The organism is Paenibacillus sp. J2L1-98, from assembly GCF_056269405.1.
In genome coordinates this window covers 576,275-633,945 of record NZ_JBWDNW010000001.1, presented here as the reverse complement: position 1 = coordinate 633,945, position 57,671 = coordinate 576,275, and the positions used below count along the sequence as shown (strand labels likewise).

The following is a 57,671-nucleotide window of genomic DNA, read 5'->3' as shown; positions in this document are numbered from 1 at the left end:
ATCTCGGCGATGTAATCGTTCACGTATTCCATCGCGATGAGCGTGAATATTATAACATAGAGCGCCTCTGGTCCGATGCGAAGGTTGTGGAGTTCGCATGAGCTTTGTAGCCGGAACTACGCAAACGTTAAGGGTGGCACGCGAAGTGTCGCCCTACGGTTATTTCTTGAGCGACGGAGAATTTGATGTGCTTATGCACTATACCGAGCTCGTTGGATCTAAGCCGAAAATCGGCGACCACGTGGAAGCTTTTCTATTCTATGACTCGGAGGACCGTTTGGCGGCAACGATGAAGAAGCCTCTTCTTCAGCTCGACGAGCTTGCCCGGCTAAAGGTTGCGGACGTCCATCCGAGGCTTGGCTGCTTTCTGGAGATGGGCTTAGGCAGGCAGCTGCTGCTGCCGCTTTCGGAGCTGCCGGAGAGCATTGACTATAGACCGCTTCCCGGCGATGAAGTATTTGTCGTAATGAAGCATGATAAAATCGGAAGACTAGTCGCGAAAATAGCATTTGAGGAAGAGCTTTCTGAGCTTGTATTTCCCGCGCCGCAGAGCTGGAACAACCAATGGGTTGAGGGCTGGGTAACGAAGACGCTGCAGCTCGGCTCGTTTGTCATCATCGATGGCGGCGTAGTAGGCTTTGGCGTCTACGGGCTTATTCCAAGCGCCGAGCGCATCAGACCGCTTCGGCTTGGCGAGCGTGTGAAAGCGCGCGTAACCTTTATCCGCGAAGACGGAAGAGCCAATCTCTCGATGGCGCAGCGCAAGGAGATTGGACGGGTAGAGGATGCAGACCGCATACTTGCCTTTATCAAAGAAAGACCAGGCGGCGGGATGCCGTACTCCGATCAGACAGATGCCGACATTATTAAACAAAAATTCGGAATCAGCAAGGGTGCTTTCAAACGCGCTTTAGGAAAGCTGATGCGAGAAAGACTGGTCACCCAGAAGGGCAGCTGGACGTATTTGGCTGTTGAGCCTTCAGGGGAAGCGGAGGAACAAGCAAAAACTTCAGGCTCCGAAGCTGAAGGAGCTGATGAGCAATGACGAGTTCTTACGGACAGTTCGCGACGGTCTACGATCAGCTTATGGAGGACATGCCTTATGCGGATTGGCTTGGCTTCGCAAGAGCCGGCTGGTCGCGCTACGGGATGCCTTCGACTGTCGTTGACCTTGGCTGCGGCACCGGAAGCCTATCCATTCCGCTTGCCCGCTCGGGCTTCGAGGTTTACGGCATTGACCTGTCCTCGGACATGCTCACCGTTGCCCGCAGCAAGTGGGATGAGACGCCTCAGCTGGTCACAAGACCGCGTTCAGGTTCCATCCGGTGGCTGCAGCAGGATATGCGTGAGTGGGAGCTTCAGGAGCCTGTTGATTCGGTCATTTCGTTTTGCGATTGCTTGAACTATTTGACGGAGGAGGCCGATATCGAGGCTGCTTTCCGTTCTACTTATGCAGGCTTGCGCAGCGGAGGAACTTTCCTGTTCGACATGCATCCTCCTAAGCAGCTCATCCGTTATGCGGAGGAGCAGCCGTTTGTGCTCGACGAGCGGGATGTGGCCTATATATGGACTTGCGATTTCGAAGAGGAGCGCTGCGAGATTGAGCATCATTTAACGATCTTCTCACGCGACCGCGATTCGAAGTTTCACCGTTTCGAGGAATCGCATGTACAGCGCGCTTACGATCCAGACTGGATCGAGGCGGCCTTGCGGCGCGCGGGCTTCCACACCGTCGACCGTTATGCTGATTTCGAGCTGCAGCCTGCGGACAGCGAGTCGGAGCGTCTGTTTTTTGCAGCTGTCAAATAGAGTAGCGCTAAGCAAGAGGTGTTCCTATGGTCTAACCAGACTATATATGGGACACCTCTCTTTATTCAGCTAGTTCAGATTTGACAGATTCTCATATTTAACAGCTGTAAGCTCTTATATGCGCTTACAGCGAAATTGCAGCCCAAGTTTGGTGGTCTGTAAGCACACATGTGTGCCTGCAGAGCGGGATCGGCGTCTGAGCAGCGTCGAAAGGCGGCTGTAAGCACGGAAACAGAGGCCTATGGCATCCGTTTATCCTAATGCTGCTGAAGAAGACTGCGTATCAAAAAAAATGGTTGAGCAGGCCAACTATGCTGCTCAACCATTTTTGCATGTTCATTTAATAGTTTAATTAAGTCAGTTATTTATCTTGCGGGCTAATCTGTTTTTGAGATTCGTCCTTTTTACGGGGAGTGATGGATGTTTGTCCGGTAGGAGAAACACTTTAGCCGGCCGCTGCATAATGTGTAAAAACACGAGAATTGTCGTATTTTGCGGTTAGTTGTAATATTTTATCGACATCCGCCTGCTTGGTGAACGAGTGCTGTCAGTTTACTGAATTTATTGGTTGCAGCTAGTTATCTGTATCTAGATATAGTGTTCCGGTACGATATTTATTCCCGGAGCGCATCCTTTAATCGGCTGTTCATCCCTGCCGCGGCAGACGCTTTCCGTACCGAATCTAGCTTCATTTTTTTGATCAATTGGCTCATTTGCTCATGGTCATTTTCTAGTTTTTCGATATAGGCAAGCAGCTCAGGCGCCGCGTATCCGGCATCCTTGAACAGTTTCTCTACCGTTTCTCGTATTTGTTCTGCGGGTGTTTTCGCGTCCATCAGGGCCTCCAAAATAGCAATAAAATGTCACTATCCCATCATACAAGCATCTGTTAAAATAGTCGAGTGCGTCAAAAAAATAGATTAATATTATCTCCATAATTTTCATTGACTACTCCTATATATTGATGTAGAATCAAAAACATCAACTACATATTGATGTAGATAGGTGCCTTCAGTGATTAACCATCGGTAAATCATGAACAAGCGCTACTGACGGAAATGCTAGTCAGAAGCGCTTTTTAATTGCTTGAATTCAGAAAAGGAGCGAACGTGCAATGCTAGTCGTCTATGATTCCAAAACAGGTAACGTCAAGCGGTTCATCAAAAAATTGAATATGCGTGCGGTACCTATCGATGAGCAGGAAGCAGTGGACGAGCCGTTCGTGCTGGTCACGTATACGACAGGGTTCGGTCAGGTGCCGGAGAAGGTGACTTCGTTTCTCGAAAGCAACTCCGGAATGCTCCGCGGCGTTTCCGCCAGCGGCAACCGTAACTGGGGAACCGGGTTCGCCAAAAGCGCGGACACGATCTCGCAATTGTATGATGTTCCCGTGATTCTGAAGTTTGAATTGTCAGGTACGAGTCAAGATACGCAACATTTTGTCGAAAGGGTGCGAACCATTGAAGCATATTGAGCTTAATAATGAATTGATGCAGCGCGGTGCAGATGGATTTTACCAGCTGGATAAAGATAAAGAGGCTGTTGCCGCATTTATGGAGGAAGTAGAAGAGAAGAGCGTGAAGTTCGACTCCCTTCGCCACAAGCTGGATTATTTGATCGAGAACGATTATTACGATAATGTATTCGAGAAGTATACGTACGAACAGGTTGAGGCAGTCTTCACTTTAACCTCGAACAGCGGCTTCGAATTCCAATCCTACATGGCAGCATCGAAGTTCTACAAGGACTATGCGATGAAGACCAACAACAAATCTCAATATTTAGAGCAATATTCCGATCGCGTAGCGATTGTTGCCCTGCATCTTGGCGAAGGCGATGCGGCTAGAGCGCTCCGCATAGCCGATGCGATGATCGACCAACGCTTGCAGCCAGCCACTCCGACTTTCCTGAACGCGGGCAAGAGCCGCCGCGGCGAAATGGTTTCCTGCTTCCTGCTCGAAATGGACGACTCTCTTAATTCCATTAACTACGTACTGGGCACATGTATGCAGCTCTCCAAAATCGGGGGCGGCGTAGCCGTCAACCTGTCGAAGCTTCGCGGACGCGGTGAGCCGATCAAAGGCGTAGAAGGCGCAGCGAAAGGCATTATGCCGGTGCTGAAGCTGATGGAGGACGCATTCTCCTACGCAGACCAAATGGGACAACGCAAAGGCTCCGGAGCCGGCTATTATAATATTTTCGGCTGGGACATTATCGAATTCCTGGATTGCAAAAAAATTAACGCCGACGAGAAGGCACGCATTAAAACGTTGTCGATCGGCCTTATTATTCCGAATAAATTTTATGAGCTAGCTGCGCAAAACAAGCCGCTCTTCGTGTTCGGACCACATTCCGTTCAGAAGGCATACGGCAAGCATCTTGATGACATGGATATGGATGAGATGTACGAAGAGTTGCTCGCTAACGAGCTTGTAACGAAGAAGAAAGTTATGAACGCACGCGACATGCTGACAAAAATCGCCTCGATTCAGCTAGAATCCGGCTACCCATACATCATGAACAAATCGAATGCCAACAGCATTCACGCTTTGAAGGATATCGGCTCCATAAAAATGTCCAACCTATGCACGGAAATATTCCAGCTGCAGGAGACTTCGGAAATTAAGGATTACGGTAACGAGGATGTCATTCGGCGCGATATCAGCTGTAACCTTGCTTCGCTTAACATCGTTAATGTGATGGAGCACAAGAAAGTGAAGGAATCGGTTCATGTCGGCATCGAAGCATTAACGACTGTCAGCGATTTATCCAAAATCGACAATGCTCCGGGCGTTCGCAAAGCGAATGAGGAGCTGCATTCCGTCGGTCTTGGCGCGATGAACCTGAACGGCTACCTGGCGAAAAACAAAATCGCTTACGAAAGCGCAGAAGCGAGAGATTTTGCCGGCGTATTCTTTATGATGATGAACTACTACTCCATCGAGCAAAGCATGGAGATCGCCAAAGAGCGCGGCATTACGTTCAAAGATTTCGACCGTTCCGAATATGCGAAGGGCACTTATTTCACTCGTTATGTAGAGAACGATTTCCGTCCAAAAACGGATAGAGTAAAGGAATTGTTCGAGGGCATGGAAATTCCGTCGCCTGAGGACTGGGCTGCCTTAAAAGAGAAAGTGCAGCAGCACGGCCTGTATCATGCTTACCGTCTGGCGATTGCGCCGACACAAAGCATTTCGTACATCCAAAACGCAACTTCGAGCGTTATGCCGATCGTGGAGCATATTGAAACGCGCACGTATGCGAACTCGACAACGTATTACCCAATGCCGTACTTGTCGCAAGATAATTACTTCTACTATAAATCGGCTTACAACATCGATCAGTTCAAACTGATTGATCTAATTGCAGAAATTCAGCAGCACGTTGACCAAGGCATTTCATCCGTGTTGCATGTTAATAGTAATGTGACGACTCGCGAGCTGGCGCGCTTCTACGTCTATGCCGCGCAAAAAGGGCTTAAATCGCTCTATTACACAAGAACGAAGCGGCTTTCTGTTGAGGAATGCACGAGCTGCGCAGTTTAAGTTCAATTTTAATAGACGCTCACGTAGCAAAGAAGGAGCTCACCAAATGAAAGCTGTAAACTGGAATCGCCCGGATGACGATTTTACATTAACATTCTGGCAGCAAAATGTGATGCAATTTTGGACGGATGAAGAAATTCCGTTATCTGATGATAAAATGGACTGGATGGAAATGACGGATGCTGAGCGCACGCTGTACAAAAACGTGCTCGGCGGCCTGACTTTGCTCGATACGATTCAAGGCGGCGTCGGCATGCCGAAAATTTTGGAGCATGTGGACGGCTTACAGCGTAAAGCGGTGCTGTCATTTATGTCGATGATGGAGCAAATCCATGCGAAATCGTACAGCAGCATTTTCACAACGCTTGCCTCGGGAGAAGAGATCGACGAAATCTTCCAATGGGTGGAGCAAAACGAACAGCTGCAGAAGAAAGCAAATCTGATTTCTTCCTGGTATTCAAACATCACGGGTCCGAAAGAGCTGTATAAAGCAATGGCAGCTTCCGTATTCCTGGAAAGCTATCTGTTCTACAGCGGCTTCTTCTACCCGCTCTACTTGGCTGGTCAAGGCAAAATGACAAGCAGCGGCGAGATTATCGATTTGATTTTGCGTGACGAGAGCATTCATGGCTTATACGTTGGCGTTCTTGCGCAAGAGCTGTTCCAGACGTTTAGCCCTGAGGAGCAAGCACAGCTGCAGATCGAAGTTTATGCTTTGCTGAACGAGCTGTACGAGAACGAGATCGTGTACACCGAGCATTTGTATGCTCCTGTCGGCCTGGCTGAGGAAGTGAATGTCTACGTCCGCTACAATGCGAATAAAGCGCTTATGAACCTTGGCATGGAGCCGCACTTCCCTGAGGAGCCGGTTAACCCGATCGTGTTCAACGGCATCAGCACGCACACGAAGCAGCATGATTTCTTCTCCAAAAAAGGTAATGGCTATGTACGTACGATTCACGTCGAGCCGCTGAATGACGATGACTTCGTCTTCAATTTTTAATAAAACCTAATCGCCATACAACATATGAATCGCTCTTTATCGGCCTTCCCGGCGGAAAAAGAGCGATTTTTTATTGACACGCCTTATTTTCGATGTTAATATTTCCCTCTTGAATCTTGTACGGAGGTAACTTGCGTGATAAAAATCGATGGTTTAAGTAAATCTTATCAGGTTGCAACACGTTCTTCTGGCGTAAGACAGGCGGTAAAGGCTCTATTTAAAAGGGAATACAAAGTCGTGGAAGCGCTTAACGATATTTCATTCACGATTGAGCCGGGTGAGATTGTCGGTTACATCGGGCCTAATGGGGCAGGGAAATCAACGACGATCAAAGTGATGAGCGGCATACTCGTACCCGACAGCGGCTCCTGCACGATCATGGGGTACACGCCCTGGAAGGACCGGGTCGAATATGTGAAGCATATCGGTGTGGTGTTCGGACAGCGCTCCCAGCTGTGGTGGGATGTGCCGGTCATCGATTCCTTCGATTTGCTTCGGGATATTTACAAGGTGCCTGAGCAGGAGTACAGAAGCACCTTGTCTTTGCTAACGGAAACTCTCGAGCTGCAGGACATCATTCAGATCCCGGTAAGACAATTAAGTCTAGGGCAGCGGATGCGCTGCGAAATCGCAGCTTCGCTGCTGCACAGCCCGAGCGTGCTGTTTCTGGACGAGCCTACGATCGGCCTCGATGCCGTATCCAAAATAGCGGTACGAAAGTTCATACGCACCATTAATGAAGAGAAGGGCGTCACGATCATATTGACGACTCATGACATGAATGACATTGAGGCGCTGGCGAAGCGGATTATTCTGATCGGCAAAGGGAAGAAGCTTTATGACGGCAGCGTGAGCGCCATTCGCGATCAGTTCGGGACGCGAAAAACCATTACGGCCGTATACAGCCATCAAGCGGAGCCTTTTCAAGTGCCCGGCACGGTTATGGAAGCATGGTCGCCCGAGCGGGCTGTGCTTAGCGTGGATACGGAGCAGGTCGTTATTTCAGAGGTGCTGATCCGTCTATCCGCACAGGTGGAGCTTCTTGATGTGGCAATTGATACGCTGCCGATCGAGGATATGATCGTTCAATTGTATAAGGAGCATCAAATATAATGAAGGCTTATATGTCGGTTTTCAAGCTGCGCCTCTCGAACGGGCTGCAATACCGCACCGCTGCGCTTGCGGGTATAGCAACCCAATTTTTCTGGGGTTTCGTCATCATAATGGTCTTTGAGGCGTTTTATAGCGGGGCGACTGTGCAGCCTCCCATTTCATTAACCCAGCTCATCACCTATGTGTGGCTGCAGCAAGCCTTTCTTGCCTTTGTCATGCTGTGGTTCCGCGACAATGAGCTGTTTCAGCTTATTACGACAGGCAATATCGCTTATGAGCTTTGCAGGCCTAGCGGGATCTATGGCTTATGGTATGCCAAGCTGCTTGCGCAGCGGCTCGCGAGCGCGCTTTTGCGAAGCTTGCCGATTGTAACCGTTGCATTTATTTTGCCGCAGCCCTATCGGATGCCGCTTCCGTCAGACCCGTTTGCCTTTCTATTGTTTATCGCTGCGCTTATACTCGGGCTGCTATTGATCGTTTCGATCTCGATGCTGATGTACATATCCGTCTTCGTTACGTTGTCCCCCGCAGGCTCGCTGCTTATGTTTGGCGTGATCGGCGAGTTTCTGGCAGGTATGGTCATACCGGTTCCGCTTATGCCCTCGTGGCTGCAAAGCATTGTTTATATGCTCCCCTTCCGCTGGACAGCCGATTTTCCGTTTCGTGTCTATTCCGGACATATTCCGAAGGAGGAAGCGCTTGCCGGCATCGCGATTCAGATCATTTGGTTTCTGGTATTGGTAGGACTCGGCAGATTGGCAATGGCCAAGGCACTACGCAGAGTAGTCGTAAATGGAGGGTAACGTTAATGAGATTGTACGGAAAATATATATTGATCTTGTTTAAGTCGCAGATGCAGTATCGCACTTCGTTTTGGCTGCTCTCCATCGGGCAATTTCTCGTACCGTTTTCTATATTTGCCGGTTTGTATTTCCTGTTTGAGCGATTCGGGCAAATCAAGGGGTGGGCCTTTCATGAGGTGGCGCTTTGTTTCGCCATTATCCATATGGCGTTTGCCATTAGCGAGTGCTTTGCCCGGGGCTTTGATTCGTTCTCGTCTCTGGTGGGGAATGGCGATTTTGATCGAGTGCTGGTACGTCCGCGCAGCACGGTCCTGCAGGTGCTTGGCTCGAAGTTCGAATTCACTCGTGTGGGACGGCTGCTGCAAAGCGTTATCGTACTTTGCTGGGCGATCAGCCGGCTTTCCTTGGAGTGGACGCTGCTTAAGGTGGTTACCCTCGTCTTTATGGTTGCGAGCGGCGTATTTATTTTTACCGGTATCTTCATGCTGGCCGCAACGATGTGTTTCTGGACGATTCAAGGACTGGAGATCGCTAATATTTTTACCGATGGCGGAAGGGAAATGGCCCAGTATCCGCTAGGTATTTACCAGAAATGGGTCACGCGCTTTTTTACGTTCATCATACCTTTCGGCTGCGTCAACTATTTGCCTTTGCTTTACCTGTTAGATAAAACGTCTGGAAATGATTGGCCGTATATGCTGGCGCCCGCAGCGGGAATCCTCTTCATTTTGCCCTGTCTCCTCGTATGGCGCATCGGGGTTCGTCACTATCGTTCTACGGGCTCGTAGCAGCAGGGAAAAGAGATGCCATGTTGAATATGATTAAAACGACGACAAAGGGGGAACAGCGCATTGAAATCAATAGCAGTAAGTGAGCTTATCAAGCGATTCTCATTAGAGGTGCTGGCGGGAGCCGATCAGCTTGACAGGCCCATTCTGAAAGCGAGAGCTTATCGTCCAGGGCTTGAATTTACCGGTTATTTTGATTTTTTCCCGCAGGAGCATGTACAGATTTTGGGCAGGAAGGAAATTACGTATTTGCACACCTTAACCGAAGATGAGCGAAATCACCATATCGGCAACATCGTTAAATATCATCCGCCCTGCTTCGTCGTCACCGCAGGTCAGGAAGGGCTGAAATATTTGACCAAATATTGCGACCAGGAAGGCATCCCCTTACTGCGTACAAAGGTTCCGACCGCACAATTTCTCGGCATGCTGGATACTTACCTGCTTAATACACTGGCCCCGGAAATGTCGATACACGGCATTTGCCTGAACGTGTCGGGGATAGGCATTTTGCTGCGCGGCAAGTCAGGCATCGGAAAGAGTGAAACCGCCCATACGCTGATCAAACGGGGATCTAGGCTGGTCGCGGACGATATCGTCGTTTTGAAGAAGCTAAGCCCGCAAACGCTGCTCGGCACCCATAACGGGAAGACGAAGGAGTTTCTCGCGCTGCGCAGCATCGGTCTCATTAATGTTGTAAGGCTGTACGGCAGAACGGCTTTTCAGGATGAGACGCGCATCGTTCTGGACATCGAGCTCACCAAGTGGCGGGACAATGAGCTGAACAACGATTTGGAGCTGGAGCCTAAGTTTACACAATATATGGGTGTGCAAATTCCGCATATCGAAATTCAGCTGCAGCCGGGAAGAGATGTTGCGGGATTAATAGAGGCAGCGGCGAACAACTGGTACCTGAAGCAGCAAGGCTATAGCGCGGTCGAAGAGTTCATGAAGCGGCTGGAAAACGAGTAGCGCCCGCCAAGCGGCCTGTACAATTTGCAGCCGGAAGGATTAAAGTTGAAACGACTATCCATATACTAGTAAAGCATGATACACTATGGGCAGAGAAAGCTCATCCTAGCGCAAAAGTCCTGACAGATCCGAAGGAGGAAACCGCGTGGAAAACTGCTCAATCGTATCAAAGCCTGCGCTCCATTTGGCAGGAATTAGCTACTGTGGCCCGTATTCATCCTTTCCGGATGAGGCCATTCGGCTGCAAACCGAGTTTTTGAAGCGCAAGCACGAGCTGAATGACGCTGCCAAATCTACGGTGCTGTACAGTCCTTATTTCGGCAATGAAGTGTTTGCAACTTATTGGGCTTGCTATGAGGTGCAGCATCAAGAGGAGCTGCCACCCGGAATGGTGCAGTTCACGATTCCCGAGCATCGTTACGCGATGGTAGCCTGCTCCAACAAAAGAATCGGCGAAGGGTATGAGCAGCTTCATACTTGGATAAACGAAATGCGGCTAGAGAAGCAAGAAAATGCCGTATCGTTAGAAGTATTTTATATCGACGAGCATCATTTGGAGGAAGAGCCGGTAGAATTGCTTATTCCGCTCAAAGGATAACCTATATAAAGTGCTTGCGCGCAATCGAACGGAGTATGGAATGGATGACATTCGCTCCCGTTTTGCGAAAGCAGGCTCTTTTTTTGTTCAGGGCAAAGAAAGGAAGGATAGAACGATGAGTTATGCGCTGTATATCGTAGATGCTTTTACAAATGAACGCTTCAAAGGCAATCCGGCTGCCGTCTGCTTTTTGGAGCAGCCGCAGGATGAAAGCTGGATGCAGCTGGTTGCGGCAGAGATGAATCTTTCGGAAACGGCTTTCCTTGTGGCTGGGGCGGAGAGCTATCATTTACGGTGGTTTACACCTGAGGCAGAGGTCGATTTATGCGGACATGCGACGCTTGCGAGCGCACATGTATTATGGGAATCGGGCAGGTTGCCCCGTCATGAAACGGCGCGCTTCATGACGAGAAGCGGATTATTAACGGCTACGCTTAGAGGGGATTGGATCGATATGGATTTTCCGGCCGAGCCGCCGGCAGCAGCCGTTGCGCCAGAGGAGCTTGTGCAAGGTTTGGGGCTCATTCCGAGATTCGTCGGCCGCAACCGGATGGATTATTTCGTCGAGGTGGACAGCGAGGCGACGCTTCGTACGCTGCGTCCGGATTTCGGACTGCTTGCCCGGCTGGAAGCCCGCGGTGTCATTGTGACGAGCCGATCATCAGGCTCCCCTTATGACTTCGTGTCACGGGCCTTTTATCCCGGCACGGGCGTCGACGAGGATCCCGTAACGGGCTCAGCTCATTGCGCGCTTGCGCCATATTGGGCAAAGCGGCTTCGCAAAGACGAGCTTGTCGGCTATCAGGCATCGGAGCGCGGCGGCATCGTGAAGGTGAGACCGGATGGCGCGCGGGTTTATTTGTCGGGACAAGCAGTAACCGTTCTTAAGGGACAATTGGAGGGATAACGCATGTTAGTAATGAAACTGCCGAAGGAACAAAAGGATCAGCTGACTTCGAGTATTCAACAGTATTTCGAGCTGGAACGATCGGAGACGATCGGATCGATCGCAGCGGAGCAGCTGATTGATTTTATGATCCAAGAAATTGGGCCGCATGTGTACAATCATGCCATTCAGGACGCGCGCAAAGCCGTACTCGAGAAGATGCAGACGCTCGAGGACGAGCTTTATGCGCTGGAGAAGCGGGTTGTATCGAAACGCGGTTGATACGTTTGCTAGGCGGGACCTTAAAAGCGGATGACCCGGTATTCATAACGTCCAAGCTCTAGCAGGCACGCGGCCGCCTCGCGCGGCTCGAAAACGGCGCTCCGCATCCCAAGCGGTGCGGAAATTCCGAAAGCAACACCCCCGTATCATCATCCATCGGATACATATAGACGGTATCTGCACCTGCTTCTTTCTCCAGCGCCCCAAGCGCGGCATCGGTAGGAATGGTATGCTGCTCTGTACGTCCGCCGGTCAACGGCCCCGCGATCCAGATTCCGCCAGACCCCCAGCACGATTTGGTAGCCGATTGTTGGTTTTCCCCGTGCGCAGAGGACAGAGCCATGCGGCTTCTGTCTCAAGTGCCAGCAGCAGAAGCCGTCTGCGCCAAGTGCGTTGCCACGACGGCTTCTGTTCTCACATATCCGATTGGATGAGGTACTGCGCTGCTTGCCAATGACCCGCTAAAGGACGGGCTCGTCTCCATAATCCAAAAGGTCTCCCCGTTTTATATTTCTCCACAAGTCGCAGTTGTTGGCGTGCACATGATTGTCTCTATTCCGTGAACACCTTCCCTTTCCATCGTGTTTTCTTTTACTGTAAATAAATGGGAAAACGCTTAAAATTGGATTTTTTTGGCGCGCCTTCATTCGTGATTGCGATAGTTTTGCACGCTTTGCACTTTCTTGCCCGGCACCGCAAAAGCCCAGCTGTGCCGGGCACAATAATGTCTAATTGCTGGAAATCATACGCTTCTCGCATAATGGGGTTACATCGCCAGCGAGGCGATAAACGACACCCGGAGGTGAACGATGATGAAGCAGGTTGCAGCTCAAAATCTTAAACGGCCATCTTCCATATATCGGCCGAGCTTGCTGAGCAGGCTGCAAAAGGACAAATGGCTCTACTTTCTGCTGCTGCCAGGCTTGCTCTATTTTTTAATTTTCAAATATGTTCCGATGTGGGGCGTTCTGCTCGCCTTCAAAAACTACCAGCCTTATACGGGCTTCTGGAACAGCGAATGGGTGGGCGTGGAGCATTTCAGATTGTTTTTCTCGAATCCCGAGTTTTTCATGCTGCTGCGCAATACGCTCCTCCTATCCTTTTATAATTTGCTTTTTTTCTTTCCGGCGCCCATCATTTTAGCGATTTTGCTCAATGAGGTGCGGATTGCCATCTTCAAACGATCGGTTCAAACGTTGATTTACGTGCCGCATTTTATTTCGATGGTCATCGTGGCGAGTATGACGTACGTATTTTTGACGACGGCAGGCGGTCCTGTCAATGAGCTGCTCTATGCTTATACGGGGCAAAAAATAGAGTTTCTGGCAAGCCCCGATTGGTTCCGGCCGATCATTATCCTTCAAACCATCTGGAAGGAATGCGGCTGGGGCACGATCATTTTCCTGGCGGCGCTTGCGGCTGTCGACGTGGAGCAGTACGAGGCGGCCATAATGGACGGGGCTAACCGCTGGAAGCAAATCTGGCATATCACGCTTCCGTCGATCAGCAGCACGATCATTATTTTGCTCATTCTGCGAATGGGCAATGTGCTTGAGAACGGCTTTGAGCAAATCTATCTGATGCTTAACCCGCTCAACCGCGAGGCCGCCGAGGTATTCGATACTTACGTCTATATGATGGGGATTACGCAGGGAGCATTCAGCTACAGTACGGCAGTCGGTTTGTTTAAAGCGGTTATCGGCGTCATTCTCGTGCTGGGAAGCAACTACTTAGCCAAAAAATTCGGACAATCCGGACTCTATTAAACGGATAAGCGAGAGAAGGGAGCATCATAGTGGCGAAAACATACAGAACGGTTCCAGGAACGATATTCGACGTGGCCAATTATATTTTTTTGGGCGTATTCGCAATCGCTGCGATTGTCCCGTTTATTTATGTCATCTCGGGCTCGTTTGCAACCGATGCCGAGCTGACGAAGCGAGCGGTGTTTCTCATTCCGGAAACGTTTTCCTTGGCAGCGTACGAATTTATATTTTCAACCAATACGATTATGAAAAGCATCGGCGTATCGATGTACGTCACCATTCTCGGTACGGCGGTCAATTTATTCTTTACCGTAACGATGGCTTACCCGCTCGCCCGGCGCAGCCTGATGGGCCGCAATACGGTGCTTAACCTCGTCGTCTTCTCGATGCTGTTCGGGGGCGGGATGATACCGACCTATCTCGTCATCCGCGAGCTGGCGCTGCTGGATTCCTACTGGGCGCTTATTTTGCCCGGAGCAGTTAGCGCATTTAATTTGATTATCGTCAAGAACTTTTTCCAGGAGCTTCCGCCAGGATTAGAAGAGGCGGCAAAAATGGACGGCTGCACGGAGCTCGGCTTGTTGTGGAGAATCGTTCTTCCGCTCTCAAAGCCGGTGCTTGCAACCTTTACGCTGTTTTATGCGGTAGGGCATTGGAATGATTTCTTTGCCGCGCTGCTCTATATCAATAACCCGGAGAAGTGGCCGCTTCAGGTACTGCTCCGCCAAATCGTGCTGCTGTCGCAGGCAGCTGCAGGAGATTTGAACGCGATGGATCCAAATTTCGTCAAGCCGCCGGATCAATCGGTCAAAATGGCCGTTATCGTTGTCGGCACCGTTCCGATTTTGCTCGTCTACCCGTTCCTCCAGAAGCATTTTGCCAAAGGTGTCCTGATTGGATCCATCAAGGGCTAACTGCGGTAACATTCGCCTGCCGGACAGCAGCTTGACCGCTGGCAGACGATTTTACGATATAATACAACTATCTAAGGGAGGTACATGCATGAAAGGAAATCGAAACAAAGTGAATAAATGGGCTTCGCTGCTGCTGGCCGGCACGCTTGCTGCGGGTACGCTTATCGGATGTACGCAGCAAAACGACGGAGCAAATAACGGGGGGCCGGGCACGGCGTCGCCAGATGCGGCACCGGCGAATACAGGCGGCAAAGCGGAAACGCCGCTCAAGCTCAACATCATGCTGCCGATTTTCAAAACGAATTATCCGAAGGACGATAGTCCGGTCGCAGCAGAGCTCGAGAAGAGCACGAACACGGACATTCATTTCGAGTGGGTGCCGAATGCTTCATATGTGGACAAATTTAACATTACGCTTGCGTCTGGCAAGCTTCCGGCCATCATGTATGTACCCGATGTGAAATCGCCCAGCTTCGTGAATGCCGCCAAATCAGGCGCATTTTGGGAGCTCGGCAGCTATTTGAAGGATTATCCGAATCTTAGCGGCGCTAATCCGGTCATCTTAAACAATTCCTCCATAGAAGGAAAAAACTATGGCATTTATCGCGGCCGCGCCCTTGGGCGAAACGGCGTTTATTACAGAAAGGACTGGCTCGACAACGTAGGCTTGCCCGTACCGGAGACAATTGATGACTTTTACAACATGTTGAAAGCGTTTAAAGAGCAGGATCCGGACAAAAACGGCAAGCCGGACACATACGGACTGGTGCTTGTGAAATGGACAGGAGGCTGGGCGAGCGGCTTCGACAACATTAAACTTTGGTTCGGCGCACCCAATAAATGGGGAGAAGTGGACGGCAAGCTCGTGCCGGACCACTTGACGCCGGAATATTTCGAGGCGTTAAAATTTATGAAAAAGCTTTATGACGAGAAGCTCATTAATCAGGATTTCGCCATTATGGATTCCGCGAAATGGACCGATCCGCTCGTGAACAATCAAGCTGGAGTTATTATAGACGTCGTGGATGGCGCGGCCCGCGTCGACGACAAAATTCACGCTGCGCTGGCTGCTGCAGGAAAGGATCAGCCGGATGTTCATTTCGTGGACGTGTTCGGCGGCGTGAAGGATGCTGCCGGCGTGCTGCATACGCTGCCGACCTCCGGATTTGCCGGCATGCTGGCCATTCCAAAATCGGCGGTAAAGACGGAGGAGGAGCTGAAGCGCGTTTTGACGTTCATCGATCAGCTTAATGCGCCGGAATTGCAGACGATGCTCGGCTATGGCTTGGAAGGCAAGCATCATACGATTGAAGAGGATTCGGTTGTAGTCAGCAAGGATACGGTGCTTATGGAATCCGAGGTGGAGGGTCTCAATCAAATGCTCACCTTTATTCCTGAGGACCGCGCCAAAAAAGTGAAGCAGACACCGCTGAGGCTGAAGCAAACGGAGCTGCAGAAGGAGAATGTGAAGTATATCGTTACCAATCCTGCGGAACCGTTCATATCTAAGGTATACACGGAGAAAGGGGCGCAGCTGGATAACATTCTCAATGACGCCCGCATTAAATTTATCGTTGGACAGCTGGACGAAGCGGGCTTCACGGCAGCACTCGAGCTGTGGAAGAAGAGCGGCGGCGATGATCTGATCAAAGAAATGAATGAGCTGTACGCAGCCGGCAAATAAATCAGCAGTATACAATAGGCAGAGCCCGTTTGCGACAAAACGGGTCTTCTGTCTATTGCCGTAGTTCTACGGAATGATAGAAATACTGAAAAAAGGACTTGTTCATTTCCCCGATGCGATATATTCTTGGACAATAGAATTGAATGCGTTTACATAAGCGGTTGAGGTTTGAAAAATACATATCTGATTCGGTTGGTGAGAATATGCTAAAGGAAATGAACTTGAAGCTCGTGCTCAGCAAAAAAGGAAAAAGCGGAGCGAAAGGTCGCTTTTACCGGAAAAGCTTAATTATGATTCTTATCGTAGCCAGCATACCGGGGCTTATTACAGGCGCGCTCGTTTACGGGATAGCAGGCGGGCGGCTGGAAAGCGAGCTGCTGCAATTGCACAACAAGCAGATCGAACAGAGGGCTCGGAACATAGACACGCAATTAACGAATTTGGAGCTGACATTATCCCATTGGGCGTTTGATTCCAAATTCGATTACAGCCTCGAAAGCCGTAACTTTATTCAAGACTTCGAGAAGGCGAGGGACATTACGAAGACGCTGCTCGTTATGCAGGGCTCGAATACGATTAACAAGCTGGTTGAGCTATACCTCGGAGGGGATGAGCAGCCCGTCTTGTTCGATCCTGAGTATGCGCCGCTTTCGGCTAAGCCGGCTCAAGACCTTTATGAGGATCTGCTGCGGTCGGATAAAGTAACTTATTGGACCGAAGCGGCGTTTGATCCGCAGCGTCCTCAGGCGAAGGAACTGACGCTGGTTCACCATATACCCGGTGGGAGCTTAAAGCCGTTTGGGGCGCTGCTTATCCGTCTGGATAACGAGAAAGTGGGGGACATGCTGCGTTCGATGACTCCCTATGACGGCGGTGAAACGTTTTTTCTGCAGGATAACGGCAAGCTGTTTGCCTCTGCAGGCGGAAACGGTATTGAATCGCCCTTCGTTGCTGCTTTAAGAGAAGAGATAGCGGCTAAGGACCGTGACGAGGGCTCCTTCTTCTTCGATTGGAGCGGATCTACCTTTACCGTTACGTATGGCAAGTTCTCAAGAATTTCGGACAGCTGGACCTATGTCTCGGCTTCTCCGATTACGAGCATTACGGCGCCTGTCGTCTTCATATCCAAAATCATTTTTACGGTCAGTCTTAGCGCTTTGCTGCTGGCTGCTCTGCTTGCATGGTTTGCGTCGCGTACGATTTACTCGCCCGTCAATCGGCTGTTGACTGTGCTTATGGCGGGCAAATCGCTGCCGCAGGAAAACGGGGACGAGTTCTCGCTCATCGAGCGGCAATGGCATAACTTGAACAGGGAAAGCACAGAGCTCCATTCCAAGCTCTCGGAGCAGCTCCCTTACGTGAAGGAAAGCTTCCTGCATCAGCTGCTGCAAGGCTATTTGTATGCGTATTCGGAAGAGGATTTGCTTGGAAGGATGGAGCGCTACAAGTGGAAGGTGGATAACCACCGGTTTATCGTCATTTATATGCAATTGACAGGAATGACCAGCCTTGAAGGGAAATTCAAATACGGGGATGAGGGGCTTGTCACATTTGCTGCGGTCAATATGATCGAGGAGTTCGCGGCTCAGCATTTTGAGCAAAGCAAAACGATTAATTTCCATGATCTTTCGGCAGGACTGCTGCTGATCGTACCGAAGGACGGCTCGTACGCTTCGGAGCTACAGGCTTTTGGCGGGGAGCTGACGCATGCGGTCAATCATATTTTGAACATGCGCCTTACGATTGCCATAAGCGAGCCTGCAGATGCGGTTTCGAATATCCCTTTATCGTTTGAAGAGACGAAGCATGCGGCAAGCCAGCGGAATTTCGGCAACGAAAATCAGCTGATCGATATCGGACAGCTGCATGCCCGCGGAGACGGGAGCGAGGAGCCGCAATATCCGTTTACGCTGGAGCGGGAATTCATTCAGGCGCTGCGAACCGGACAGGCGGCGGATGCTGGCGAGCTGTTGCGCGCTTTTCTCGATACGCTGTCGTGCAAAGGGGCAAAGGCGGTCGATGTACAGCAGGGGATGCTGCATCTGCTCGGAAGCGTTCAGCATGCCATTATGGTTTCCGGGATACAGCCGACCCGTCTGTTCAAATGCGTGAATATGTATGAGCAGCTTTCGCAAATACGGGAGCCGCAGCTTATTTTGAGCTGGTTCCAAGACCGCGTTTGCGAACCGTTTCTGAAGGAGCTTGGCGGGCGTTCCGATTCTCAGGTGAAGAGGCTGATCGAGCAGGCGATGATTTATTTGCAGCAAAATTATATGAAGGATATTTCGCTCGACAATTGTGCCGATCATATCGGCACGAATCCGTTTTTCTTGAGCAAATCGTTCAAGCAGGTGACCGGCAAAAACTTTATCGATTATTTGACCGGGCTCCGCATGGATAAGGCGAAGGAGCTGCTCCGGGAATCCGGTCTCAAAATTAATGATGTCGCCGAGCAGGTCGGCTATCAGCACAGCTACTTCAACCGGATATTCAAAAAGCTGGAGGGCATGACACCAAGCAGGTATCGCGAGCTAAGCCAAGCGGAATAAGCGGCTTAAGCCGCCGTCAATAAAGTGCTAATCCGTTAAAAATGTGCAAGTCTAACGAAATCCGCAATCAATAATGTCTAATTGATTGCAAATGACAGCCTCTGTACGATGCAGGTATGCGTGATGCTAACCTGCAATTCAAAGGAGGCTTTTTAATGATGTTATCAACAAGTTCCGTTAAGCTGCGATGGTTGAACCATTCGGAAACTGAACCGGTCGGGTTAACCTTCGGCATTCCGTGGAAGGAAGGGGACTTGCGGCGTGAGGATGCACTTGCACTGCATCATAAAGGCGGCGGACAGAAAGTCGCTATGCAAAGCTGGCCAACCGCTTTTTGGCCCGACGGCAGCGTCAAATGGTCCGCGCATGCAGCGGCTTCCTTGACTTCCGCGCCTGACGGCTACGAGGTTGTCAATGGGAATGGCGCTGAAGCGGCTCATGCGGTCACCGTGAAGGAAACCGATGAATCCATAGTGCTGGATACGGGCGTTATATCGTTAGTCGTACCAAAGCAAGGAGAGAAGATCATTGACCGTATCCTCCGAAACGGCGCCTTGCTGTGCAGCGGAGGCAAGCTTGTATCGGTCAAGGAAGGACGCAGCTCCGTCTCCGGCGTTAAAACCATTCGCGAGGAAAGCTTTACATGCCGCCTGCATAAGGTGACCATCGAGCAAAGCGGACCGGTTAGGGCGGTCGTCAAGCTGGTGGGGAAGCATCGCTCCGATTCCGGAACGAGGGAATGGCTGCCGATTACACTGCGATTATATGTATATGCGGGTCTTGAAACGATACGTATCGTACACAGTTTCCATTACGACGGAAATCCGCATTCGGATTTTATCAAAGCGTTAGGCATAGCCTTCACCGTTCCGATGAAAGGACCGTTATACAACCGCCATGTCCGGTTTGCGGGGGACAGCGGTTTTTTTAGCGAATCGCCGAAAACGCTGCACACCCGCCGGACAAAGGGCAAATACAGGGAGCTCTTCGAGCGGCAGACCAAAGGGGATTCCGTCGATTTCGACGCTGAGGAAGACCGTTATTTTCTGGGACTGCTGGATGATTCGGCAGTATGGGATGATTTCAAGCTGGTGCAGCGCTCAGCCGATCATTACGGGGTATGGAAGCGGACGAAGGAGGAATGCTGCTGGATCAAGGCGGCCGAGGGACGAAGAGCAGGCGGCCTCGGTTATGTCGGCAGCGAAGGCGGAGGCTTGGCGGCCGGCTTGCGGAGCTTCTGGGAGAAGCATCCCTCCGGTCTGGAAATTGGCGGAACAGCTGCGCAGGAGGCGAAGCTTACCGTTTGGTTCTGGTCGCCGGACGGTGATGCAATGGATCTTCGGCACTATGATACAGAGACGCATGTGGAGTCGTCCTACGAAGGAGCGGAGGAGCTGCGGGCAACCCCGTACGGCATTGCCAATACAAGCGAGCTGACGCTTTGGTGCACCTCGGAAACGCCGGGACCGCAGCGGCTGCAAACGATGCGCGAGCAAGTCGGATCGCCGCCGATGCTCGTTTGCGAGCCTGATTACCTGCATGAGACACGCGCATTCGGCTTGTGGGGATTGCCGGATCGCAGCACGCCGGCGAAGACGTATTTGGAGGATAAGCTGGAGGGCATCGTGGCCTTCTACCAGTCGGAGGTCGAACAGCGGAGGTGGTACGGCTTCTGGGATTACGGCGACTTCATGCATAGCTATGATCCGGTCAGACATGTATGGAATTATGATCTGGGCGGCTGCGCTTGGCAAAATACGGAGCTTGCTCCGAATATGTGGCTGTGGGTAATGTTTCTGCGGTCGGGCCGGGAGGACGTATTCCGGCTTGCCGAAGCGATGACGCGGCATACGAGCGAGGTCGATGTCTATCATTTCGGCGAATATGCGGGGCTCGGCTCCAGGCATAATGTCGTTCATTGGGGCTGCGGGTGCAAGGAGGCGCGGATCGCTATGGCCGGCCTGCACCGCTACTATTACTATTTGACCGCTGATGAGCGAATTGGCGATCTTATGGATGAGGTGAAGGATGCGGATTTCTCAACCGTTAACCTAGATCCGATGCGCGCTTATTTTCCGAAGGACGAGCACAAGACGCATATCCGGATCGGACCGGATTGGGCGGCTTTTAGCTCGAACTGGATGACCAGATGGGAGCGCTTCGAGGATCAGACGTACCGGGACAAAATTGTTGTGGGCATCGATTGCGTCAAGCAAGCTAAATTCGGGCTTATTTCCGGGCCGACCTACGGCTATGATCCCGAGACCGGAATACTGACCCCGCTCGGCGACGATAATTGGGGACGTCATTTAGCGGTAAGCATGGGTGCGCCGCAGGTATGGTTCGAACTGGCAGCCATGCTTAAGGACCCGGAATGGGAAGCGAGGATGGCCGAATTCGGCGTGTTTTATAACCGGTCACAAGCGGAGAAGGACCTTATTACAGGCGGGGAGATCAAAGACAGCAACTTCGCGCATCCGGTGCTTAGCATGGCAATTTCGGCGTTCGGAGCCAACTTTAAACAGGATGCTGCTACTGCGAAGCATACTTGGAGGGTGCTGCTGCAAAATCCATTTGCGCGAATGCCGCTTCAGGAGGAAGTATCAACCGTTACGTATGTCGGTGAATTGAAGGAAATTGATTGGATAAATACGAATGAAGCGGCGCAATGGTCGTTGAACACAATCATCAGCTTGGAGCTGATAGCCGAATGGCTGCCTGAACTATTCGCAGAGGCTATGCCATGATATCGCCGGAATGGAGACTGCTTTACAGCAATCCGCTGAAGTCGCTGGAAGATGTGAAGCATTTTCGGGTGGAAGGAGAAGCGGTCATGACGTTCCCCGCGGGACGGATGCGCCTGGAGAGCGCGCGCGAGCCGGACGGGGGGCAGCAAGCGAATTTTGTGATGTGGTGCCCGGAGAGCTTTCCGGCAGACCTTGCAGTGGCATGGGAATTTAGGCCGATTCGGGAGCCTGGCCTCGCCATACTTTTTTTCGCGGCAGAAGGTGTAAACGGCATTGATTTGTTCGATACGGCGCTTGCGACGCGCACGGGCGAGTACGAGCAATATCATCACGGGGACATAGATGCCTTTCATCTCTCGTATTACCGCAGGCGCTGGCCGGATGAGCGGGAATTTCATACCTGCAATTTGCGGAAGAGCTACGGCTTTCACTTAGCCGCACAAGGTGCGGACCCGCTGCCTTCGGTCGCGGATTGTAAAGGCTTCTATCGGATGCTGCTTCAGAAGCGGGGACCGCGCATTGATTTTTCGATCAACGGGCTTCCCGTGCTGTCCTGGGTCGATGACGGGGCAACCTTTGGCCCGATACTCGGAGCGGGAAAGATCGGATTTCGGCAAATGTCGCCATTCATAGCGGAGTATGCGAACTTGAACGTTTACGGACCCGCGGATCTGGAACAAGGATGAGCGCAGCAGATAGCTGCTGCACAGGAAGGAGAAGGAGTTTATGCCGAAAATATTAATATGCTACCCGGAAGGCAAGCATAAGGCGTTAACGATGAGCTATGACGATGGCATGACGGCGGACAGAAAACTCGTGTCCATCTTCAACCGTTATGGCATTAAAGGATCATTCCATTTGAATGCAGGTTTGTTCGGCACGGGTAACCGGTTGACGGAAGAAGAAGCGGCAGCTCTGTATGAAGGACATGAGGTATCCGCTCATACGCTTACTCATCCGACGATTGCGCGCTGCCCGAAGGAACAAATCGTCCATGAAGTGATGGAGGACCGAAAAAGACTGGAACAACTTGCAGGCTATTCCGTACGCGGGATGTCTTACCCGAACGGATCATTTAACGAAGAAATTAAACGGATGCTTCCCGCTTTGGGAATCGAATACGCACGGGTCGTGCAAACGACGGGAGGCTTCTCTATGCCTGATGATTGGCATGAATGGAAGCCTACCTGCCATCATAACGACCGCTTGCTAGAGCGCGCGGAGACGTTCGTCGGTCTGCACAAAACGCAATATTTGTATTTGATGTACGTATGGGGACATAGCTATGAGTTTGATAACGACGGTAACTGGGAACTTATCCAACGTTTTTGCGAGCTGACCTCTGGCCAAGACAACATATGGTACGCTACGAACCTGCAGATCGTGGATTATATGAAAGCGTACAGTCAGCTGAAGTTTTCCGCGGATCTCAGCTTCGTATATAACCCGTCGGCAGCTAGTGTATGGCTAAGCGTCGACGGCGGCATCGTCGAAGTGAAAGGCGGCAGCCAAATGAGCTTCGCATAAGGAAGCCAGCCTTAGAGTTTAGGAGGGAAAACGATGAAGGAAGAGGCAATGGATGCAATACAACTGGGGAAAATCGACATCAGCACTGCGGGGCCGCGCTGCAAGATGCTGCTCGGTGATTTGAACGGAGATGGCCGGATGGAGCTGCTGCTCGTGCAGTCTGATAACCGGCAGGATGTTCGTTATATCCCTCATCAGGTACAAAGCATGACCGCCTTCGACCTTGAAGGCCAATTGCTGTGGCAGAGAGGAGCTCCGAATCCGGAGGCAGGCAGCCAAGGCTCCGACTATCCGGCCCAAATCTACGACATAGACGGCGATGGCAGGCTGGAGGTTTTATGCGTAATGGACGATCAGTTTCATATTATCGACGGGGCAAGCGGTGAGGTGAAGGAAACGTATCCGCTCCCTGATCCGCATGCCCATGACTGTATCATTATTGCGAATTTGTCCGATAACGGCCGGGCGTCCGATATTATTTTGAAGGACCGCTATCATAAAATGTGGGCGATGAACCGGCAATTTCAGCTGCTGTGGACGCATGAGGGAAATCCGGGCCATTTTCCTTGGGTCTACGATATGAACGGAGACGGCAAGGACGAGGTGATGGCAGGTTATGATCTGCTCGACCCGCAAGGAAGGCTGCTATGGAGCTGCAGAGATTTGGAAGATCATGCGGACTGTATTTGGGTAGGGGACGTGAACGGTGACGGTGTACCCGAGCTCGTTATCGGGGGAAGTGTGACCGTCATGTACGACCGGGACGGCAGGGAGCTGTGGCGGCATGAAGGATCGGTCGAGTCCCAGCATATCGCGCTTGGGCGGTTTCGCCGCGACCTGCCCGGTATGCAGATCGCGGGTTTGGATCGTCTCGTTCGCGAGGATGACGGTCTTGGGCGGAAAGGAAAGGATGCTTTGTTTCTGCTCGATTCGGAAGGACGGGAGCTTTGGAAGGAAGACCGCAGAACGGACGGCTGGCTGACGATCATCGAGACTTTGCAGAACTGGAAACCGGGCGCGCCTGATTACATACTCGCTTACCGGAGGGGCGGGGGCGTGTATCCGACTTTATACGACGGGTGGATGAACGAGGTCGTCCGCTTTCCGTCGGACGGTTACGCTGTTCATGCGGATTTGCTCGGCAGAGGGACAGAGCAGGTCGTTATTTATAATGATTTTACCGCCACGGTCTATTCCAGCCGGTCTGTTGATATAAGCGGGATCTCTTCCGGCGGAAAGCAGCTGCCGCAGCCGAAGCGCCTCTACAGCTCGACGCTGTATCCTGGAGGCGAAGTCTGACAAAGCGGCTGCGTGATTAAGATGAGCCTGACAGTCATGCTGTTTCAAGGGCAATTGACGATTAGATTATCGATTTTGGATATACGCACAAAAGAAAAACAGAAAAACACCGCTGCAGTGGTTTGATCAGGCTGGACCAGGCTTGATCAAGGTTGTAAAAACGCTGCAGCGGTGTTTTTTGCAATTTTTTTGCAATGTTAAATATATTTATCGATTGGAAATTTGAGGTAAGAGGCCAGAGCGGTGTTATTTCGATATGACAAAAAGGTGATTCCATATTCATGAAATATATGGTAATATAAATGCGAACACTAGTTCTGTATTGTGCGGCAATTGCAGGTAATTGCAAATGAGGAAGGATGGTGCAGTCATAGTGACGAACCGGTATTCAGAAATAGACGGGGTGATCGCATATATCCATCAGCATATTTATGAGCCGCTGCCTCTTTCCCGGTTAGCCGGATTTGCAGGTTATAGTACATACCATTTCACGCGAATTTTTAAAGAGAGAATCGGCCTTTCCCCCTTATATTATGTTTCTTCTCTTCGCCTGCAGAAGGCAAAAGATTTGCTGCTGCACACGAATTTGAGCGTTCGTGATGTCGGATTGGAGATCGGACAACAGAGTCTTGGCACCTTTACCTCCCGCTTTACCGAGAAGGTAGGGGTTACGCCCTCTGAATTTCGAAACTCGACGCTGCAAGCGGACAATCACTTACGCACATTGCAACAGCTTAAACATTGGAGTCCGCTGCATCCGCCTTCCAAACTGCACGATCGAATAGAAGGGAGCATTCACGCCGAAATTCCTTTTGAAGGTGTCATTCTGATCGGCTTGTTTGCCAAACCGATTCCGGAAGGGCTGCCATTATACGGGACGCTGCTTTCCTCTTTGGGCGATTTTTGTTTAACGGGCGTCAAGCCGGGCACCTATTACCTGATGGCCACATCGGTCTCTTGGGAGATGCAGGCTAGAGATTTTCTGCTTCCGCATACCACCTTGCGCACAAGGTCAAAGGAGCCGATCGTCGTTACGCCATACTTCTCCGTGCCGCATCAGCAGGTAACGCTTCATGTTCCCCGCCCGGACGATCCACCGATCCTGATCTCCTTATCCCTGCTGATGAATAATTTCCTTGATCGGGTAAACCAAAACAGCAATCATTATGAACACGCAAGCCTTGACGGACAGGGGCAAGCCTAGTCTTGAGCATGCGGCTATCTACGGAAAGCAGCTGCTTTGTACGGCGTTACTTTGTTTTTGCCCGTCGTCTTCGAATGGTACATGGCTTCATCGGCTTGCTTGATCATTTTTTGAATGTCCCCGCTCTCTTTGGATGTGCTGAAGCCTACGCTTATCGTTACCATCGTCTCCTGCTCGATTCTGCGCCGGATGGATTCGGCTACGATTTCAGGCTTCACCCGCTTGATACTGATGCAGCTCAAAAGCTCTTCTCCGCCGTAACGTCCCGCCGAACCGATCCCGCTCGACTCCTCCTTAATTATCTCGGCAACCTGTTTAAGCACGCCATCGGCCTTATAATGGCCATGGGTATCGTTTAATTTCTTAAAGTTATCGATATCGCAAAAAAGAACCGCAATCGGCTTGCTGCTTTGCAGCAGCTGTTCGGCCTTCACATAAAATTGGCGTCGGTTATATAGCCCGGTCAAGCCATCCATAATAGAGGATTGATACGAATACATGAGGCGCTCGATAACCCATTCAAAGAGCAGTACAAATAAAAGTGTGTAATAAACGATCGGCAGCAGCTGGCTCAAAGATATCAACCAAATAAGCGAGCCATGAAAAACGTAGGCATCAGCAAGCCTTGCCAGCTCGCTTGCGATGAAGACGATGAGGCTGGCATAATATTTGGAGCTCATATTCGCGCTTCTTGTGTCAAGCATAATCATGAAAATGACGATTAAGCCATAAAAGTCGAGTGCGGGAAACGTAAGATTTTGCGAACGGACTGCCGTCTCAATCGTAAAGGGCGCAATTGCAAATTGTATGCCTGCAATGACGAATGTCATCATACTCATAATAATAAAGGGAGTGACTTTCAGCTGAACAGAACGCCCAGTATATAATTTCATGAAAACAAAGTTTATAATAATAAAAGAAATGATTTGCAATATGGCAAAAGCCAAATAAAACCACGAGATTAATGACCAGCCCGGAAAGGCAAGAGCGGCGAGCAGGCACTGTTTGACGATAATGAGCGGTATAGCCGTAATGAGCAAGCGGTAAATATGTTTATTGCGGTAGCTCGAATAGAGTTTTACTGACATAAAGAGCATTAAGACGAGAATGACGATGACAGCCGATGAGGAGAGCAGTTGACCGTTCGGGCCTGAAAGCCATTGTGTAATTGACATGAAATAACCACCGTTATGCAGGATTGGATTCAATAGCTTTACAGAAACATATGTTCTAATATATCATGTTTTACGGTGAGCGAATAGTTTGGAAGATGCGTTCACGTTGAAAGGATGGGACCCATGAATATTTTACAAGCGTTGTTTTTTCCACCGGAGCAGCCGGGAGGAGTTTCTTCCATGATCCCGTACATTCAGGATAGATTTATAAAGCTTGGCTGGCAAATGGAATTGTTCTCTCTACCTAAGCGGGTAAGAAGCAAAGGGCAAGAGGAGGTTGTATTCGAGACCTTCGATCATACGGCCTACAGCGGAAACCTGATAGTAGATAAATATATTCAAACCTATAAAGACTACGTATGGTGGACGAAAATGCGCATCAACAAGCCGTACGATATTATACATGCTCATCATCCGATTGCGGCGCTCGTCATGAAGCAGCTATTTCCGGATACGCCGCTCGTGGTGACGATTCACTCCAGCTATGAGCGCGAGCTTATTTTGAACGGGAAAATTAAAGACGGCGGCCCGGAGCATCAATTTCTAATGAGTATTTACGGGGAGCTGGAGGCGAAGGCGGATCATATGCTTACGGTATCTGAATCGTTCCGTTCATACATAGCCCCTCATATCAAGCATCCGGAGCGGATTAAGGTAATCCCGAACGGCTTTGATGAAAAACGATTTAAGCCAATCGCCCATGAAAATGCGATTACGCAGCTTATTACGGTATGCAGGCTTGTCCCGGCGAAGGGGCTGGACGTGCTGCTGCATGCATGCGCTGAGCTTAAGAAAAAGGGCCATCCGTTTGTTCTGCATATTATTGGAGACGGACCGATTCGCGAGGAGCTTGAGGCATTAGCCGTACAGCTTGACTTATATGACGATATCATCTTTTACGGCTACATGCTGCATCCTGAGGAATTTATGCCATTTTTCGACGTATTCGTACTTCCGTCGCGTGCGGAGGCATTCGGTTCCGTATTCGCGGAGGCGGCATTGTGCTGGCTTGCGCTAGTGGGCACAAACGTAGGCGGCATTGCCGAGCAAATCGAAGACGGAGTCAATGGCTTGCTGGTGCCGCCGGAGGATCCGGCAGCACTGGCCGATGCGCTCGAGAAGGTCGTAACCGATCCGGTGTACCGGTACAATTTGGCTAGAGCAGGCTGGGATAAGGCGAAAAAGGTGTACTCGCTGCAGCGGGTCATTGCACAGCTGAAAAAAGTTTATATCCATATGAAGCCGGAATAACGGCTCACTCTATCGGAACAGGTGGTTTTGGAATGTCGGTACCCTTTCGATTCATTCATGCAGCAGATTTGCATCTGGACAGTCCGTTCCGCGGGCTTGTAAAGGCACCGGACCACGTAAAAGAGGCATTGACCGATTCAACATTCGCGGCGCTGCGGCAATTGACGAAAGCCGCTATTTGCGAACAAGTGGATTTTATCGTTCTGGCCGGCGATTTGTTCGATGAAGCCGACCGCTCGCTGCGGGCTCAGCTCATGCTCGTACGGGAATGGGAGAAGCTGGAAGAACATGGAATTGCCGTGTATGTCATTCATGGAAACCATGATCCGCTAAATGGCGCGCGGGCAGCGCTAAAGCTGCCGCCGAACGTCTATGTTTTTGGAGCGGATCAAATGGAATATCGGCCGGCTTACCGTAAAAGCGGTGAGCTGGCTGCTTTTGTTTACGGCAGATCGTACGGTACGCGCGTGGTGACGGAAAATGTGGCAGCGGGGTACTTTATTCAACCTGAGGCGCCGTTTCACATCGCGCTGCTGCACGGCAATGTCGACGGCGACGGATCACATGATCCGTATGCGCCATGCGCGCTCGACGAGCTAATTGGCGGCAAAGGGTTCGATTACTGGGCGCTTGGCCACATCCATCACCGAAAAGTGCTGCATGAATATCCGCATGTCGTTTATTCCGGTAATACGCAAGGGAGAAATCCTCGCGAAACGGGAGCGAAGGGCTGCTATATCGTAGATGTGACGGCAGCTAGAGCTGCCCGGCTGACCTTTTTGCCGCTAGATGAGGTGCGTTGGTTCGAGCATAACTGTTCTATTGCCGGTGTTAACTCGGAGCAAGAGCTTTTGCAGCAGCTCGACGCAGAGATTGACCGGGTTTTGGACGAGGCTGAAGGCCGTTCCGTCATGCTTCGCCTTTGCATGACCGGCCGCGGCCCGCTGCATCACAAGCTATCCGAACCTGCGGTCCTTCGAACGCTGCTTGAGCAGCTTCAGGAGGGAAGACCGTATTCGTCCGGCGAGCCGTGGGTATTCGTGCATGGGCTTGAGGCGCTTACAGGAGCTGAGCTGAATTGGCGGGAGCTTGCAGCAGAGGACAGCTTCGCCGGGGAGCTGTATCGATTCAGCGCTGCATTAGCAGAGGATAAGACGCTGTGGCGGGATTTTGCAAGAGACACGGTAAGCCCGCTTGCCGGTCATCCGAAGCTGGGCAGGCTTATGAAGGACAAATGGGACGAGCTGCCGGAGCGCTGGCTGGAGCTGGCGCGGGAGCTTACGCTTGGATCCATCCATGGAAATGATCAGGACTGACTATGCTTGGGCAATAGGCTTATACGACAACTTTAGGAGATGACGATGAAGCATGAAGCTTTTGAAGGCTGAGATTGACGGTTTCGGACAGCTGTATGGGCGGCATGTTCCGCTCGATGCGCCCGTGATCATCGTGTATGGTCCGAATGAAGCGGGCAAAAGCACGATGTTCGGCTTTATTCGATCGATGCTCTTCGGCTTCGCCAAACGCGGGCAGCCGAATGAGCGGCAGGAGCCTGTGAATGGCGGCAAACATGGCGGACGGTTGTTTTTTCGAGATGCGGCGGATGAGCAGTACGTTGTTGAGCGTTATGCGGTTGATGGCTCAGGTAAGCTTAGATTGCGCGGGTTAGGTCATGCGCCGAGCGGAAACCGGCAGTTAAACGACTGCTTGGATTCACTCGTCGATGCTGCTGAAGCCGCTTTTTCGGAAGGCGCAGTACTCACCCAGTCGGATTGGGAGCGGCAGTTTCTTGGAGGCGTCAGCGAAAGGCTGTACCGGCAATTGTTCGCAATCACGCTTACCGAGCTGCAGGAGGTAGGCGCGTTGTCCAGCGATGAGCTCGGACGTTATTTGTACCAGGCGGGTTGGGACAGCGGCAAATCGATTGCGGCAGCGGAGAAGCGGTTAGCGCAGGAGATGGAATCGCTATTCAAGCCGCGCGGCACGAATCAGCAGATCAATAGGCAGCTGAAAACGATCGAGCAGCTCGAAACCTCCCTGCGGAAGCGGGAGGATGCAATTGCCTCGTACAATGAGCTGATGCAGCAGACGGCGAAGCTTGATGAACTGCTTCGATGGCTTGCGGAGGAGCTGCCTGCGAGAGAGACTCGTCAAAAGCTGCTGAACAAGGCATGCTCGGCCAGGCCGCTGTGGATTCGGAAGCAGAAGCTGTTGATAGAACGCGAGAGTATCGCTTACGCTGCTCGCCTTTCGCTGCATGCGGAGAAAAGCTGGGAGGAGCTGCTCAGACAACGGGCGGAACTGCGCGAGGAAATCGAGAAGCAGCGGCAGAAAGCCATGCTGCTGGAACTTCAGCTTGAGGCGGTTAGCTACGACGAGCGGCTGATCCGTCTCGGGGATGAAACGGAGGCATTGCTCCAAACGTCGGATAGCATGCGAAAGCTTAAACAGGATGGGGCTGAGCTGGAAGCGGAGCTGAGGGAGCATGACGAGCGGATTGCGAGGCTTGTATGCAGCATTGCGCCGGAATGGACGGAGCGGCAGTTAAGAGAGCTCCATGTAACCGTCGCCGATCGCGATTATGTGAGGATCGCAAGGCAGCAGGAGCTTGAGCAACTGCGGACAGAGGAACGGTTCGCGGCTGAGCTGGAGACGCTGGGCCAGCAGGAGCTTGAAGCAAGCAGCGCTTGGGAGGAAGCGAGATCAGCCGTTGAACGCGATACGGCCAGGCAAGGGCAGGTTGGCGGCGTAGGGTTTGAGGTGCTTCCGCACACGCGGGATGCGCTGAAGGGGGCGTGGAACGCCCTAGATAGCGCGCTCCGCGAGTGGGAGCTCGAGCGGGCGCGCTCTGCCGGAGCCGCCGCAGGCGCGAGCGGAAGCGATGCGGCTGGCCGCGGCGCGGCAGCAGCGGGCCGAAGCGGAGCCGGCCTGCTGTGGGCTGCGGCGGCAGGCGCTGGCGGAGCCGCGCTAGCGCTGGGGGCTGCCGCGCTCAGCGGCGCTGCCGGCGGAGCGGGTCTAGCTGCGCTGGCGCTGGCGGGAGCAGCGTTGGCGTTCGCTGCCGCTGCGCTGCTGCGGAGCCGCAGCGCAGTCTATGCGGCAGGCGCGAATGGCGGGCGGCTGCGCGGACAAGGACGTGGAAGGGGACGGGGAGGCTTGCCGACGGCAAATGGATCGGCTGATTCGTCACTGAGCGAGAGGGAGATGCGTGTGCATCAAGCGCTGGAGGCTATGGTGTATGAGCCTCAAGAGGCAGCGGCAGCTTTGCTTGCCGCGAAGCATCACAGCTCGGCTGAGCACTTGCTCGCAGCCGAACAGGCGCGCACACAGCTGCGCGCCGCAGTCGAAGCCCGTCTCGAGACGCTGCAAAACAGCGAGCGCCTCATCGACAACTGCAGCGAGCTCGCCCGCCGCCTGGAGCGGCTGCGCGCGCACGCTGCAGGGCGCAGCGAGGCCGCCGACGCCGCCGCGCAAGCAAGGCAAGCCATCGCCCGGCAATGGGCCGGCTGGCTGGCAGCGCGCTCGCTCCCTGCCGGCATGTCGCCGGCAGCAGCGCTTGAAGCATTCGAGCTTGCCGAGCAAGCCATGCAGCGGCTGCAGCAATACGACCGGCTCGCGGCGAAGCAGGCCGCCGCAGGCAAGCAGCTGGCCGCTTACGCTAAGCAGGCTGCCGAATTGTGCTCGCATCTCGATGAAGCTGCCGTCCAGCTGTCCGCTGACCCGGTGCTCGCCTTGCGGCTGCTGCATGCCGAGACGCGCCGGCACGCCGCAGCAAAGCAGGAGGCGCTCGGCATTATCGCGCGCCGTGAGGAGCTGCACATGACCAGGCAGGCTGATGAGATCAGATTGCAAGAGCTGCAGCAGCAAATCGCCCTCCACATGGATGCGGCAGGTCTTTCAAGCGAAACGCAGTACGAACTGGCGCTTGAGCATCGCCGCTCCCTGCAGGAGCTTGAGCTTGAGCTGTCTAAGCTTGAGCTGGAGATAACGGCAGGCATGCCGGAGGAAACGATTGCCGAGCTGGAAGAGCTGTATGGGACATATGATGAAGAGCGCCTTCAAGCGCTGCAAGCGAAATCGCAGGCAGAGCTTGATAAGCTGGAGGAGCAGAAGCGGGAGCAGCTTGAACAGCGGGGAAGATTGCGCCAGTCTCTCGATCATCTGCTGAAGGAAGAGGAGCACCAAATGCTCGTTTCCGAGAAAGAAATGACGGTTGCGCAGCTGGAGGCGGATGCAGAGCGTTATGCAATCCTTTCGGTGAGCGCTGCGTTAATAAGCCGAACGAAACGGATATATGAGGAAGAGCGCCAGCCTGTCGTGCTCCGCAATGCATCTCGTTTTATTGCGAAGCTGACGGACGGCAAGTATATCAGGGTGCTGACGACGCCGGGAGAGCCCGGGATAAGGCTCGAATCCGCGGAGCGCCGCCTTATTGACAGCACGTTGTTAAGCAGAGGGACGGCGGAGCAGGTCTACTTAGCGATGCGCTTCGCTTTGGCGGAGGAAGCCTCCCGCGGATCCAAGCTGCCGCTTATGCTGGATGATGTGTTTGTCAATTTCGACCGAAAGCGGCTGCATGCCGTTACGAGGCTGCTGGCGGAGCTATCGGGCGATAGGCAAATTATTGTGATGACCTGTCATGAGCATGTCCGGGACGCAATGCTTGCGCATTGTAAAGACGCCGCGCTCGTTCAAATTTAATATTTATTATTAAATATTCCAGCACAACTAGTTAAGCGATACCCGCTTGCGGATAATCAGGATAAGCCAGCCGAAGCTGATCAATCCGAATAACGGATAAAGCGTCGAGAGCAGCGTGCCGAACCCGATTTGGCTGGCTACATAGCAAATGGCAAGGATGAGAAGGACAATCAGGCTGCGGGCCCATTTCAACCGTTCATGCAGTTGAAGGGTTAGCCCGTAAATGTCAGCGATAAGCGTTGTGAAGATTTCCGCGAAAATAATAAAAATATAAATAAATTGAACGCTGGGTCCAAGCTGCCTGGCGATGCCGCCCATTGGAATGGCAAACTGCTGAATGCCGGGCATATGAACGGATAGAGCGATATGTCCGGCCAGCAGCATAAAGCCGATGCCGATGCCGCCAATCCAAGAGCCCGCAATGATCAGCTTGCGGTCGCGGATCTCTGCACCAAGCGGTACGAGCACAGCCTGCGACATCGAGAGATTAAAGGCCGTATACAGAAATGGCGAAGCCCATGCGGCCCAAATGGAATAATCGCTTGACAGCTTATAGAACTTATCTGCTCCCGGCGTTTGGAACGTATCGATCATGATGAGCGCCGTGAACAAAAGCATGATCGGGACGACGATAGCGTTAACCGTCAGAATGGCATTCATCCCTTTGCGCAGCAAAAAGTAACATGCGGCTATCGTAATAAGCAGACCCGATTGATAGGAAATATTCCAATGCTCATAAAAAATAGTGCCGGCGCCGGCGAGCATAACAGCCGTTACGCCTAGAAGCACGACGAGCATGAAATGGCTGATGAGACGCCCGTACTTATCGCCGAATAAGGACTTGTTCAAATCCTCATAGGATTTCGCCTTAATTTCGCTGGCAATGAGCATCATCTTCGTGCCCAGCCAGATGAATAACACGGTAGACAGAGCAATCGTGAACGTGCCCCAATATCCGAATCGGGTAAAAAATTGCAATATTTCCTGACCGGTTGCAAAACCGGCCCCTACGATCGTCCCCATGTAGGTCGAAGCGATTTGCAGCACCTTTCCTATACGTTTCCACATCGTCTACCTTCCTCCGTTCGATGGCCCTCTATATTAAGAAGGTATGTCCAAACGGGGACAGGCATGACTTTTTTCAAAATTTTACGATGCTATAAAGCTATCGTCAGGAGTTCGAATGATGTCTATGCTCATTACAATTGCTGTATTCTTTACGGCATTAGCGCTCATATTAGTAAAACCGAAGGGGATCAACGAGGCATATATCGCGTTGGCAGGCACAGGAGTGCTATTCGCAGCTCAGCTTCTAAAGCCGGAGGATGCAGCCTACATTTGGGGATTTGTCTGGAACGCGACATTTTCGCTAATCGGTATCATGCTATTTACTTCTTTGCTCGATTATAATGGTTTTTTCCGGTGGGCTGCCCTTCATATCGTATATCGCTTCCACCACCGGCAGCTGCTTCTGTTCATCGGCTTGTCGCTGCTGGCTGCCCTCATAACGGTGTTTTTCAATAATGACGGGACCGTTCTCATCATGGTTCCGATCGTACTTGAGGCAACGGCGCTGCTTAAACTCTCCCGCAGCGGCAGGCTTGTCTTCCTGCTCGGTGTGGGCTTTATGGCTGATACAGCGAGCGCACCGCTCATGATGAGTAATTTGACGAACATCTTAACGGCGGATTTCTTCCATATATCGTTTGGGGAATATGCTTCCCGCATGCTGTTGCCCGGCTTAATCGCGATCAGCGCCACAATTGCCGTGACAGTAGCTTTCTTCGGGCAGCCGATCAAGCGCGAAGAGACAAGAGAGCTTGCGCCGGATCATTTCCCTGAGCCTGCTTCGGCCATTATGGACAAACGCTTATTTTACTTATCTTGGTTCAATATCGTATTGATGATGATTGGTTATTTATGTTCGGAGAGGGTAGGTATTCCTGTGGCAGCAGTCGCGCTAGGCTGCGCTGCGCTGCAATGGACCGCTTCAGCATTTGCAGGCCGGGCTCCATTTAAGGAAACGATAGGGCGGGCGCCTTGGCTCATTATCGTCTTCGCCTTATCGATGAACTTAATCGTGTATAGCTTGCATATTCATGGGGCGACGGCATGGTTTCCGGTGCTTATTGAACCAGCCGCCGAAAAAAACGAATTAATCGGCATCTTTGGCTCAGGGTTATTATTTTCACTGCTTGCAGCCGCTATTAACAATCTGCCTGCAGTGCTTATTTCCTCGCTTGCGATAGAGCAGGTGCATGGACCGGACTATTTGCCGTTTGCCAGCCTGCTTGGCACTTCAGTAGGGGCAAAGCTCACACCCATTGGATCGCTTGCGACCTTGCTCTGGATTCAACTCGTCCGGCAGGGAGGAGTTTCCATCAGCTGGCGCGAATATACCAAATACGGCCTGCTGCTGACCTTCCCGATACTGCTGCTCGCTTTGTTAGGCTTATGGCTGCTTGATTGGCCGTAACCATTAGCTGAGCGAGAGCAGCTTGATGGAGACGATTTCGTTTTGCGCAGGGTCAAGATCAAGCTTAAGCAGTGCTCCCTCTGCTTCGTAAATAAGTAAATATGCGGTTTGCTTTCCCGGCTTGCCAAGCGCCCGCAGCGCCGCCTCGGGATCGTCTCCAACACGAAGGCCGCTGAGTCCTGCGGAGAGGCTTTCGCCATAAACCTCGACATATTGAACTTTTTTGCGATCATTGATCCCGACTGCGAAGCCATCGTATTCAAGCACCTTAACCGTTTCGTTCTCTTCATTAAGCATGTAGCTGTCTGCGGGCTTGCCGAAAAGCTGATTCACCGTCGTGTCGCTATCGCCAATGGCAATGCCTTGGAGCTTCGGCGAATCTGCGGTCCAGGATGCATCCTCGCTTTGGGTTTTTACTGCAGCCTTCGTATCACCGGTTTTGTGAATGGCAGATGTTTCGGCACTCGTATCGCTTGTCGTATCGACAAGGTTCGAGCTCGGCACATCCGTTTGAATCTCGTTTTCAGCCTGCTCCGAATACGTTTTTTGAGGGCTGTCGGGAGCAGGGTTTTTCTCGATTTTGGCAGGAGCCGGGCTGCTTGTATAGGAAACGTGAGGAGCTGTCGCCTCGCTTTGACAGCCGGCAAGCAGGATGACAAGCGCAGATACTCCTATGATCATTGCAACTTTAGTCGTATCTATTCTAGTATTGTTCATGGCCTGCACTCCTTTCGTTATATAGTAATAATCGGAATTGGGACATGTATTTATAAATGCTCGAATATAGTATATTACTTAATGGCAGCTGTTGTATTCCTCTATTAGACGAACAAAATGTGGGAATAGTTGCTCCTTTTTTCCGTAGATTAGAAATTATTCCTTAGAAATCCTCGTTTTTAATTTGGTTTTGTGCCTAACCCTTCGATAGGGTTGCACTTTTTGCCCGACCTATGGTACGTTAACGAAAAGGATTTTGGTGGAGGTAATGAAAGATGGAGAGCTTAAAACAACGTATTTTAGCAGAATCATCCGTATTGTCGGATAACGTGCTGCGGATGGATGCTTTGATCAACCACCAGGTCGACCCTGCATTGACGATGGAAATGGGACAAGAATTCGCGAGACGCTTTGCAGAGGAGCGGATTACGAAAGTTATTACAGTGGAGTCTTCGGGTATTCCCGCAGCTTATGCAACTGCTTACACGCTTGGCGTGCCGCTCGTGTTCGCACGACGCAAGAAGACGCTAATCGCCGATCCGGACGCCTATTTGGAGCGCGTGCCCTCCTTTACAAAAGGGATGGTTACCGATATTATGGTGTCAAAACAGTTTCTTAAGGCAGAAGATCGTGTACTATTTATTGATGACATTATTGCAAATGGCGATGCTGCACGCGGACTAATCAAAATTATTCAGCGTTCGGGCGCAACGTTAATTGGTCTTGGCGTTGTCGTCGAGAAGTCATTTCAAGCCGGCGGAAGAACACTCCGGGAACAAGGTATTCGAGTGGAGCCGCTCGTTCGTATTTCATCGCTTGATAACGGTGAGATAACATTTGAGTAAGATGTTCCAGTCGGAATGCTCTTTTCCCATTCGTCATTATGGCTTATAATGATACAGAAGTGATCGAGGGGAGGCACAAGTTTATGGGGGAAATGTCTGCAGAATTTATGTATACGAAGCTTAGCGACGCGAAGGTTCACTTCGAGCGTGCACTGGATTGTAAACATACGGAATTTGATGATTTGTATCCTTATATGATTGAGCATCCACAGTTTTTTTGGTACAAACGCTATGTAGCATGGTCGGAGCTGCTAACGATTGTGAAGCTGTGCGACGAATTGACTATTGAATGGCGGGAGCAATTCACGGACCGCCAGAGCGAGTATATCGGTAAACGAGTGATGTCTTCGCGAGTGCTGGATGAATGGTACGAAACCAACGATGCCAAAGAGCATGCAGGTTAAGGATTGAATAAATGGCTTTGCCGGATCTAGAAATAAACCTCAATGACTTGCGCTAGCAGTCATTGGGGTTTTTCCATAGCAGCATGGCCGGGACATGCAACCAGGAGGGAATTGAAGTGGTTAGTGAGGAACAATTGGATCAGTTCCGGGTAAGCGGTGTAACCGTTAGAGTTGTGCGGGATGAAATGGAAGTTAACGATGTGCAGGGCATTGTAGTCGCATGGGATGAGTCTTCGGTTGTCATTCGCCGTCCAAATCGCAGAGTCGTGAAGCTGAGCCGCATTTACAGCTACGCGCCGGCATCGGAGGCCCGTGCGAAGCCTTTTGAAGATGCTACATAAATAAAGTAATTGTAAAAAGCAGTTCATTGCAGCGGCTTTCTGCGATTAAATGCTGAGCATCAATACGTAATGCAGACAATAAGTGAACTTGACTCTGTTGGAGTTAATTTTACTTATTGTTTTTTTATGGATTTGAACCTCACCTTGGGAGAGAAACCTAATGAAAATGACGACCTACCGAAAAGTAATCGCCCTTATCATCGCTTTGCTCGTACCGATTATTTTGCTTTACAGCTATTCCAATCAAGTAAGCATTAACGTTGTACAGGCGACAATTGAGGATCAAAACCGCAACCGGCTTGCTTTTTTCATGAGTCAAATGGATATGATGATCGATCAGCTGATGAAGCATTCGATGACGGCCAGCCGGGACTACAGCATTAGGGAGTATTTGAACGGCCGAAATAACAGCGAGCCGCTCACGCAGCTGCAGCGGCATGTCCGAATTGTCGACATGCTGAATATGCAGACGACGACTAGCGCGTGGAGCAATCAAATCATCCTTTATTTGCGAGACTCCAAGGAGGTCATATCGACGGACTATTCGGCCAAATATGACGCTGAAGAAATCAGCAAGCGGGAGCTCGGGAAATGGACGCATGAAAGCAAGCTGACGTTCGGTATCAAGGAGCTGCTCTTCTCAAGAATCCAGCAAACCGATACGCCTAATCTGTTGGTCGAGGTGAGATTTACCGACGTCAATTTGAAAAACATGCTAAACGCCTTGCAGCAGGGAGAGGCAAGAGAGCCTTTTTTGTATTATCCCGGACGTGAGCCGATTATTAACTATAGCGCGAACTATAAGCTGATCTCCCAGACGGTGGCGCAGCTTGACCGCCGGCAGTTGCCCTTGAGCGGAAGCCTGGACATTACGATCGCACAGCAGCAATATATCGTGAATTATATCCGTTCGGAGAGCATCGGGTGGTATTTGATTGACATCGTGCCGCTGGAAAGTGTCTTTGCGCCGATTAATACAAGCCGGAATTTATTTTATATATCGATTGGCCTGCTGATGGCGCTCGGCGTTTTAGCGACACTGCTGCTTTATCGCAATGTACAGCGGCCGATTCAGCTGTTGCTGCGGGGCGTTCAACGGATTAAGGACGGTCAGTTCTCAGCGCGTCTGAAGCAGCGGCCCAACAACGAGTTTGAGTATTTGTTCAGCAGCTTTAACGAGATGGCCGAGCAAATCGAAGAGCTGATCGACAAGGTCTACAAGGAAACGCTTCGTTCCAAGGAAGCGACGCTCAAGCAGCTGCAATCGCAAATCAATCCGCACTTCCTCTATAATTGTTTGTTTTACATTAAAAATATGGCCAATCTGGGCGACAAGGAAGCGGTCGTCGCCATGTCGTTAAATTTGGGAGAGTATTACCGGTACACAACACGCCTGGAAAACACGATGACGACCTTAAAGGAAGAGCTGAGGCTTATCGAAAACTATTTGAATATCCAGACGCTTCGCATTCAGCGCTTCCGCTACGAAATCGATATACCGGAATCGATGCTTGCATTAGAAATTCCGAGGCTGCTCCTGCAGCCGCTGGCTGAAAATGCCGTTATCCACGGCGTTGAAAATACACTCCAATTCGGGGTCATTCTTATCAAGGGCGAATCCAGGGACGGCGTCCACCGCATTATCGTTGACGATAACGGGCCAGGCCTCTCCGAGCAGGAGATGCATGAGCTGCAGATGAGAGTGTCAATACCGATGGATGAGCAATCAGGCTGCGGATTATGGAATATTCATCAGCGACTGATTCACATGTTTGAAGGGAAATCAGGCTTAACTTTCACAAAGTCACCTCTTAACGGCTTTCGCGTGGAATTGATTTGGGAACAAAAGGAGTGCTAACCTATGAGCGACAATGACAAGTTTCAGTTATTGCTTGTCGATGATGAAGCGAGCGTCGTCGACAGTCTTGCCGATACGCTGCCTTGGCATGAGATCGGAATTGGTGCCGTATTCAAAGCTTATTCAGGCATCGAGGCGCTGGAAATATTGAAAACGAATACAATCGATATTATGATTTCAGATATCCGAATGCCGGGCATGACCGGACTGGAGCTGCTTGCGCTCGTAAGACGAAGCTGGAGGAAAATCAAATGCATTTTGCTGTCCGGCCATGCGGACTTCGCCTATGCGCAGCAGGCGATTGCCCATGAGACCTATGACTACCTGCTAAAGCCGACCAGCGATGAAGAGATTTTATCGAAGGTTGGGGGAGCGGTGAGGGCACTCCGCAAGGAAAGAGACGAGAATCAGTTCCAGCAGCGTGTGGCGCAGGCGTTCCAGGAAAACTTGCCGAAGCTGAGGGGCGAGCTTCTGAACGAGCTCCTGCAGGGGTTGAAATACGCACCGGAGCGGCTGGCGAACAAGCAGGAATCTTTGAAAATAAACGTTTCCCATGATGAGAGATTCGCCGTGATGCTGGTACGCCTCGAAGGCCAGATGACAGAGCTCGACTTTTACAGCCTCTCACTGATGGAATACGCAGTCGCAAATATGGCGGAAGAGCTGTTTGAGGATTGGTTTCAGCTGTGGTCCTGCAAGAGCGTTCACGGTTATTTAGTTTTCGTCATAACGGTATTGGCGGATAAGCGCGAAGCATTCGCTTCACCGGAGCAATTCGCCGAGGCGATCGTCGAAGAGCTGCAGCTTAAGGCTGCTCAGCTGCAGCTTAGCGTCAACCACTACCTGAAGGGTTCAGTCTCCGTTCTGATCAGTAAGTGGGGATTGTTTCCGCAGGATGTCAAGCGGTTGTATGAGGATGTGCTGCTTGCCCTGCGAAGGCGCGTCGGCAACCAGAGCGGTTTGTTCGTTCTTGTTTCCGACGATATGGAGCAGCTGCCGGTCCATTCGCTGCAAAGGCTGTACGAGCCTCCTATGCTGGTGCATTTGCTGGAGTCGGGTAATTTCGAGCTGGCCCGGGAAAAGCTGACGGCGATCTGGAATGAACTAAATCAGAAATGGGCGAATTCGCCTGAGCATCTCATGGAAGTATTTTTCTCCATTTACGCTTCCTTCAGCTCATTCGCGCACAAAAACGGCCGCGAGCTTGCGGACGTTATCGGTCCCGCTTTATCCGACGTTTCGGGATTGATGCCAAGCCGATCGATCATGTCCCTGCACAATTGGATTTTTCAGTCCTTTCACATGCTGAAGCAGTGCATGGAGAATGAAACGAGGAACGAGCGGGAATTTACGGTTCAAAAAATTAAGCTGTTCATTCAAAAGCATCTTGTAGAAGATGTTTCTTTGCAAACGATAGCAGATTACATGTTTATGCATCCCGTCCACGTATCCCGTATTTATAAGCTCGAAACCGGCGATAATTTAAGTGATTACGTGCTGCGTCTCAAAATGGAGCTGGCCGCTTCGATGCTCGCTAATCCCGCTCTGAAAAGCTATGAGATCGCGCTGAAGCTCGGCTATCAAAATCCGAATTATTTCAATAAGGTGTTCAAAAAATATTATTCCTTAACCCCCCAGGAGTTTCGCCAGAAGCTGGACAATGGGGGAGAGGCCTGACAGCCACTCAACCTTATTTGCAAGGTCCGCCATAGCAGCTCAACCTGCTTAAGGCGGACTGTTTTTTTGTTAGCGCCAAAAAAAATCATGTTAATTTAGTATCATCCAGATTAAATAGTTGTCATTTTATTGGAGTGGAAATCACTTTAAGATTAATGTATGGCAAGTCGCTCATCGGGGCGGGCTGCCGGAACTAACACACAAAATGGAGGTCACCTATTTATGAAAAATTGGTTCAAAAAGGTGGTAGCGGTTTCACTGCTGACTGTTCTGGTTGCAGGATGCGGCATCGGAAACGACGTGACAAACGGCGGGAATACGAAATCGGACACCGACGCCGGTACGGGCAAAGGCGAGAAGCCTACCTTAACATTTTGGATGAAAAAACAGCTGTTTGAGGATCAAAATAATATGATCACGGAGCGCGCCAAGCAATTTGGGGAAGAGAACGATGTGAATGTAAATGTAGAGCTCATCGCTTATGAAGACTTTTATCCGAAATGGACAGCTGCGATCGAGTCGAAATCTGTGCCGGATGTTTCCTTTTTCGGTTATCAGGAAATTGGACAATTTTACGGCAAGGACGTACTTGAAGACGTAACCGACGTGGTGAGCGATCTGGAATCGGCAAACAGCGGGATCGGCGCAAACACGAAAAAGGCGATCACGTTCGACGGGAAACAGTACGGCGTACCATTCTGGACAGAAACGCAAGTGCTATATTACCGCAAGGATATGCTGGAAGCTGCAGGATTTACTGCGCCGCCGCAGACATGGGATGAATTCAGAGATATGGCCAAAGCATTAACCGATACGAGCAAAGGATTGTACGGCGCGGGCATGGGCTACGGCAAAGGGAACTCGGATGCAGAGTTTTTGACGAGGGGCATCATTTGGTCATATGGCGGCTCGGTCGATACCAATGACGGGGAAAACGTTATTGCTGACTCGCCGGAAACGATCCAGGCGGCATCATTTATCCGCGATATCTTCCTAACGGATAAAAGCACGCCGCCGAGTGCGCTTGGCTGGGATGACAGCGGCAACAACAAAGCTTACCTTAGCGGACAAGCTGCTATGATCTTTAATACAGGCAGCGTGCTGGCTTCGATCAAGAAGGACAACCCTGATCTTTACGGGAAAACGGGAATCGCGCCGTATCCGACAGGACCGAAGGGAAGATATATTCCGGGCATCAGCAACAATTTGGGCATATTTAAAGATTCCAAAAACAAGGAGCTTGCCAAACAGTTTATCGAGTATTTGCTGGCTGCCGATTGGTACAAGACATGGATTGAGAAAGGTGCGCCTCTAACAGCGCCGGTTTACTCGGACCTTGCGAAGGAACCAGTCTGGCAGGATGAGAAAAATAAAGCGTTCGTCGATTCGGTCGCAGGCTTCTATTTCCTCGGCCACCCTGGCGAATATAACCCGAAAGCGGGCGAAGTGTTCAATATGCGGATCGTCAACGATATGTTCCAGAAGCTGATGCTGGAATCCAGCTACACGCCTGAGACGGCAGTCAAAGAATTGAGCTCGAAAATCAAAGAAATTTACAGCAAATAAAAACAAATTATTTTGGCGATGGGATGACTGTTCGGGCATTCATTCCTTCGCCGGATATGTAAGGCGGGATGCGGCTTGAGAACGAAATACGATAACAAACTTGCTTATCTGTTGATGAGCCCCGTACTGATCTATCTGCTTGCCGTCATGGTTCTGCCATTCGGCTGGGCGCTCTATTTAAGCTTTACCAATAAAGTTGTAGGCATGCCTGCGGTATTTACCGGACTGCGCAATTATATCGAATTGGTTCAGGATTCATTGTTCTGGAAAGCGGCGTGGAATACTGTCATCTTTACAGCGGTCGCCGTATTTTTTAAAACAGCTTTCGGAATGATTATGGGACTCGTATTAAATGAAAAAATTATTTTCCGAAATGTATTCCGGGTGCTGCTTTTTCTGCCGTGGACGATTCCCACGATCGTATCGGTGTTCACCTGGCAGTGGATTTATTCCGATGTTGGAGGCGTGCTAAACTTCCTGCTTCTAAAATTGCATCTGATTAATATGCCATTAGGCTGGCTGGCAACTCCGGATCTTGCGATGTTCTCGGTTATACTCGTTAACGTGTGGCGCGGCATCCCCTTTATGGGCATTGCGATACTGGCCGGCTTGCAGACGATATCCAAGGATATCTACGAAGCCGCCATGCTGGACGGCGCTGGTGCTGTCAAACGGTTTTTGTATATGACGCTGCCGTCAGTAAGGGAAGTGACGATTATGGGCGCCGTAATGACGACGATTTGGACGCTAAACGATTTCGAGATCATTTGGCTGCTGACGCGCGGAGGACCCTCGAACGGAACGCAGGTATTGTCTACGCTCAGCTACACGATCGGATTTTTGAATATGAGCCTTGGGAAAGCGATCGCCATCGCCATTATGACGATGCCGCCGTTGATCATATTGATCAACTACGTGACGAAGCGTTCGCTTACATCCAGAGATTAGGTGATGCAGGATGGAAAATAAATCAATCAGTAAACAAATAATCGTCTACAGCACGCTGGGGCTGTTATTAATCTTTGCCTTATTCCCGCTGTATTGGATGCTAAATACTTCGTTTAAATCGCAGGGCGAAATTTATAATCTGACCCCGTCCTTTTGGCCGAAAGAATTCGGTTTGGCGGCATATGACAAGCTCATTACGGAAAAAGGTTTTCTCAGCAACATTAAGAACAGCCTGATTGTATCGCTCAGCGTTTCTTTTTTCTCGATAACCGTAAGCATGTTTGCGGCGTATGCGATATCGAAGCTGCATTTCAAAGGCAGAAACTTTATTTCTAGAGGAATTTTGTACGCATACTTGATGCCTAGAGCGGTGTTGTTCATTCCGCTTTACATGCTGGTTTCGGCTATCGGGGTTAGCAATTCGATCTATGGACTAATGCTCATTTATCCGACGATTACGATTCCTTACGCAACATGGATGCTCATCTCGTACTTTAAGTCGATCCCGGTTGAGATCGAGGAGGCCGCAATGATTGACGGCTGCAGCAGAGCGCGCACGCTGCGCAGCATTATTTTCCCGCTGGCGGCGCCCGGGCTCGCGGCGACCTTTATTTTCTCATTTACGCTATGTTGGAGTGAGTACTTGTACGCACTTGTCGTCGTAACCAAAAGCGCCGATAAGACGATTACGCTGGGCTTATCCGAAATGATCGTCGGCGACGTATTTGCCTGGGGCCCGCTTATGGGCGGTTCAATCATTGCATCAATTCCAGTCATTATTATGTATCTGTTCACATCAAAATATATGGTTAGCGGTATGACCGTTGGAGGCGTGAAATAATGAACAAAACGAATAAAGTATTGGTTACGGCGACGAACTATTCGACGCTCTGTGCGGAAGCCAAGCAGCTGTTAGAAGAGGCGGGCTGCGAAATTGTAGAGAACAAACTCGGCCGCCCGCATACGTTCGAGGAGCTTGTCCCGCTCGTTTCCGATATAGACGGCGTCATTGCCGGAGTGGATACATGGGATGAAGCGATATTTAAGCTTGCGCCGAATTTGAAAGCGATTGCGCGTTTTGGCGTAGGGGTCGATAATATCGATTTAGCTATGGCAGAGGAGCATGGAATTAAAGTTTCCAACGTGCCGGGAGGGAATGCCAACGCAGTGGCTGAGCTTGCCGTAGGATTGATTTTATCGATGCTCAGAAATATTCCGGCGCTGCAGCAGTCCGCTAAAATCGGTTACTGGGACCGGCGTGTAGGCGAGGAGCTTGCAGGTAAAACGGTCGGACTGCTCGGATTCGGACATATCGCGCAGATGGTCGCCAGAAAGCTGCAGGGTTTCGATGTCAAGCTAATCGCATTCGATAAATATCCGAATATGGCGAAAGCAAGCGAGCTGGGCGTCCAGCTTGTTACGTCAGATGAGGTGCTTCTGCAAAGCGATGTCGTAAGCATGCATCTGCCAAGCTTAAAGGAAACGTACCATATGATGAGCGATAAACAGTTCGCGATGATGAAGGAATCGGCGTACTTCGTAAATACGGCGAGGGGAGCGCTTGTCGACGAGAAAGCTCTTCATGCGGCTCTGCAAGCGCGAAGCATAGCGGGAGCGGCTATCGATGTATTCGAGCAAGAGCCCGTATCTGCCAATAATCCTTTATTTCAATTGGATAATCTTCTGGCGACGCCGCATACGGCTGCCGAAACGGCTGAAACGTATTACCGGGTAGGTCTCGTAACAGCGCAAGCGCTGCTCGACGTATTTGCAGGGAAAGACCCTGCGAATCTGCTGTGATTTACAGCTGAGCTCGAAGCCCGCTGTCTACGCGGGATGCAGCAGTTATTTTAAATTAGAAGGAAAGAAGAGGGATTGTTGATGATGAAGCGTTTATATGGGGTTACGACGGCCATGGTCACGCCGTTTACCAAGGATGGACAAGTAGATCTGCAAAAGGTGGAGCAATTAACGGAATTTTTGATTGGCAAAGGTGTGCACTGCTTGTTTCCGCTTGGAACGACCGGCGAAATGATTCGGCTGTCGGTGCCTGAACGCAAAGCGGTTGCGGAAACGGTCGTGCGAACAGCGGCAGGCAGAGTAACGGTATACATTCATGCCGGAACGACGACGCTGGCGGATACGATCGAGCTTGCGCAGCATGCGCATGCCATAGGCGCTGACGGGATCGGCGTGGTCACCCCTATTTTTCTGGGAGCCAACGATTTGGAAATGGAGCAGTATTATGTGAGCGTTTCTTCAAGTATTCCGGACGATTTTCCGATGTACTTATACAATATTCCGCAATGCGCTTCGAATGATCTGAAGACAGACGTTGCGCAAAAAGTAAAGGATAAATGCAAAAATGTCGTCGGCATCAAATACAGCTATCCGGATTTCTTGCGGACAAATGAATATCTGAGCATTAATGGCGGCGAATTCTCTGTTATGCAAGGCGCGGACCGGTTGTTCCTGCCGGCACTGGCAATGGGCTGCGACGGCGTTATTTCCGGCGTTTCCTGCGTGTACCCCGAGCCCTTTGTTGCTGTGTACAACGCTTATCTGAACAAGGATTTGGACAAAGCCAGGGTGCTGCAAAGGATCGCAATCCAATATTGCGAGGTTCTGAAGAGCGGAAGCAATATGTCCTACTTTAAAGAGGCGCTGAAGCTGAGAGGCATCGATGCCGGTTTCATGAGAGCGCCGCAGCTGGATTTATCCGAAGCAGAGGTGAACGAGCTGAAGCGGAAATTAAACGAGCTGCCTGCTGTTAATTAGACCGGTGACGTTCGGAGCAGCGTACAGCTGCTTCCGAAGCGTTGAGGTATATAATATGGTTTGGCGGAAAATACTCCCCTTATGTCGATTGATACAGGACTAAGGGAGGCTGATCAGTGATATGACCATTCGAATTTCACGTTTGGAACAGTATTTGGATTGGTTTAAAAGTATGACATACTTGGATAAAATAGCTGTAAAGACAAGAACAAGAGCTCTCAGAAGGGGAGAAGTTTACTATTGTTATTTGGGCAGAGGCGTAGGTAGTGAAGAAGAGAAGTATAGGCCTTGTTTAATTATTCAAAATGACGATGGAAATATTCATTCAGCAAATACGATTGTTGCTCCCATCACGAGCGCTGCCGGAACACCAAGAGTGACCGTGCCGATTTTGGGGACATATCGTTATGTGGAAAATGGTGTTACAAAAACATTGTCGGGATATATTTTGCTCGGGAATATTGTGACGGTCAGCAAAGCAAGACTTGGTCAAAGCTGTCTAGCCACACTTACACGCGAGATGAATGAGATTAACGAAAAAATAATGGTTTCAACAGGTGTATATAAATTGTATAATGAATCGGTTCATAAAAATCGGAAAAGCGTTAGAACCATCAAACGGATGAGTAATGAAATAAATGCTCTGCGGAAAAAAGTCCAAGATACGGAACAAAGGTTAATTGACAATGGCTTACGCGTATGATTAAATGATTTTACAAATATGTCCCGTCTGTTGATGGGATCGTCTTTCTTACTCAAATATGAGAAGTCTGTTGATTTCTCCGCCGAAAGGGACCCTGCTTAAATAAGCAGGGTCTTTTTTCATTTTTGCCATAATTCGCCGGCATTCAAAAACGGCATATATTAGCAACAAAAAAACCACTCCGTATCATGAATGTAGTAACATGATAATAAAGTGGTTTGGATTTACAAAATGGGTACTGATATTGACCTCTATAATAAGAATCGTTTAGAATAGTCAATAAAATCTTTAAGGATGCGGTCGAGAGGACTCGAACCTCCACGGCTGTTACACCACTAGAACCTGAATCTAGCGCGTCTGCCAATTCCGCCACGACCGCATAACTTGTTTCAACAAAAAGTATCTTATCATAAGCAAGATCGAATAGTCAATATTATTTTAATAATTTTTTAAAACGGAGGGATATGCAGTGAAACAATTAGAGCAAAAGATTTTGGAGGTAGGAATTGTCCTGAATGATAACGTACTAAAGGTCGATTCCTTCCTTAATCACCAGGTTGATCCGCAGCTTATGCTGAGCATTGGACAGACCTTTGCCTCGTTATTCGAGGCGGAAGGAATTACGAAGGTGCTCACGCTGGAATCTTCGGGAATTGCGCCGGCTGTCATGGCTGCGCTGCAAATGAACGTCCCTCTGCTGTTTGCGCGAAAGCGTAAGTCTCTTACGCTCAAGGATGATCTTTATACGGAGAAGGTGTTCTCCTTCACGAAGCAGGAGGAAAGTGAAATTACGGTTTCGCGTAAGTTTCTGTCAGCGGAGGATCGGGTGCTTATCATTGACGATTTTCTTGCCAATGGCGATGCAGCGATCGGTTTGGCGCGAATTGTCGAGCAGGCGGGAGCTGAGGTAGCCGGTATCGGTATCGTCATCGAGAAGGCATTCCAACCGGGCAGGAAGAAGTTGAACGACCATGGTTACCGCGTTCATGCTTTGGCAAGAATCGCTTCCTTGGAAAACGGAAAGGTCACCTTTACTGCCGAGCCTGTCACTTCAACTATGGCAAATGATTGACAATTGAAGCGAGATGTAACTATAATGCTTGCAAGAAAGGATTCGTGGCGGGCTTCTATAACAGTCTCACGATCCTCTTTATTTTTTGAAGAGACAGGCGGTGAATATGTTGACCAGCAACCGGTTTGCAGTAGCGGTCCATATTATGACGTTATTAGAGATGGATAAGACAGCACGTGTGACCTCGGAATACATCGCTGGAAGTGTTAATACGAACCCTGTCGTAATTCGCAGAATTATCGGAATGCTGAATAAAGGGGGACTTGTTACGACGAGCGCTGGTGTTGCAGGAGCCATTATTACAAGGCCAGCCGGTGAAATTACCCTTTACGATATATATAATGCCGTCCATAAGAATGGACATGACGAATTGTTTGCGATTCATGAGAAGCCTAATCCGGATTGCACAGTCGGCCGGAACATCCAATCATCTTTGGAGACGGCTTTCAATGAAGCCCAGAAGGCGATGGAGCTCAAGCTCGCTAATATAACTTTAGAGCACATTATTAATGACGTAGTAAGGAAAGTGCAATAAAGCTGGAATTCAACTGGACAAGGCCGATTTAGGGCCTTTTTTCTTTGCCCTCAGGAAGCTGCAACGTCAAATAATATCGAATTGGCGGTTGTTAGGAATTATCTTTTCAATTTGAAATTTTAAGCATATTTTACAGCTCCTTCACAAACAATGATAGTAAACAGTGAGGGATGTGAGCATTAATTGAGTAGACAGCAGGATGGCGACAAACAATGGTATAAGCGGGCAGAACGTTATAAAAGAAAGCGGAAAGCCGTTAAAATGGCCTTGACCGCCTTGCTTATGACGGCTCTATTAGGAGTTGGAAGTCCGGTCGGCAACGATGCCGTATCCGCTCAGACATCGGCATTTCGCATAGATGCGGCCGATGAGAAGCAAGAGCAGCGGACGGTGGCGATCGTGATCGATGATTTCGGCAATGGAATGGACGGCACGGCGGAGATGCTGAGGCTGCCGGTCAAAATTACTGCAGCGATTATGCCGTTCATGCCGACTACGAAGCAGGATGCCGAGGAAGCGCATCGACTCGGTCACGACGTGATTGTCCATATGCCGATGGAGCCGAATAAGGGGCTAAAGAAATGGCTGGGCCCGGGCGCGTTAACGACGGATTTGAGCGATGCGGAAGTTCGCAAACGCGTGGAGAATGCGATTAATGATGTGCCTTATGCAATCGGTATGAATAATCATATGGGCTCGAAGGTGACGTCCGACGAGAGAATGATGCGCATCGTGCTTGGCGTCTGCAAGGAGCGCGGGCTGTTTTTTCTCGATAGCCGAACGTCCTATAAGACAGTTGTTCCCAAAATCGCAGCGGAGCTGCAGGTTCCGATCGTTTCCAACGATGTATTTCTCGATGACGTCTATACCGTAAAGCATATTTCCAATCAAATCGAAGTACTGCGAAAGCATTTGGAGTCGCACGTTAGCTGCATCACGATTGGACATGTAGGACCTTCGGGCAAAAAAACGGCATCTGTCCTCCAGCAATCCATTCCCGTTATGCAGACTAGCGTGCAGTTCGTGAAGCTGACGGCGCTTATTCGCGGCGGTTCAATGATTGATCCACTTGTATTGCCGAATCCCTGAGGCGATTGCTGCCGCAACCTCTTGCTGCCGATGAGGATCAGTAAGCATCTTGCGGTCGCTTTCGCTGCTAATAAAGCCCATCTCGACGATTACGGCTGGCTGCTGAACCCGGTTAAGCAAATAAAACGGCTTACCTTCCCGCGGGAGGAACGCTGTATTTTGCTGCCGGTTGAGCGCATCCTGAATACAGAAAGCAAGCAAGGAGCTTTCTCCATTATTCTGATGCAGTACGAGCGGGCCATGCTTAGAGCTCTTCTTCGACCAATTCACATGTAGGCTAACGAGCAGCTCGCTCTCAATTTCCTCGGTAAGCTGGCGGCGCTGCGACAAATCCTTGCGATGTCTGGAGCGGCTAATATGCCAGCGGTTTTCGTCGCTTAGCGCGTAATCGCCGGTCCGGTTAAGCACGGTAGCAATGTTTTGGCTGCGTAATGTGAGATAAAGCTTGCGGGCGACAGCTAAATTGATATCCTTCTCCAGAATATCGGCCGAGGAGGCTCCGCCGTCAATGCCGCCGTGCCCAACATCAATGATGACGACGGTAGACGGCAGCACCCAATCCTGATCGGTTCCTACCGGCAGCAGAGGCCATGCAGACGCGCTGGACGGGCTGTTAAGAGCAGCAAAGCTTAATGCGATAAAGACGAGTGCCATTTTCCGAAGCATAATGAGGGTTCCTCCAGATCACTTTGACATACGGTTAGCGTGGCTGTTTAGAGGAAAACTCATGCATGTTTACATTCGAAAGCTGCTGGGCAAACTTTATAACATCATAGCAATCGGATTTAGAGGGAGTGGGGCAAATGGCAAAGGGCGATGAGTACGTAAAATATATGACAGAGCAGCTTGTGACCTATTTGGAGACACCGAGGGAAGAGCGGAAGCAAATAAGAACGTCGGCCAAAGCGCGAAGAGAGCCTTGGCTGACGCGTTGGTTCGGCTATGGTCCAATGAGCATTATGCTCTGGTGGCGGGGGCGCGTTGAGCGTCACCGGTAAAAGCGGCCAAGCTCGATGAGAAGCTGGAGCGGGATATAACGGCGGTCTGAACCGTCTCCGCCAGCTTCGAGAGCGACGTAAATATGGCCGGTATCCCATTTGTTGTAGCCGACAACAGACCAAACATACAGCATTTGTCCATTGAACAGCTCAGCGGTATACCGCAGCTGTTCTTTGTTGTTTATTTTGGCAAAAAGAGGCATGTAGGAGCTTGCGCTTAATGGCAGAGGCTGCTTCGTTAACCAAGGCATTCTCGCGTACGGATCGAAGGAGGGCAGTGATACTTGCTTTAGAAGGGCTGCATGGTCTGATATGCGCATTTGTTCCTCGTTAATTAGCTTCATTGATGAAGCAGCGAGCCAGTCACTCGGCTGGGCCGGCAGCAATTCGCCGCTTGCCGCATCTGTATAATAAGTATCCTGCTCCGCCGTTACCTTCCAAGCGGCGAGCAGCGGGTGAACATAAAGGGCTTCGACTTTAGAGGCGGGCTGCAATAGCTCAAGCTGCTTAAGCGACCAAGATAGCGTATGCTCATCGAATAGCGGGCGGCTGCTTGTCCCGTATTCGCCTAATTGAAAGCCGCCTGACTCCACAGCATGGATAACGAGGTAGCCGATCGTATTATTGTCCTGCTTCACGATTACCAGCCAGCTATGGGTGCCAGGCCCAATCGGAGAAATATCGAGTGACGACTGTTTCCAAGCTGCAAAAGAAGGCTGTACAGCCAGCTCGTCCACCCAGCGCCGCGCTTGCTGCTGAAGGGACTCGGTAACGGTTTCATTATTATCAATGGCAGAGGCAGGCTGCTGTTGCAATCCTCCGGCATACATGACAATAGCGGTTAATACGCATGCTGCAGTCAGCTTTATAAATTTTTTTCGCATATTTTATCACCTCCATGCTATTGTAAGGGACATGTTGTGAGAAGGCTGTTACAACCTGTCGCGCAATGGCGGGCTGCAGACAGCCTTTTTTTGACGTTTAGCTGCGGAAATCGTCTAATCAGCGTCAGTCGATGCCCTCCAGATGAAAGATGCCGCAGTTAATGGCGGACGCAGTCACACGAGGCTCGTATTGCCACACAATTTCGGATTGCCGCTGCGTGAATTGCTCCTCGATTGCCGGCTTATTTTCTGCCGTGCCATTCTGGATAAGCGGCTCATAATAGCCGCTTATCCTTTCAAGCTCTTCCGCAAGTCTTGCGGAGGCGTCTTCAGCCCAGCTGTAATCATAGCTGCGAAGCTTGCGCTCGAGCGCTTGCTCCACGATGCCTAGCGCCTTGTTGAAGGACAGGCCGTTTTTGGTGATGTGAATATTGGCTGGCAGGCGCGGCGAAAGCTTATACGTGAGCAATCGGTCGTAAAAATGTTCTACGCATTGTCCGGTCGCAAGCGAGATGCCGTAGCTGTGAATTTCCTCGCGCTTGCGGTCGCAGGCAAACTCGACCCGCATATTGACGCCCAGCCATGCGGTATAAGGCGTGGAGGCGAAGGGATTGCTGCTGCGCTTTTCCGGCTCCTGAAACAAATAGACGTAGCTGCCCTTCGTTTTCGCCGCTTCGAACAGCATATCCAGCTTGCGGGCGCCAAAATATAAGTCCTCGCGCGGAACGCGGGCAGGCAGGGACAGGCTGCCGTGCATGAAGCCGAGCGATCTCCCTAGAGCGGCATCCGCTGCGGCATCCTGAGCATTTACGGCTGTATCCTGCTGAGCGGCAGCCTCTTTTTTCAATTCCTCGGCAGCGTCATATTTGTTCTTATCGGTAACAAACAAGTAAGTCATCGTCTCCGGCTCGGCTCCGACCCGGTCGACGAAACTCCAATAATAGGGCCGATTTGTCAATTCCCGGTCGGCATGCGGCGAAAGCTTAACGGTAAAATGGTTTGGCGATTTTTCTAATATCGAGCATTCTGTCGCTTCCAAGTAACGGTTTACGAATTTGTGCACCTGCTTCTCGTTCAAGGCTGCACCTCCACGGTTTGTCCAAGCGAATCCAAATTCACGAGCAGATCGGGACTGGCTGGCAGCGGACTCTCTCCCGTGAGCACCTCTTCCCGAATACGGCTAAGCGAGGAGCCCAAATGATTGATCTTTTGCTTCAAATCCGTTTCGCTGCCGGCTTCAAGCAGCATCCGCGCAAGGCGCTGCTCCAGCGTGCCGTCACCCTTCTCGAAGCGCTCCAATATATGATCAAGCTCCCCGATAACAAGCTCGAACAGATTGATTTTCTCATGCAGTAAATTCACGATGTGCTCTTCGATCGTGCCGATGGTGCACAGGTTGTAAATTTTCACATCTTCCTTCTGCCCGAGGCGGTGCACGCGTCCAATCCGCTGCTCTACACGCATCGGGTTCCAGGGCAGATCAAAGTTTATCATATGGTGGCAAAATTGCAGGTTAATGCCTTCGCCGCCAGCTTCCGTAGCGATTAGAATTTGCGCCCGTCCGCGGAACAAGTCCATCATCCAATCCTTTTTTCCGCGGTTCATGCCGCCCCGGTAGGGAACGGCGATCATATTTTGCGCGCGGAAAAACTGCAGCAAGTATTCCTGCGTGGCCCGGTATTCTGTGAAAATGATGACCTTGTCATTCATTTCTTTAACGAGCTCCATCGCTTTTTCGGCTTTTGTATTTGCTTTTATATTACGGATATTTTCTACGAGCTCCCATATTTTCGGACGCATAGGGGAGTCCTCCGACGTTTTCTTAAACAGGTTCACGAGCGTTAAAAATACGGCATCGCGGCTGCTGCATACTTCGCGCTGCAAGGTGACGAGAGAGAGCATGCTGGACAAGTCGCCGCCGCTTTCTTCATAGCGCTCCTTCACAAAGCCGGTGACCGCATCATACAGCGCTTTCTCTTCCTCCGAAAGTGTAAGCGGAATATTTTTGACAAAACGTTTCGTGAAATGAATGCCGCCGTCGCCGCGCCGATTGCGGATCATGACGCCTGACAAAGCCTCCTGCAGCTGATCTTCATTTTTCGGCATCCGTTTGTCGACGACAAAGTTGGCGGCAAAATCACTTTGCCCGCCCAGCTGGCCTGGTTTAAGCAGCGTGATTAGATTGAACAGCTCATCCATATCGTTCTGGATCGGCGTAGCCGTTAGCAGCAGGCAATATTTTTTGCGCAGAAGATTAGCGAACTGATAGTTCGTGGTTTTTTTGTTTTTCAGCTTATGCGCCTCGTCGATAATGATTAAGTCATAGTCTGTTCCGAGCACAAGCTCGCGGTGCGGCTCGCGCTTCGCAGTATCGATAGAGGCGACAACGATGTCATATCCCCATGTATGCTCTTTCTTCTGGGCAACGGCGGATATGCCAAACTTCTGATTTAGCTCGCGCACCCATTGAAGGACAAGGGAGGCAGGTACGAGAATTAAGACGCGCTTAGCCAGCCCTCTCACGATATATTCTTTCAGAACGAGCCCGGCTTCTATCGTTTTGCCAAGCCCGACCTCATCGGCTAGAATCGCGCGGCCGCCCATTTCATGCACGACCTTGCGCGCGGTGCTGATTTGATGTGGCATCGGCTCGAAGGACGGGAGCGACCGCAGACAGAGCAATTGCTCGAAGCTTTCAATTCGTTTCGCTTGCTCGGCTTCCATGGTGAGCTGATATAACGTCCAATCATCCCATGGTCCGCCTTTAGTCAGACGATTTTGCAGCTCCTCAAACCATGATCGGTCACACTGCAGGTCTACTAGCTGATGCAGCTTACGGGTGGCGAAGGCTGGGCCGGCTTCGGCTGAGGCAGCCTGCGGCGTTGTCGGGAATGTCATCTGGGTGCAGCTCCTTCCGCAGTAAAGGGGATAAGTTGTAATCAGTATTGCCTTTTCATCCAATAATAATAAGAAGCCGTCTAAAAAAGAGTATGAACAAGCAAAAGAGTAAGAGAAGGCGAATTTGCGGGAAGGATCGCTATATTCAGCTGTAAATAAATGAGAAAATCTATATGCAGTATAGTAAAATGGTTTTATCACACCATATATTGTGTTATTGGCGTGTGTTGTCTGATAAATGCCGGGAGAGCGGCAATTCAAAGGAGGAAGCGCAGCGATGGAGACGTCTGGCGGTAAGCGACTTGAGGGACTTAGCGAGAAAATCTTTCTGGATCGATACGCTTTGAAGAACGCTGATACGAGCAAAACGTTGGTCGGCGACATCGTACTCGTCCTGACGAAGGATGATCCGAAGTTTCCGGTGAAGGAAGTCGGGGAAGTGATCGCACGCGAAGGAAACGAGGTTACGGTAAGACTTAGGAGCGGTGAGCTGGCAAAGTCCAGCGTGGAGAAGCTTACGCTCACGATCGAGAAGACGCCGGAGGAGATGTGGGACCGGCTTGCGGGCGCGATGGCTTCGGTTGAGGCCCGACTGGATAAGCAGAAGGAATGGCATGAGAAATTCAGATATATTTTGGACGATTGGAAGCTCGTACCGGGAGGACGCATCGCAGCAGGGGCAGGCGCAAACGAGGAGCTGACGTTATTTAATTGCTACGTTATACCGTCACCTAAGGACAGCCGGGGCGGTATCATGAAGACGCTCACGGAGATGACCGAGATCATGGCGCGCGGCGGCGGAGTCGGAATGAACCTGTCATCGCTGCGGCCGCGCCGAGCGATTGTCGCCGGGGTAAACGGTTCATCCAGCGGAGCCGTATCATGGGGCGGCTTGTTTAGCTATACGACGGGATTGATCGAGCAGGGCGGATCAAGAAGAGGAGCCTTAATGTTGATGCTTAACGACTGGCATCCGGACGTGCTGGAGTTCATAACGGTCAAGCAAACGATGGGACAGGTGACGAATGCAAACTTATCCGTATGCGTCAGCAACGCATTCATGCGTGCGGTGAAGGAGGACTTGGAATGGGAGCTTGTGTTCCCGGATACGAAGGAGCCGGAATATGACGGGCTGTGGACGGGGGATATCGAGGAATGGCGGCGCCTTGGCAAAAAGGTCATTCTTTACAAAACCGTTCGCGCCCGTGAGATATGGCAAGCCATCATCGAATCGGCATGGAAATCCGCTGAGCCCGGGGTCGTCTTTATGGAGTATTACAATCAAATGTCGAACAGCTGGTATTTTAATCCGATTATTAGTACTAATCCGTGCGGCGAACAAGGCTTGCCGGCTTGGGGCGTATGCAACTTATCTGCAGTTAATCTGTCGAAGTTTTATGATGAGGAAAAGCATGATGTCAATTGGCAGGAGCTGGCGAAGGTTACGCGTTGGTCGGTACGTTTTCTGGACAATGTCATCGAGAAGACGCCTTATCATTTTGCGGAAAATGAACGTAATCAGAAGCTGGAGCGCCGAATCGGGCTCGGAACGATGGGGCTTGCGGAGCTTATGATTAAGCTTGGCATCAGGTACGGCAGTGCGGACTCGCTAGTTTTTCTGGATAAGCTGTATGGATTTATGGCTCGTGAAGCTTACTTGGCCTCTACCGAAATAGCTGCAGAGAAGGGCCCGTTTCAAGCATTCGATGCTGAAAAATATGTGCAAAGCGGATTTATGAAGCATATGATTGCGGAGTTTCCGGAAATTGGGGAGGCTGTTGCCGAGAGGGGCATGCGCAATGTAACGGTTATTACCGAGGCGCCTACCGGAAGCACGGGTACGATGGTCGGAACTTCAACGGGGATCGAGCCGTATTTTGCATTCGAATACTTCCGTCAGAGCCGCCTCGGATTTGACAAGCAGGATGTCCAGGTAGCAGCAGCGTGGAAGGATACGCACCCGGGAGAGGAATTGCCCGATTATTTTGTAACGTCGATGAGCTTATCGGCTGAGGATCATATTCGCGTACAGGCAGCGATCCAGCGCTGGGTAGACAGCTCGATCTCGAAGACCGCGAATTGTCCTGCGGATTTTACAATTGAAGAAACGGGGCGGCTCTATGAGCTGGCATTCGAGCTCGGCTGTAAAGGCGTAACCATCTACCGGGATGGCAGCCGCGATGTACAGGTGCTTTCAACGTCAAAGGAGGAAACCGCAGAGGTTCAAACGGAGCAGGTGCTCGATAAGCAGTATAAAAGCCGGCCGCAGATGCTGCGAGGAGCCACCTACAAGGTAAATACGCCATTTGGCATGGCATATATTACGATTAATGACTTGAACGGCACGCCGGGTGAAATATTTTTGAACGTGGGTAAGGCAGGCTCTGATGTTTTTGCGATGGCGGAGGCATTAGGCAGGGTATGTTCATTATTTCTGCGTTATGGCGATCATGGAAACAAGGTGAAGCTTCTAGTTAAGCACTTGAAAGGGATTGGCGGCTCAGGTGCGATTGGATTTGGCGTTAACCGGGTGGAGTCCATTGCCGATGCGGTAGCCAAGTCGCTCGAGCTGCATATCGGAAGCGGAGAAATGCAGACTGAGATTGCAGCATCATCAGACGTACAGGATATGCGCTTGAATGCGCCTGCTAAAACGTATACAGCGGAATATACACAATATCAGACGAAGAACGCTTCACTGGATTTATGTCCTTCTTGCGGCTCTGCTTCCTTAATTAATATAGAGGGGTGTAAGCAGTGTAATCATTGCGGGTATAGTCGGTGCAATTAGGAAAAAAGAGATATGAGTACTATGTGAAATTCCATAATTCGTTAGAATGGTTGCAGAATTTGTTAGACGATGTATTTCAAAACTCGTTGGAAACAATGAATTATTAAAAACGAATTAAGTAAAGAGTCAGGCATAAATTAAAGTTACCTGACTCTTTACTTTTTGGATGAGAGCTAAAGATGACATTTCTGATAATTTTACTTATTTGTCTTATCAACATGAGTTTTATGCGAAAACTTTCCCTGCTAAAAGTATCCGAAGACGTATTATACCAGCTCTGTTTCAAGAATCTGTAAATGCTTGTTTTCGAGTAGGTTGGCGTGCCGGAGCAAAGCAGAGAAGCGTCGTAACAAGGGCTAATGCAATAAACACTACTGATCCCAATATGGAATCCGATACAGCATGAGCAAATTGCATCTTGGAAGGCTGATCCGTTTGGATCGCTACATCAAATACGGTGATGAGAACAGCCAAACCT

At 50.6% G+C, this 57,671-nt stretch carries 51 protein-coding genes, 1 tRNA gene and 1 pseudogene (2 of these 53 running past the window's edge); 42 read left to right on the top strand and 11 right to left on the bottom strand.

Translation table 11 applies throughout. The features are described 5' to 3' along the window. The 3 genes in view from rsfS to AC0YNZ_RS02990 are tightly spaced (each overlapping or abutting the next) and all read left to right on the top strand, a layout consistent with a single transcriptional unit that may run on beyond the window. Positions 1-101: the 3' end of a ribosome silencing factor gene (gene rsfS, locus AC0YNZ_RS03000; protein WP_110769339.1), read on the top strand. Its footprint begins 247 nt before the window's first position; only the last 101 of its 348 coding nucleotides appear in the window; the start codon falls outside the window, past its left edge; it ends in the stop codon at positions 99-101. Continuing rightward, positions 98-1,045 (top strand): CvfB family protein, encoded by a 948-nt coding sequence (locus AC0YNZ_RS02995; RefSeq protein ID WP_475825191.1) that lies wholly within the window; start codon positions 98-100, stop codon positions 1,043-1,045. The genes rsfS and AC0YNZ_RS02995 overlap by 4 nt, the downstream gene beginning before the upstream one ends. After that, positions 1,042-1,809 (top strand): class I SAM-dependent DNA methyltransferase, encoded by a 768-nt coding sequence (locus AC0YNZ_RS02990; protein ID WP_475825190.1) that lies wholly within the window; start codon positions 1,042-1,044, stop codon positions 1,807-1,809. Before AC0YNZ_RS02995 ends, AC0YNZ_RS02990 begins: the two co-directional genes overlap by 4 nt. Before the next feature lie 614 nt (positions 1,810-2,423). Here the strand turns inward: AC0YNZ_RS02990 and AC0YNZ_RS02985 are convergent. Continuing rightward, entirely contained in the window at positions 2,424-2,645 is a 222-nt protein-coding gene (locus AC0YNZ_RS02985) for a hypothetical protein (protein ID WP_475825189.1), read from the bottom strand. A gap of 278 nt (positions 2,646-2,923) precedes the next feature. On the opposite strand from AC0YNZ_RS02985, the gene nrdI reads away from it, so the two are divergent. The 10 genes from nrdI to AC0YNZ_RS02935 all read left to right on the top strand — a co-directional run bounded on the left by nrdI (position 2,924) and on the right by AC0YNZ_RS02935 (position 11,799). Beyond that, positions 2,924-3,283, top strand: coding sequence for a class Ib ribonucleoside-diphosphate reductase assembly flavoprotein NrdI (gene nrdI, locus AC0YNZ_RS02980; protein ID WP_475825188.1), 360 nt, complete (start codon positions 2,924-2,926; stop codon positions 3,281-3,283). Continuing rightward, positions 3,270-5,354: a class 1b ribonucleoside-diphosphate reductase subunit alpha gene (gene nrdE / locus AC0YNZ_RS02975; protein ID WP_110769334.1), complete on the top strand. Its 2,085-nt coding sequence runs from the start codon at positions 3,270-3,272 to the stop codon at positions 5,352-5,354. The genes nrdI and nrdE overlap by 14 nt, the downstream gene beginning before the upstream one ends. Positions 5,355-5,400: 46 nt before the next feature. Further along, positions 5,401-6,357 (top strand): class 1b ribonucleoside-diphosphate reductase subunit beta, encoded by a 957-nt coding sequence (gene nrdF / locus AC0YNZ_RS02970; protein ID WP_110769333.1) that lies wholly within the window; start codon positions 5,401-5,403, stop codon positions 6,355-6,357. Between the two features lie 135 nt (positions 6,358-6,492). Continuing rightward, on the top strand, positions 6,493-7,470 hold the full coding sequence (locus AC0YNZ_RS02965; protein ID WP_475825187.1) for an ABC transporter ATP-binding protein: 978 nt from the start codon (positions 6,493-6,495) through the stop codon (positions 7,468-7,470). Beyond that, positions 7,470-8,273, top strand: coding sequence for an ABC transporter permease (locus tag AC0YNZ_RS02960; RefSeq protein WP_475825186.1), 804 nt, complete (start codon positions 7,470-7,472; stop codon positions 8,271-8,273). Before AC0YNZ_RS02965 ends, AC0YNZ_RS02960 begins: the two co-directional genes overlap by 1 nt. Before the next feature lie 5 nt (positions 8,274-8,278). Continuing rightward, positions 8,279-9,061, top strand: a complete 783-nt coding sequence (locus tag AC0YNZ_RS02955; protein ID WP_475825185.1) for an ABC transporter permease — start codon at positions 8,279-8,281, stop codon at positions 9,059-9,061. 63 nt (positions 9,062-9,124) lie between these two features. Then, positions 9,125-10,033: an HPr(Ser) kinase/phosphatase gene (gene hprK, locus AC0YNZ_RS02950; RefSeq protein WP_475825184.1), complete on the top strand. Its 909-nt coding sequence runs from the start codon at positions 9,125-9,127 to the stop codon at positions 10,031-10,033. Between the two features lie 145 nt (positions 10,034-10,178). Next, entirely contained in the window at positions 10,179-10,631 is a 453-nt protein-coding gene (locus AC0YNZ_RS02945) for a GyrI-like domain-containing protein (protein WP_110769329.1), read from the top strand. Positions 10,632-10,746: 115 nt separating this feature from the next. Further along, positions 10,747-11,538: a PhzF family phenazine biosynthesis protein gene (locus tag AC0YNZ_RS02940; RefSeq protein ID WP_475825495.1), complete on the top strand. Its 792-nt coding sequence runs from the start codon at positions 10,747-10,749 to the stop codon at positions 11,536-11,538. 3 nt (positions 11,539-11,541) lie between these two features. After that, on the top strand, positions 11,542-11,799 hold the full coding sequence (locus AC0YNZ_RS02935; RefSeq protein WP_475825183.1) for a DUF2164 domain-containing protein: 258 nt from the start codon (positions 11,542-11,544) through the stop codon (positions 11,797-11,799). An 86-nt stretch (positions 11,800-11,885) separates the two neighbouring features. Here the strand turns inward: AC0YNZ_RS02935 and AC0YNZ_RS02930 are convergent. Further along, positions 11,886-12,329: pseudogene (locus AC0YNZ_RS02930) on the bottom strand (beta-galactosidase); the annotation flags it as partial. A 282-nt stretch (positions 12,330-12,611) separates the two neighbouring features. Between AC0YNZ_RS02930 and AC0YNZ_RS02925 the strand changes: the two are divergent. From AC0YNZ_RS02925 to AC0YNZ_RS02885, 9 genes are all read left to right on the top strand, one after another. Then, the gene (locus AC0YNZ_RS02925; protein ID WP_475825494.1) at positions 12,612-13,565 is read left to right on the top strand and encodes an ABC transporter permease; all 954 of its coding nucleotides are present in this window, start codon (positions 12,612-12,614) and stop codon (positions 13,563-13,565) included. 29 nt (positions 13,566-13,594) lie between these two features. Next, complete coding sequence (locus AC0YNZ_RS02920; protein WP_475825182.1) at positions 13,595-14,479, top strand: carbohydrate ABC transporter permease; 885 nt, start codon at positions 13,595-13,597, stop codon at positions 14,477-14,479. An 88-nt stretch (positions 14,480-14,567) separates the two neighbouring features. Next, positions 14,568-16,163: an extracellular solute-binding protein gene (locus tag AC0YNZ_RS02915; protein WP_475825181.1), complete on the top strand. Its 1,596-nt coding sequence runs from the start codon at positions 14,568-14,570 to the stop codon at positions 16,161-16,163. Positions 16,164-16,366: 203 nt separating this feature from the next. Continuing rightward, positions 16,367-18,712 (top strand): helix-turn-helix domain-containing protein, encoded by a 2,346-nt coding sequence (locus AC0YNZ_RS02910; protein WP_475825180.1) that lies wholly within the window; start codon positions 16,367-16,369, stop codon positions 18,710-18,712. Between the two features lie 158 nt (positions 18,713-18,870). Next, entirely contained in the window at positions 18,871-21,459 is a 2,589-nt protein-coding gene (locus AC0YNZ_RS02905) for an exo-rhamnogalacturonan lyase family protein (protein WP_475825493.1), read from the top strand. Further along, positions 21,456-22,145, top strand: a complete 690-nt coding sequence (locus tag AC0YNZ_RS02900) for a DUF1961 family protein (protein WP_475825179.1) — start codon at positions 21,456-21,458, stop codon at positions 22,143-22,145. Before AC0YNZ_RS02905 ends, AC0YNZ_RS02900 begins: the two co-directional genes overlap by 4 nt. Positions 22,146-22,185: 40 nt before the next feature. Beyond that, on the top strand, positions 22,186-22,986 hold the full coding sequence (locus AC0YNZ_RS02895) for a polysaccharide deacetylase family protein (protein WP_475825178.1): 801 nt from the start codon (positions 22,186-22,188) through the stop codon (positions 22,984-22,986). 33 nt (positions 22,987-23,019) lie between these two features. Continuing rightward, positions 23,020-24,285: a hypothetical protein gene (locus AC0YNZ_RS02890; protein WP_475825177.1), complete on the top strand. Its 1,266-nt coding sequence runs from the start codon at positions 23,020-23,022 to the stop codon at positions 24,283-24,285. A 349-nt stretch (positions 24,286-24,634) separates the two neighbouring features. Beyond that, a complete protein-coding gene (locus tag AC0YNZ_RS02885) occupies positions 24,635-25,489 on the top strand; it encodes a helix-turn-helix transcriptional regulator (RefSeq protein WP_475825176.1) in 855 nt (284 codons plus the stop codon). Positions 25,490-25,503: 14 nt separating this feature from the next. Here AC0YNZ_RS02885 and AC0YNZ_RS02880 read toward each other — a convergent pair whose 3' ends face one another. Continuing rightward, the gene (locus tag AC0YNZ_RS02880; RefSeq protein ID WP_475825175.1) at positions 25,504-26,664 is read right to left on the bottom strand and encodes a GGDEF domain-containing protein; all 1,161 of its coding nucleotides are present in this window, start codon (positions 26,662-26,664) and stop codon (positions 25,504-25,506) included. Positions 26,665-26,787: 123 nt separating this feature from the next. On the opposite strand from AC0YNZ_RS02880, the gene AC0YNZ_RS02875 reads away from it, so the two are divergent. Genes AC0YNZ_RS02875 through AC0YNZ_RS02865 form a run of 3 tightly spaced genes read left to right on the top strand, consistent with a single transcriptional unit; the run spans position 26,788 to position 32,613 of the window. After that, positions 26,788-27,915 carry a glycosyltransferase family 4 protein gene (locus AC0YNZ_RS02875; protein ID WP_475825174.1) on the top strand — a complete coding sequence of 376 codons (1,128 nt, stop codon included), beginning with the start codon at positions 26,788-26,790 and terminating at the stop codon, positions 27,913-27,915. Positions 27,916-27,947: 32 nt separating this feature from the next. Continuing rightward, on the top strand, positions 27,948-29,231 hold the full coding sequence (locus AC0YNZ_RS02870) for a metallophosphoesterase family protein (RefSeq protein ID WP_475825173.1): 1,284 nt from the start codon (positions 27,948-27,950) through the stop codon (positions 29,229-29,231). A 52-nt stretch (positions 29,232-29,283) separates the two neighbouring features. Continuing rightward, positions 29,284-32,613 (top strand): AAA family ATPase, encoded by a 3,330-nt coding sequence (locus AC0YNZ_RS02865; RefSeq protein WP_475825172.1) that lies wholly within the window; start codon positions 29,284-29,286, stop codon positions 32,611-32,613. 27 nt (positions 32,614-32,640) lie between these two features. Here the strand turns inward: AC0YNZ_RS02865 and AC0YNZ_RS02860 are convergent, their stop codons facing one another. Beyond that, the gene (locus tag AC0YNZ_RS02860) at positions 32,641-33,681 is read right to left on the bottom strand and encodes a YkvI family membrane protein (RefSeq protein WP_475825171.1); all 1,041 of its coding nucleotides are present in this window, start codon (positions 33,679-33,681) and stop codon (positions 32,641-32,643) included. A gap of 118 nt (positions 33,682-33,799) precedes the next feature. Here AC0YNZ_RS02860 and AC0YNZ_RS02855 point away from each other — a divergent pair, with 118 nt between their 5' ends. After that, complete coding sequence (locus AC0YNZ_RS02855) at positions 33,800-35,089, top strand: ArsB/NhaD family transporter (RefSeq protein WP_475825170.1); 1,290 nt, start codon at positions 33,800-33,802, stop codon at positions 35,087-35,089. 3 nt (positions 35,090-35,092) lie between these two features. Here AC0YNZ_RS02855 and AC0YNZ_RS02850 read toward each other — a convergent pair whose 3' ends face one another. Continuing rightward, positions 35,093-35,806: a hypothetical protein gene (locus AC0YNZ_RS02850; protein WP_475825169.1), complete on the bottom strand. Its 714-nt coding sequence runs from the start codon at positions 35,804-35,806 to the stop codon at positions 35,093-35,095. A gap of 275 nt (positions 35,807-36,081) precedes the next feature. Here AC0YNZ_RS02850 and AC0YNZ_RS02845 point away from each other — a divergent pair, with 275 nt between their 5' ends. The 11 genes from AC0YNZ_RS02845 to AC0YNZ_RS02795 all read left to right on the top strand — a co-directional run bounded on the left by AC0YNZ_RS02845 (position 36,082) and on the right by AC0YNZ_RS02795 (position 46,926). Beyond that, positions 36,082-36,651: a xanthine phosphoribosyltransferase gene (locus AC0YNZ_RS02845; protein ID WP_475825168.1), complete on the top strand. Its 570-nt coding sequence runs from the start codon at positions 36,082-36,084 to the stop codon at positions 36,649-36,651. 83 nt (positions 36,652-36,734) lie between these two features. Beyond that, positions 36,735-37,055, top strand: a complete 321-nt coding sequence (locus AC0YNZ_RS02840; protein WP_056632755.1) for a hypothetical protein — start codon at positions 36,735-36,737, stop codon at positions 37,053-37,055. A 116-nt stretch (positions 37,056-37,171) separates the two neighbouring features. Next, positions 37,172-37,396, top strand: a complete 225-nt coding sequence (locus AC0YNZ_RS02835; protein WP_475825167.1) for a hypothetical protein — start codon at positions 37,172-37,174, stop codon at positions 37,394-37,396. Between the two features lie 160 nt (positions 37,397-37,556). After that, the gene (locus tag AC0YNZ_RS02830) at positions 37,557-39,254 is read left to right on the top strand and encodes a sensor histidine kinase (protein ID WP_475825166.1); all 1,698 of its coding nucleotides are present in this window, start codon (positions 37,557-37,559) and stop codon (positions 39,252-39,254) included. Between the two features lie 3 nt (positions 39,255-39,257). Next, positions 39,258-40,931, top strand: coding sequence for a response regulator transcription factor (locus AC0YNZ_RS02825; RefSeq protein ID WP_475825165.1), 1,674 nt, complete (start codon positions 39,258-39,260; stop codon positions 40,929-40,931). 222 nt (positions 40,932-41,153) lie between these two features. Beyond that, positions 41,154-42,497 (top strand): ABC transporter substrate-binding protein, encoded by a 1,344-nt coding sequence (locus AC0YNZ_RS02820; RefSeq protein WP_475825164.1) that lies wholly within the window; start codon positions 41,154-41,156, stop codon positions 42,495-42,497. Between the two features lie 75 nt (positions 42,498-42,572). After that, entirely contained in the window at positions 42,573-43,445 is an 873-nt protein-coding gene (locus AC0YNZ_RS02815) for a carbohydrate ABC transporter permease (protein WP_475825163.1), read from the top strand. Positions 43,446-43,455: 10 nt separating this feature from the next. Then, positions 43,456-44,286, top strand: coding sequence for a carbohydrate ABC transporter permease (locus tag AC0YNZ_RS02810; RefSeq protein WP_110769309.1), 831 nt, complete (start codon positions 43,456-43,458; stop codon positions 44,284-44,286). Next, the gene (locus AC0YNZ_RS02805; protein ID WP_475825162.1) at positions 44,286-45,245 is read left to right on the top strand and encodes a phosphoglycerate dehydrogenase; all 960 of its coding nucleotides are present in this window, start codon (positions 44,286-44,288) and stop codon (positions 45,243-45,245) included. The genes AC0YNZ_RS02810 and AC0YNZ_RS02805 overlap by 1 nt, the downstream gene beginning before the upstream one ends. A gap of 81 nt (positions 45,246-45,326) precedes the next feature. Beyond that, entirely contained in the window at positions 45,327-46,223 is an 897-nt protein-coding gene (locus tag AC0YNZ_RS02800; protein ID WP_475825161.1) for a dihydrodipicolinate synthase family protein, read from the top strand. 121 nt (positions 46,224-46,344) lie between these two features. Further along, entirely contained in the window at positions 46,345-46,926 is a 582-nt protein-coding gene (locus AC0YNZ_RS02795; RefSeq protein ID WP_110769307.1) for a type II toxin-antitoxin system PemK/MazF family toxin, read from the top strand. Positions 46,927-47,221: 295 nt separating this feature from the next. On the opposite strand, the gene AC0YNZ_RS02790 is transcribed toward AC0YNZ_RS02795, so the two are convergent. Next, positions 47,222-47,305 (bottom strand) — tRNA-Leu (locus AC0YNZ_RS02790). Positions 47,306-47,395: 90 nt separating this feature from the next. Between AC0YNZ_RS02790 and AC0YNZ_RS02785 the strand changes: the two genes are divergently transcribed. The 3 genes from AC0YNZ_RS02785 to AC0YNZ_RS02775 all read left to right on the top strand — a co-directional run bounded on the left by AC0YNZ_RS02785 (position 47,396) and on the right by AC0YNZ_RS02775 (position 49,622). Continuing rightward, entirely contained in the window at positions 47,396-47,998 is a 603-nt protein-coding gene (locus AC0YNZ_RS02785) for a xanthine phosphoribosyltransferase (protein WP_475825160.1), read from the top strand. 106 nt (positions 47,999-48,104) lie between these two features. Beyond that, positions 48,105-48,533: an Rrf2 family transcriptional regulator gene (locus AC0YNZ_RS02780; RefSeq protein WP_475825492.1), complete on the top strand. Its 429-nt coding sequence runs from the start codon at positions 48,105-48,107 to the stop codon at positions 48,531-48,533. A 183-nt stretch (positions 48,534-48,716) separates the two neighbouring features. Next, positions 48,717-49,622 (top strand): divergent polysaccharide deacetylase family protein, encoded by a 906-nt coding sequence (locus AC0YNZ_RS02775; RefSeq protein ID WP_475825159.1) that lies wholly within the window; start codon positions 48,717-48,719, stop codon positions 49,620-49,622. Here the strand turns inward: AC0YNZ_RS02775 and AC0YNZ_RS02770 are convergent. Further along, positions 49,587-50,288 carry an N-acetylmuramoyl-L-alanine amidase family protein gene (locus AC0YNZ_RS02770; protein WP_475825158.1) on the bottom strand — a complete coding sequence of 234 codons (702 nt, stop codon included), beginning with the start codon at positions 50,286-50,288 and terminating at the stop codon, positions 49,587-49,589. The genes AC0YNZ_RS02775 and AC0YNZ_RS02770 overlap by 36 nt on opposite strands. A 137-nt stretch (positions 50,289-50,425) precedes the next feature. Here AC0YNZ_RS02770 and AC0YNZ_RS02765 point away from each other — a divergent pair, with 137 nt between their 5' ends. Continuing rightward, the gene (locus AC0YNZ_RS02765; protein WP_056632917.1) at positions 50,426-50,620 is read left to right on the top strand and encodes a YqzE family protein; all 195 of its coding nucleotides are present in this window, start codon (positions 50,426-50,428) and stop codon (positions 50,618-50,620) included. On the opposite strand, the gene AC0YNZ_RS02760 is transcribed toward AC0YNZ_RS02765, so the two are convergent. The 3 genes from AC0YNZ_RS02760 to AC0YNZ_RS02750 form a co-directional block, all read right to left on the bottom strand. After that, entirely contained in the window at positions 50,611-51,504 is an 894-nt protein-coding gene (locus tag AC0YNZ_RS02760; protein WP_475825157.1) for a hypothetical protein, read from the bottom strand. The genes AC0YNZ_RS02765 and AC0YNZ_RS02760 overlap by 10 nt on opposite strands. Positions 51,505-51,628: 124 nt before the next feature. Continuing rightward, a complete protein-coding gene (locus AC0YNZ_RS02755; RefSeq protein WP_475825156.1) occupies positions 51,629-52,582 on the bottom strand; it encodes a YqhG family protein in 954 nt (317 codons plus the stop codon). Continuing rightward, a complete protein-coding gene (locus tag AC0YNZ_RS02750) occupies positions 52,579-54,402 on the bottom strand; it encodes a DEAD/DEAH box helicase (protein WP_475825155.1) in 1,824 nt (607 codons plus the stop codon). The genes AC0YNZ_RS02755 and AC0YNZ_RS02750 overlap by 4 nt, the downstream gene beginning before the upstream one ends. A gap of 277 nt (positions 54,403-54,679) precedes the next feature. On the opposite strand from AC0YNZ_RS02750, the gene AC0YNZ_RS02745 reads away from it, so the two are divergent. Continuing rightward, positions 54,680-57,193: an adenosylcobalamin-dependent ribonucleoside-diphosphate reductase gene (locus AC0YNZ_RS02745; protein WP_475825154.1), complete on the top strand. Its 2,514-nt coding sequence runs from the start codon at positions 54,680-54,682 to the stop codon at positions 57,191-57,193. A 282-nt stretch (positions 57,194-57,475) separates the two neighbouring features. Here the strand turns inward: AC0YNZ_RS02745 and AC0YNZ_RS02740 are convergent, their stop codons facing one another. Beyond that, positions 57,476-57,671: the 3' portion of an MFS transporter gene (locus AC0YNZ_RS02740; protein WP_475825153.1), read on the bottom strand. 1,211 nt of this gene lie beyond the right edge of the window; only the last 196 of its 1,407 coding nucleotides appear in the window; its start codon lies beyond the right edge, outside the window — the gene reads right to left on this strand; its stop codon occupies positions 57,476-57,478.

Coding starts and splice junctions, on each gene's coding strand:
- AC0YNZ_RS02895 (WP_475825178.1), top strand. CDS start 22,186: ATGCCGAAAATATTAATATGCTACCCGGAAGGCAAGCATAAGGCGTTA.
- AC0YNZ_RS02800 (WP_475825161.1), top strand. CDS start 45,327: ATGATGAAGCGTTTATATGGGGTTACGACGGCCATGGTCACGCCGTTT.
- AC0YNZ_RS02910 (WP_475825180.1), top strand. CDS start 16,367: ATGCTAAAGGAAATGAACTTGAAGCTCGTGCTCAGCAAAAAAGGAAAA.
- AC0YNZ_RS02890 (WP_475825177.1), top strand. CDS start 23,020: ATGAAGGAAGAGGCAATGGATGCAATACAACTGGGGAAAATCGACATC.
- AC0YNZ_RS02900 (WP_475825179.1), top strand. CDS start 21,456: ATGATATCGCCGGAATGGAGACTGCTTTACAGCAATCCGCTGAAGTCG.
- AC0YNZ_RS02995 (WP_475825191.1), top strand. CDS start 98: ATGAGCTTTGTAGCCGGAACTACGCAAACGTTAAGGGTGGCACGCGAA.
- AC0YNZ_RS02915 (WP_475825181.1), top strand. CDS start 14,568: ATGAAAGGAAATCGAAACAAAGTGAATAAATGGGCTTCGCTGCTGCTG.
- AC0YNZ_RS02825 (WP_475825165.1), top strand. CDS start 39,258: ATGAGCGACAATGACAAGTTTCAGTTATTGCTTGTCGATGATGAAGCG.
- AC0YNZ_RS02940 (WP_475825495.1), top strand. CDS start 10,747: ATGAGTTATGCGCTGTATATCGTAGATGCTTTTACAAATGAACGCTTC.
- AC0YNZ_RS02805 (WP_475825162.1), top strand. CDS start 44,286: ATGAACAAAACGAATAAAGTATTGGTTACGGCGACGAACTATTCGACG.
- AC0YNZ_RS02795 (WP_110769307.1), top strand. CDS start 46,345: ATGACCATTCGAATTTCACGTTTGGAACAGTATTTGGATTGGTTTAAA.
- AC0YNZ_RS02810 (WP_110769309.1), top strand. CDS start 43,456: ATGGAAAATAAATCAATCAGTAAACAAATAATCGTCTACAGCACGCTG.
- nrdI (WP_475825188.1), top strand. CDS start 2,924: ATGCTAGTCGTCTATGATTCCAAAACAGGTAACGTCAAGCGGTTCATC.
- AC0YNZ_RS02830 (WP_475825166.1), top strand. CDS start 37,557: ATGAAAATGACGACCTACCGAAAAGTAATCGCCCTTATCATCGCTTTG.
- AC0YNZ_RS02960 (WP_475825186.1), top strand. CDS start 7,470: ATGAAGGCTTATATGTCGGTTTTCAAGCTGCGCCTCTCGAACGGGCTG.
- AC0YNZ_RS02990 (WP_475825190.1), top strand. CDS start 1,042: ATGACGAGTTCTTACGGACAGTTCGCGACGGTCTACGATCAGCTTATG.
- AC0YNZ_RS02985 (WP_475825189.1), bottom strand. CDS start 2,645: ATGGACGCGAAAACACCCGCAGAACAAATACGAGAAACGGTAGAGAAA.
- AC0YNZ_RS02875 (WP_475825174.1), top strand. CDS start 26,788: ATGAATATTTTACAAGCGTTGTTTTTTCCACCGGAGCAGCCGGGAGGA.
- AC0YNZ_RS02955 (WP_475825185.1), top strand. CDS start 8,279: ATGAGATTGTACGGAAAATATATATTGATCTTGTTTAAGTCGCAGATG.
- AC0YNZ_RS02745 (WP_475825154.1), top strand. CDS start 54,680: ATGGAGACGTCTGGCGGTAAGCGACTTGAGGGACTTAGCGAGAAAATC.
- nrdF (WP_110769333.1), top strand. CDS start 5,401: ATGAAAGCTGTAAACTGGAATCGCCCGGATGACGATTTTACATTAACA.
- AC0YNZ_RS02935 (WP_475825183.1), top strand. CDS start 11,542: ATGTTAGTAATGAAACTGCCGAAGGAACAAAAGGATCAGCTGACTTCG.
- AC0YNZ_RS02860 (WP_475825171.1), bottom strand. CDS start 33,681: ATGTGGAAACGTATAGGAAAGGTGCTGCAAATCGCTTCGACCTACATG.
- AC0YNZ_RS02750 (WP_475825155.1), bottom strand. CDS start 54,402: ATGACATTCCCGACAACGCCGCAGGCTGCCTCAGCCGAAGCCGGCCCA.
- AC0YNZ_RS02905 (WP_475825493.1), top strand. CDS start 18,871: ATGTTATCAACAAGTTCCGTTAAGCTGCGATGGTTGAACCATTCGGAA.
- AC0YNZ_RS02820 (WP_475825164.1), top strand. CDS start 41,154: ATGAAAAATTGGTTCAAAAAGGTGGTAGCGGTTTCACTGCTGACTGTT.
- AC0YNZ_RS02855 (WP_475825170.1), top strand. CDS start 33,800: ATGTCTATGCTCATTACAATTGCTGTATTCTTTACGGCATTAGCGCTC.
- AC0YNZ_RS02845 (WP_475825168.1), top strand. CDS start 36,082: ATGGAGAGCTTAAAACAACGTATTTTAGCAGAATCATCCGTATTGTCG.
- AC0YNZ_RS02780 (WP_475825492.1), top strand. CDS start 48,105: ATGTTGACCAGCAACCGGTTTGCAGTAGCGGTCCATATTATGACGTTA.
- AC0YNZ_RS02865 (WP_475825172.1), top strand. CDS start 29,284: ATGAAGCTTTTGAAGGCTGAGATTGACGGTTTCGGACAGCTGTATGGG.
- AC0YNZ_RS02850 (WP_475825169.1), bottom strand. CDS start 35,806: ATGAACAATACTAGAATAGATACGACTAAAGTTGCAATGATCATAGGA.
- AC0YNZ_RS02765 (WP_056632917.1), top strand. CDS start 50,426: ATGGCAAAGGGCGATGAGTACGTAAAATATATGACAGAGCAGCTTGTG.
- AC0YNZ_RS02880 (WP_475825175.1), bottom strand. CDS start 26,664: ATGTCAATTACACAATGGCTTTCAGGCCCGAACGGTCAACTGCTCTCC.
- AC0YNZ_RS02760 (WP_475825157.1), bottom strand. CDS start 51,504: ATGCGAAAAAAATTTATAAAGCTGACTGCAGCATGCGTATTAACCGCT.
- AC0YNZ_RS02840 (WP_056632755.1), top strand. CDS start 36,735: ATGGGGGAAATGTCTGCAGAATTTATGTATACGAAGCTTAGCGACGCG.
- AC0YNZ_RS02770 (WP_475825158.1), bottom strand. CDS start 50,288: ATGCTTCGGAAAATGGCACTCGTCTTTATCGCATTAAGCTTTGCTGCT.
- AC0YNZ_RS02885 (WP_475825176.1), top strand. CDS start 24,635: ATGAGGAAGGATGGTGCAGTCATAGTGACGAACCGGTATTCAGAAATA.
- AC0YNZ_RS02870 (WP_475825173.1), top strand. CDS start 27,948: ATGTCGGTACCCTTTCGATTCATTCATGCAGCAGATTTGCATCTGGAC.
- AC0YNZ_RS02925 (WP_475825494.1), top strand. CDS start 12,612: ATGAAGCAGGTTGCAGCTCAAAATCTTAAACGGCCATCTTCCATATAT.